46 protein-coding genes (2 of these 46 cut by a window edge) are annotated in these 57671 nt (G+C 60.9%); 24 read left to right on the top strand and 22 right to left on the bottom strand.

Annotation, left to right across the window (positions count from 1 at the left end; all coding sequences use genetic code 11):
• The 4 genes from WNY37_RS14720 to WNY37_RS14705 form a co-directional block, all read left to right on the top strand.
• On the top strand, positions 1–433 hold the 3' portion of the coding sequence (locus WNY37_RS14720) for a Wzz/FepE/Etk N-terminal domain-containing protein (RefSeq protein ID WP_342974150.1). It extends 1088 nt beyond the left edge of the window; only the last 433 of its 1521 coding nucleotides appear in the window; the start codon falls outside the window, past its left edge; it ends in the stop codon at positions 431–433.
• Between the two features lie 177 nt (positions 434–610).
• The gene (locus tag WNY37_RS14715) at positions 611–2896 is read left to right on the top strand and encodes a TonB-dependent receptor (RefSeq protein WP_342974149.1); all 2286 of its coding nucleotides are present in this window, start codon (positions 611–613) and stop codon (positions 2894–2896) included.
• A 123-nt stretch (positions 2897–3019) separates the two neighbouring features.
• Complete coding sequence (locus WNY37_RS14710) at positions 3020–3721, top strand: hypothetical protein (RefSeq protein WP_342974148.1); 702 nt, start codon at positions 3020–3022, stop codon at positions 3719–3721.
• Positions 3690–5042 (top strand): O-antigen ligase, encoded by a 1353-nt coding sequence (locus WNY37_RS14705; RefSeq protein ID WP_342974147.1) that lies wholly within the window; start codon positions 3690–3692, stop codon positions 5040–5042. Before WNY37_RS14710 ends, WNY37_RS14705 begins: the two co-directional genes overlap by 32 nt.
• Here the strand turns inward: WNY37_RS14705 and WNY37_RS14700 are convergent.
• The 7 genes from WNY37_RS14700 to WNY37_RS14670 all read right to left on the bottom strand — a co-directional run bounded on the left by WNY37_RS14700 (position 4977) and on the right by WNY37_RS14670 (position 12146).
• The gene (locus tag WNY37_RS14700) at positions 4977–5999 is read right to left on the bottom strand and encodes a glycosyltransferase family A protein (RefSeq protein ID WP_342974146.1); all 1023 of its coding nucleotides are present in this window, start codon (positions 5997–5999) and stop codon (positions 4977–4979) included. The two genes, WNY37_RS14705 and WNY37_RS14700, sit on opposite strands and share 66 nt — an antisense overlap.
• On the bottom strand, positions 5996–6781 hold the full coding sequence (locus tag WNY37_RS14695) for a polysaccharide deacetylase family protein (protein WP_342974145.1): 786 nt from the start codon (positions 6779–6781) through the stop codon (positions 5996–5998). Before WNY37_RS14695 ends, WNY37_RS14700 begins: the two co-directional genes overlap by 4 nt.
• Complete coding sequence (locus WNY37_RS14690; protein WP_342974144.1) at positions 6778–7767, bottom strand: glycosyltransferase family 2 protein; 990 nt, start codon at positions 7765–7767, stop codon at positions 6778–6780. Before WNY37_RS14690 ends, WNY37_RS14695 begins: the two co-directional genes overlap by 4 nt.
• Positions 7768–9288 (bottom strand): exopolysaccharide biosynthesis polyprenyl glycosylphosphotransferase, encoded by a 1521-nt coding sequence (locus WNY37_RS14685; RefSeq protein WP_342974143.1) that lies wholly within the window; start codon positions 9286–9288, stop codon positions 7768–7770.
• A 143-nt stretch (positions 9289–9431) separates the two neighbouring features.
• Positions 9432–10493: a DUF3137 domain-containing protein gene (locus WNY37_RS14680; protein WP_342974142.1), complete on the bottom strand. Its 1062-nt coding sequence runs from the start codon at positions 10491–10493 to the stop codon at positions 9432–9434.
• 54 nt (positions 10494–10547) lie between these two features.
• Positions 10548–11630, bottom strand: a complete 1083-nt coding sequence (locus WNY37_RS14675; protein WP_342974141.1) for a DUF3137 domain-containing protein — start codon at positions 11628–11630, stop codon at positions 10548–10550.
• A gap of 24 nt (positions 11631–11654) precedes the next feature.
• On the bottom strand, positions 11655–12146 hold the full coding sequence (locus WNY37_RS14670; protein ID WP_342974140.1) for a MarR family transcriptional regulator: 492 nt from the start codon (positions 12144–12146) through the stop codon (positions 11655–11657).
• Between the two features lie 78 nt (positions 12147–12224).
• Between WNY37_RS14670 and hppD the strand changes: the two genes are divergently transcribed.
• From hppD to WNY37_RS14650, 4 genes are read left to right on the top strand one after another with little or no spacing between them, the layout of a single operon-like run.
• Complete coding sequence (hppD, locus tag WNY37_RS14665) at positions 12225–13331, top strand: 4-hydroxyphenylpyruvate dioxygenase (protein ID WP_342974139.1); 1107 nt, start codon at positions 12225–12227, stop codon at positions 13329–13331.
• Positions 13328–13774: an isoprenylcysteine carboxylmethyltransferase family protein gene (locus WNY37_RS14660; protein ID WP_342974138.1), complete on the top strand. Its 447-nt coding sequence runs from the start codon at positions 13328–13330 to the stop codon at positions 13772–13774. The genes hppD and WNY37_RS14660 overlap by 4 nt, the downstream gene beginning before the upstream one ends.
• Positions 13775–13791: 17 nt before the next feature.
• Positions 13792–14022 carry a hypothetical protein gene (locus WNY37_RS14655; RefSeq protein WP_342974137.1) on the top strand — a complete coding sequence of 77 codons (231 nt, stop codon included), beginning with the start codon at positions 13792–13794 and terminating at the stop codon, positions 14020–14022.
• Positions 14019–14576: a VOC family protein gene (locus tag WNY37_RS14650; protein ID WP_342974136.1), complete on the top strand. Its 558-nt coding sequence runs from the start codon at positions 14019–14021 to the stop codon at positions 14574–14576. The genes WNY37_RS14655 and WNY37_RS14650 overlap by 4 nt, the downstream gene beginning before the upstream one ends.
• 46 nt (positions 14577–14622) lie before the next feature.
• Here the strand turns inward: WNY37_RS14650 and WNY37_RS14645 are convergent, their stop codons facing one another.
• Positions 14623–15456: a hypothetical protein gene (locus WNY37_RS14645; protein WP_342974135.1), complete on the bottom strand. Its 834-nt coding sequence runs from the start codon at positions 15454–15456 to the stop codon at positions 14623–14625.
• 223 nt (positions 15457–15679) lie between these two features.
• Between WNY37_RS14645 and WNY37_RS14640 the strand changes: the two genes are divergently transcribed.
• Positions 15680–17140, top strand: a complete 1461-nt coding sequence (locus WNY37_RS14640; protein WP_342974134.1) for a hypothetical protein — start codon at positions 15680–15682, stop codon at positions 17138–17140.
• Positions 17141–17205: 65 nt separating this feature from the next.
• Here the strand turns inward: WNY37_RS14640 and WNY37_RS14635 are convergent, their stop codons facing one another.
• The 3 genes from WNY37_RS14635 to WNY37_RS14625 form a co-directional block, all read right to left on the bottom strand.
• Positions 17206–17550, bottom strand: a complete 345-nt coding sequence (locus WNY37_RS14635; protein ID WP_342974133.1) for a nuclear transport factor 2 family protein — start codon at positions 17548–17550, stop codon at positions 17206–17208.
• A 96-nt stretch (positions 17551–17646) separates the two neighbouring features.
• A complete protein-coding gene (locus WNY37_RS14630; RefSeq protein WP_342974132.1) occupies positions 17647–18036 on the bottom strand; it encodes a response regulator in 390 nt (129 codons plus the stop codon).
• Positions 18037–18268: 232 nt separating this feature from the next.
• Entirely contained in the window at positions 18269–19879 is a 1611-nt protein-coding gene (locus WNY37_RS14625; RefSeq protein ID WP_342974131.1) for a BCCT family transporter, read from the bottom strand.
• 345 nt (positions 19880–20224) lie between these two features.
• Between WNY37_RS14625 and WNY37_RS14620 the strand changes: the two genes are divergently transcribed.
• From WNY37_RS14620 to WNY37_RS14600, 5 genes are all read left to right on the top strand, one after another.
• Positions 20225–22822, top strand: a complete 2598-nt coding sequence (locus WNY37_RS14620) for a TonB-dependent receptor (protein ID WP_342974130.1) — start codon at positions 20225–20227, stop codon at positions 22820–22822.
• A 75-nt stretch (positions 22823–22897) separates the two neighbouring features.
• Entirely contained in the window at positions 22898–24889 is a 1992-nt protein-coding gene (locus WNY37_RS14615) for a sulfotransferase (protein WP_342974129.1), read from the top strand.
• Positions 24890–25108: 219 nt separating this feature from the next.
• The gene (locus WNY37_RS14610; protein WP_342974128.1) at positions 25109–25906 is read left to right on the top strand and encodes a hypothetical protein; all 798 of its coding nucleotides are present in this window, start codon (positions 25109–25111) and stop codon (positions 25904–25906) included.
• 195 nt (positions 25907–26101) lie between these two features.
• The gene (locus WNY37_RS14605; protein WP_342974127.1) at positions 26102–27286 is read left to right on the top strand and encodes a hypothetical protein; all 1185 of its coding nucleotides are present in this window, start codon (positions 26102–26104) and stop codon (positions 27284–27286) included.
• A 90-nt stretch (positions 27287–27376) separates the two neighbouring features.
• The gene (locus WNY37_RS14600) at positions 27377–28297 is read left to right on the top strand and encodes a surface lipoprotein assembly modifier (RefSeq protein ID WP_342974126.1); all 921 of its coding nucleotides are present in this window, start codon (positions 27377–27379) and stop codon (positions 28295–28297) included.
• Positions 28298–28306: 9 nt separating this feature from the next.
• Here WNY37_RS14600 and WNY37_RS14595 read toward each other — a convergent pair whose 3' ends face one another.
• Positions 28307–29779 (bottom strand): S8 family serine peptidase, encoded by a 1473-nt coding sequence (locus WNY37_RS14595; RefSeq protein ID WP_342974125.1) that lies wholly within the window; start codon positions 29777–29779, stop codon positions 28307–28309.
• 106 nt (positions 29780–29885) lie between these two features.
• Between WNY37_RS14595 and WNY37_RS14590 the strand changes: the two genes are divergently transcribed.
• The 4 genes from WNY37_RS14590 to WNY37_RS14575 all read left to right on the top strand — a co-directional run bounded on the left by WNY37_RS14590 (position 29886) and on the right by WNY37_RS14575 (position 32638).
• Entirely contained in the window at positions 29886–30380 is a 495-nt protein-coding gene (locus WNY37_RS14590; protein WP_342974124.1) for an RNA polymerase sigma factor, read from the top strand.
• Positions 30373–31167, top strand: coding sequence for a hypothetical protein (locus WNY37_RS14585; RefSeq protein ID WP_342974123.1), 795 nt, complete (start codon positions 30373–30375; stop codon positions 31165–31167). The genes WNY37_RS14590 and WNY37_RS14585 overlap by 8 nt, the downstream gene beginning before the upstream one ends.
• Before the next feature lie 3 nt (positions 31168–31170).
• On the top strand, positions 31171–31680 hold the full coding sequence (locus tag WNY37_RS14580; RefSeq protein WP_342974122.1) for a hypothetical protein: 510 nt from the start codon (positions 31171–31173) through the stop codon (positions 31678–31680).
• Positions 31681–31810: 130 nt separating this feature from the next.
• Complete coding sequence (locus WNY37_RS14575) at positions 31811–32638, top strand: enoyl-CoA hydratase (RefSeq protein ID WP_342974121.1); 828 nt, start codon at positions 31811–31813, stop codon at positions 32636–32638.
• Here WNY37_RS14575 and WNY37_RS14570 read toward each other — a convergent pair.
• The 4 genes from WNY37_RS14570 to WNY37_RS14555 form a co-directional block, all read right to left on the bottom strand.
• Positions 32635–33942, bottom strand: a complete 1308-nt coding sequence (locus WNY37_RS14570; RefSeq protein WP_342974120.1) for an MFS transporter — start codon at positions 33940–33942, stop codon at positions 32635–32637. The genes WNY37_RS14575 and WNY37_RS14570 overlap by 4 nt on opposite strands.
• A complete protein-coding gene (locus WNY37_RS14565) occupies positions 33939–34802 on the bottom strand; it encodes an alpha/beta hydrolase (RefSeq protein ID WP_342974119.1) in 864 nt (287 codons plus the stop codon). Before WNY37_RS14565 ends, WNY37_RS14570 begins: the two co-directional genes overlap by 4 nt.
• Positions 34803–34881: 79 nt before the next feature.
• The gene (locus tag WNY37_RS14560; protein ID WP_342974118.1) at positions 34882–37209 is read right to left on the bottom strand and encodes a TonB-dependent receptor; all 2328 of its coding nucleotides are present in this window, start codon (positions 37207–37209) and stop codon (positions 34882–34884) included.
• A gap of 116 nt (positions 37210–37325) precedes the next feature.
• Positions 37326–38363 (bottom strand): helix-turn-helix domain-containing protein, encoded by a 1038-nt coding sequence (locus WNY37_RS14555; RefSeq protein ID WP_342974117.1) that lies wholly within the window; start codon positions 38361–38363, stop codon positions 37326–37328.
• A 412-nt stretch (positions 38364–38775) separates the two neighbouring features.
• Here WNY37_RS14555 and WNY37_RS14550 point away from each other — a divergent pair, with 412 nt between their 5' ends.
• The gene (locus tag WNY37_RS14550) at positions 38776–41595 is read left to right on the top strand and encodes a TonB-dependent receptor (RefSeq protein ID WP_342974116.1); all 2820 of its coding nucleotides are present in this window, start codon (positions 38776–38778) and stop codon (positions 41593–41595) included.
• 118 nt (positions 41596–41713) lie between these two features.
• Positions 41714–43222, top strand: coding sequence for a tryptophan halogenase family protein (locus WNY37_RS14545; protein WP_342974115.1), 1509 nt, complete (start codon positions 41714–41716; stop codon positions 43220–43222).
• Here the strand turns inward: WNY37_RS14545 and WNY37_RS14540 are convergent.
• The gene (locus tag WNY37_RS14540; protein WP_342974114.1) at positions 43198–44706 is read right to left on the bottom strand and encodes a tryptophan halogenase family protein; all 1509 of its coding nucleotides are present in this window, start codon (positions 44704–44706) and stop codon (positions 43198–43200) included. The two genes, WNY37_RS14545 and WNY37_RS14540, sit on opposite strands and share 25 nt — an antisense overlap.
• An 83-nt stretch (positions 44707–44789) precedes the next feature.
• Between WNY37_RS14540 and WNY37_RS14535 the strand changes: the two genes are divergently transcribed.
• Positions 44790–45500 carry a DUF6445 family protein gene (locus WNY37_RS14535; protein WP_342974113.1) on the top strand — a complete coding sequence of 237 codons (711 nt, stop codon included), beginning with the start codon at positions 44790–44792 and terminating at the stop codon, positions 45498–45500.
• Between the two features lie 14 nt (positions 45501–45514).
• On the opposite strand, the gene WNY37_RS14530 is transcribed toward WNY37_RS14535, so the two are convergent.
• The 4 genes from WNY37_RS14530 to WNY37_RS14515 form a co-directional block, all read right to left on the bottom strand.
• Entirely contained in the window at positions 45515–46393 is an 879-nt protein-coding gene (locus WNY37_RS14530; protein ID WP_342974112.1) for an ROK family protein, read from the bottom strand.
• A complete protein-coding gene (locus WNY37_RS14525; protein WP_342974111.1) occupies positions 46393–47778 on the bottom strand; it encodes an alpha-amylase family glycosyl hydrolase in 1386 nt (461 codons plus the stop codon). The genes WNY37_RS14530 and WNY37_RS14525 overlap by 1 nt, the downstream gene beginning before the upstream one ends.
• Positions 47775–49355, bottom strand: a complete 1581-nt coding sequence (locus tag WNY37_RS14520) for an MFS transporter (RefSeq protein WP_342974110.1) — start codon at positions 49353–49355, stop codon at positions 47775–47777. The genes WNY37_RS14525 and WNY37_RS14520 overlap by 4 nt, the downstream gene beginning before the upstream one ends.
• A 63-nt stretch (positions 49356–49418) precedes the next feature.
• Positions 49419–51479: a glycoside hydrolase family 97 protein gene (locus WNY37_RS14515; RefSeq protein WP_342974907.1), complete on the bottom strand. Its 2061-nt coding sequence runs from the start codon at positions 51477–51479 to the stop codon at positions 49419–49421.
• Positions 51480–51782: 303 nt separating this feature from the next.
• Here WNY37_RS14515 and WNY37_RS14510 point away from each other — a divergent pair, with 303 nt between their 5' ends.
• From WNY37_RS14510 to WNY37_RS14500, 3 genes are read left to right on the top strand one after another with little or no spacing between them, the layout of a single operon-like run.
• A complete protein-coding gene (locus WNY37_RS14510) occupies positions 51783–53660 on the top strand; it encodes an alpha-amylase family glycosyl hydrolase (RefSeq protein WP_342974109.1) in 1878 nt (625 codons plus the stop codon).
• Between the two features lie 13 nt (positions 53661–53673).
• Positions 53674–55347, top strand: coding sequence for an alpha-glucosidase (locus WNY37_RS14505; RefSeq protein WP_342974906.1), 1674 nt, complete (start codon positions 53674–53676; stop codon positions 55345–55347).
• A 2-nt stretch (positions 55348–55349) separates the two neighbouring features.
• The gene (locus tag WNY37_RS14500) at positions 55350–56381 is read left to right on the top strand and encodes a LacI family DNA-binding transcriptional regulator (protein WP_342974108.1); all 1032 of its coding nucleotides are present in this window, start codon (positions 55350–55352) and stop codon (positions 56379–56381) included.
• Here WNY37_RS14500 and WNY37_RS14495 read toward each other — a convergent pair.
• A protein-coding gene (locus WNY37_RS14495; RefSeq protein ID WP_342974107.1) for a TonB-dependent receptor crosses the window boundary here: on the bottom strand, positions 56378–57671 show its 3' portion. The gene runs 923 nt beyond the window's last position; 1294 of the gene's 2217 nt are visible here — the last part of the coding sequence; the start codon falls outside the window, past its right edge — the gene reads right to left on this strand; it ends in the stop codon at positions 56378–56380. The genes WNY37_RS14500 and WNY37_RS14495 overlap by 4 nt on opposite strands.

Here is a 57671-nt window from a genome sequence, read left to right as displayed (position 1 = left end):
CGCCGCCAATCTTGAGGCTGAACAGCAATCGCTCGCCCTGCAGGAGGCCGAGCTTCGGCGCCAGCTGGAGAGCGTGGAATCGCGGCTCTCACGGCTCAATGATCTGACGCCGGAATGGCAGGAGCTGCAGCGGCGCAAGGCGCTGATGGAAGCCAATGTCGAGAATTTCTCCGTGCGCGAAATCCAGGAGAATGCGCTGGCGGAAATTTCGGTCGAGTCGGCCGATAGCGTGCGCGTGCTGGAGCCAGCGCGCGTGCCGGTCAAAGGCTCGAGCATGAAGATGCCAGTCGCGGCGCTCGCTTTTCTCTTTGCCGCCTTTAGCGCGCTGATGGCAGGCCTGCTCTATGCGCTGACGCGGCGCGGCTTTCCGACTGCGGCGTCTGTTGAGCGGACCACCGGCTTGCCTGTGATCGGTGCGGTCGGAACGGTTTGACGCCCATCCGCGCCCGGGCATATGCCGTATACGGAGCATCGGTCGATCGGCTGCCCTTTTCTGACGTGACCAAACAGCCACAGCGGAGGTTTTCTTCGCCAGTGCGCATATTCGTCGCTTAACTGTTGCAAAGTACAACTAAGGGCCTCCGCAAACAAACAAACTGCGGAGCCTCCCATGAAATACCTGCTGTTTTCGACAACGTCGCTGGCCATGATCGGCGCACATTGCCTGCCCGCATCTGCTCAGGCTGATAGCGAAGCTGAGTTGCGCCAATCGACCGTAACGGTCACGGTCCAGAAGCGTGAAGAAAATCTTCGCGACGTGCCGGTCTCCGTGTCTGTTGTCGATTCCGAACTGTTGAACGATCTCGGCCTGGACGAATTTTCCGACCTTGCCCGCTATGTGCCTGGCTTTGAGGTTCAGGAGCAGAGCCCGAACAATCCGGGCTTCGTGATCCGCGGCATCACCTCCGACAGCGGCGAAGCCAATATCGAACCGCGCATCGCGATCTTTCAGGACGGGGTCTCGATTTCCCGTTCACGCGGATCGATCGTCGAGCTGTTCGATATTGAGCGCGTCGAAGTCGCCAAGGGCCCGCAGCCAACCCTGTTTGGCCGCGGCGCTCTGATCGGCGGGGTGAACGTCATTCAGGCAAAGCCGGAATTCGACTTTTCCGGTGAGGTGACGGCAGGGATCGGCAATCTGTCCGAGCGCTATCTTGATGGATATGTCACCGGCCCGATCACCGACAAGCTGGCCTTCCGCGTTGCCGGTCGCCTGCGCGAGCGCGATGGCTATGTCGAGAGCCTCAATCCGGCAGAAGAAGATTTCAACAGCCAGGACATGAAGGCGGTGCGCGCCTCGCTGGCTTTTGAGGCCAGCGACCAGCTGCGGTTTGATCTGATCGCCAACTATCAGAAAGACAATCCGTCCGGCACCAGCTTCAAGTCCAAGGCTTTCGACCCGCTACCGGGCCGGTCTTCCGATCCGTGGGAGCCTGCCAATCTCAATACGTTCGGCGATTTTCTCGGCGGCAAGAAGCTCGGTCTCGAGCGTGAGGTTCGCAGCGTGACGCTGCTGACCGACTGGACGATCAATGACACGCTGTCGCTGACCTCCATCTCCGGCTGGCGCGACTTTGACAGCCTGGAAGTGTTCGATCCCGACGGCTTCGGGCTCGACCTGCTGATTTTCGGCGAGGACGCCACGGGCGAGCAGCTCAGCCAGGAGTTCCGCCTCAACTATGATGATGGCGGCCGGGTGCGCGGCTTTGTCGGTGCGAGCTATCTCGATGAGGAAGGCAGCCAGTACGTTCCTCTGACCTTTGACGAGCGCGCTGTGCAGGCCTTGCTTGGCGGGTTTCTTGTGGCGCCAGATGCGCCGGATGCCAGCGACTTTCCTGCGATCAATTTGACGGCCTATCAGCAGTCGGGCGGCACGCTGGTGGTTCCGCTGAAGCCGATCCATAATGAGCAGTTCACCAATTATGGTGACACGCAGGCGATTGACCTGTTTGCCGATGCGACCGTGTCCGTCACCGACCGGCTCGATCTGACGGGCGGCGTGCGCTACACCACAGAGGACAAGACCAGCGGCCTGCTGGTCGAGCTGCTCAATGGGCCGAGCGCGCTGACCGGTGCCGGGCTGTTTGTTCAGCCATCGGGCGGTCTGATTGAGCGCAGCGAGACGTTCGACGACGTCACATGGCGCGCGGCGGCCAAGTTCGAACTGACCGATACGGTCAATCTGTTCGCCAACTATGCGCGCGGGCGCCGTCCGGAAGTGATCACCGCCTCGGCGTCGGCCCCGGCGGCCGGGTTTGCTATCCTGGATGCGGAAATCGTCGATGCCTATGAGGCCGGTGTCAAAGGCGCGTTCCTGAATGGCGATCTCAATTTCGACGCGTCGGTCTTCTATTACGATTACAGCAATTTCCAGTCGACGCAGATCACCGATGATGGCCTGATCGAGCCAATCAATGCCGGCGATGCGACGGCAGACGGTTTCGAGGCCCAAGCAAACTGGTTTGCGAGCGACTGGCTGAATGTCGTGGCGTCCTATGGCTATAATCATGCGCGGTTTGATGACGAGCCGGGCGCGTCATTCGGGGGCAACAAGCTGCGGCTGTCGCCAGACCACAAGGCTGCGCTTTCGGCCCGCGTCCTGTTGCTGGATGAGGGCTTTGGCAGCGTCACGATCGTGCCGAGCTATACCTGGCAGTCGGAGGTCTTCTTCGACAACTCCCAACGTGACCTGATCAGCCAGGATGCCTATGGCCTGTTCAATCTAAACGTTCAGCTGGAGCTGGAGAACGGGTTCGGCATCGAGGCCTATGTCAACAACATGTTTGGCGAAGAGTATATCATCGATGCGGGCAATACAGGCGACGGCTTCGGGATCCCGACCTTTATCTCAGGCACACCGACCCTGTACGGGGCACGCCTGCGCAAATCCTTCTAGGCTGACGAGGCCATTCCGGGTGTCGTCTGTGCCGGTGCCCGGAAACCTCGCAGAGGATGGATCGTTAAGAAAAGCATTAACCAGCGCGTGTTAGCCCTGTGAGTCCTAGGATAGACGGGCCTGATGCGAGACCTTCGACACAAACTTGACCGCACGTGGATGACCGCGTCGCGCCTGACCCCGCAGTCGGGCGGGCGGTGCGTGATGTTCATCTCTGCGCGCGAAGGGGAAGGGACGTCCAGCGTCGCCGCCTCCTTTGCGCTGATGGCGGCGCGCAAGTCGCAGAAATCGACCTGGCTGATCGACCTCGATCTTCGTCGCAATGCGATGTTCGCAGCCTTCGAGAATGGCTTTGTGCGCGACGCGGGCGAGCCGGGCCGGGCGTTTGATGCGTCGCTGAAGACTGATCCGATCTATACGCTGACGCCGCCGGGGGTGGACCGAGGGTCGCCGAATGCGGCCAACAAGCTGTTCACCGTCCATGAAATCAAGAAGACGCGGCTGCTCGTCTCGCGCTTTCGCAATGAAGAGATGAGAGCCGGGCAGCGCGTCCAGCTTCGCACCCAGCCGGAATGGTGGCGCACGGTGCGCCGGGCCGCTGACTGGGTCGTCGTCGATGCGCCAGCGCTGTCGCGCTCGCCGGCCGGCCTGGCCATGGCCGCGCAGATGGACGGCGTGATCATCGTGATGGAGGCCGACTCGACCGGCGCTGAAGAGCTGATCGGCCTTCGCCGCGAAATCGAGACGCATGGCGGCACGGTTGTTGGCATTGTGATGAACAGGATGGGAGCCGATGCCCGCTTCGCTGACCGTCTCGCAGGGTAGCGCGGCCTCGCAGGGCAAGGACCCGCTGCTGAGGTTCGCGCTCATTTGCGAGATCGCGGTCGCCTTTGCCTGCCTGGTTCTGTTTACCGAAGGCCTGTTGCCACGCCTGTTTGCCAGCGAGGAAAACCCTGAGAGCGGATTTTTGAGGCTGTTATGGCTGCCGGTTTACGGACTGGTCGGCATGGGGGCGCTCTGGAAGCTGCCGCAGATGTTTCGCGCGGCGCTTCGCATGCCGTTCCTGTTGTTTATCCTGCTGCTGGCCTGCGCGAGTGTCGCCTGGTCGATCAATCCGGAAGTGACGGAGCGGCGGGCGGTCGCCATCGTGGCAACGACGCTGGCCGGCTTTTATCTGGCGGTACGTTATGACTGGCGCACGCTGCTGAGACTGCTTGGCGCGGTGTGGATATTCCTCGCTTTCATCTCATTGGGGGCGGGCCTTGCAGCGCCGGGTTTCGGCATCATGGATGAGGTTCATGTCGGCGCGTGGCGCGGGCTCTGGTGGGAGAAGAATGCGATGGGCGGGCATATGGCGCGCGCGGCTTTTCTCTGCGCCTTCCTGTTCCTGATGGACAAGCCGTGGCGAATGGTCTGGGGCGGCGGCGTGCTGCTCTGCGCGGCGCTGGTGATCCTCTCGACATCGAAGACAGCGCTGCTCGGCCTGATGCTCGGCTTCGGTGTGCTGGCCGGGGCGGCGTGGATGCGGCGCGGACCGGTGACGACGATTTCATCCATCTGGCTGGGGGTGATCCTGGTCGGGGCTTTTGCCACGGTGATGGTGGTCGAGCCGGGCCTGGTGTTCCAGCTGCTCGGCCGGGATGCGACCCTGACAGGGCGGACGGACATCTGGGCCGTGCTGATCGATGCGATCGGGCAGCGGCCGCTCTTCGGCTATGGGTACGCGGCGTTCTGGGGCGCTGAATCGCAGCCAGCCTATATGGTGCGGCTGGCGACGGAATGGCTTGTGCCGACGGCGCATAATGGCTGGCTGGAGACGGCGCTGAGCATTGGGCTTGTGGGCCTGGCCGGGTTTGCGATCTGCTATCTGGTGATGTTGTGGCGGTCGGTGCTGCTGGCATTCAGGAGCTGGAATGGCGTGTTTGCCTGCGGGGTGGCGCTGCAATTCCTGCTGTTCAGCCTGTCGGAGAGTATCGCGCTTCAGCAGAATGCGATTGTCTGGGTGACGTTTGTCGCGGTGGCCGTGAAAGTGGCGATCCCGCAGCGGGCGGCGTCGCGCGAGCCGAAACGGGAGCAGGTCTCAGCGGTTCGCGGGGAGCGGCTGGCCCGGATGGCGGCTCGCCCGGCTATCGTCCGAATCCGTTGATCCGGCGGGTATGGCGGGCGTTGAGCGCTGGCTGACCGTGGCCGCGCCGTAGAACTTCATTTTCTTCCAGAACAGGATCTTGCCGAGGCCGCGAACGGCCTTGTCGAGTTCATAGGCACGGTCTGGATGGCGCAGGGCCCACATGGCGAGCCATTTGGTGCCGTGCAGGGCGAATTTGCCTGCGCCGATCGCCATCCACATGACGAGGCTGGCATAGCGCGGCGGGTCTGCCCGGAGGGCCAGTGTGCAAGGCCCCTGGCCGTAAGAGAGGGCCCGGCGCAGCGTGTAGGACAGCGTCACGCGCTGTGGCAGCGGGTGTTCGTAACTGGTGGCTTTCGGGGCCCAGGCGAATTTGCGTCCGGCATCCTTGAGGCGGACCCAGAGGAGATCATCCTCTCCACCGACCTCGTTCATCTTGACGTCGAACCACGGTTTGTCGCCGGGGATCTGGTGCGTATCGAGCAGTGAGTTGCCGCAGCCATAAGGCTTGTCGATGAAGCCTTCGCGCAGGCGCGGATCGCGGCCGAAGAAGTCTTCAAAGTACGACTGGTGCGCGGTGACGGCTTCTGGCAGCTCCGTTGCAATCGGGCCGAAGGTGACCGCGGCGCCATAGCCTTCATAGGTCGCGAGTAATTCTTCCAGCCAATGGACCGGGGCCGACTGGTCATCATCGAGGAAGGCGACGAGCTGGGTGTCGAGCGCGTCCATTGCGGCGTTGCGGGCATTGGCGACGCCCGGGGCGGGCGCGTGGACATAGTGCAGCGTGACGCCTTCAGGCGCTTTGCCGGTGAGCGCGTCAAACGTGAAGCGGGCGGATGCGTCGGCGGAATTGTCGGCGATCAGGACGGTGAAGCCTTCCTTGCGGACCGACTGCCAGAACAGACTCTCGACAGCCCGGTGCAGGCTTTCCGGCCTGTTATAGGTCGGGATGACGACTGTGATGTCATTCGGGCTCATGCCGCGTCCTTAGCCAGTATTTCCTGAACCGCGTGTGAAGGCGTTACCAGATTCGCGCCGGTGTCGCGCGCAAGGCGTACGAGGCGTCTCAGGTCTTCAGGTGTGGTCCCCCAAGGACTTCCATTCTGCCGTACATCGTGTGTGAAGACAAATAGCCAGGTCGGGTTTTTTGCGGCGGCTTCGATGGCGGCGGCGGCACGTGCGGTGCTGGCGTCACTGGCGTCCAGTTCATAGGCCGACAGCTGCATCAGGTCCGCGCCCTTATTGTTGGCGCCGGGAAGGATGCCGCGCACAGCATCGAATTTGGTGGTCATGGCCGGTTTCAGCGATGCGCTGGTTTCACCATAGGGCCATGCGAACTGGGTGACAGGCAGGCTGTGGCCCATCTCTTTCAGGTGCGAGAGATTGGTGTCGATGTCGACAAGAACGTCATTCAACGAGGCGCGGGCGCAATCAACATGGCTTTCCGTGTGCGCGCAGATTTCATGGCCGGCGGCGACCAGCGGGGCGAGGTCACGCTCGTCGAAAAGCTCGCCCATCGTACCGCTCGTACCCGCCATGCCTGTGCAGGCATAATAGCCGCCCCTGGCGCCGACTTCGTCGAGGATCTCGGCGCCGGTATCGGCGGCTGATTTAGGGAAGTCGTCGAAGGTGAAGCAGATATAGGTTTCGCGCGGCTGGACGGGCAGCGGCTTGGCCACCTTCCAACGTGTCAGGCGGCGGCGGATCTTCGCGCCGAGCGAGCGGTCCGGCACATAGTCTGCGAGGGCGAGTGCGGTCATGACAGATGCTCAGCGTATTCGAGCGCGCGGTATGTCTTCAGCGCGGCGAGACGCATCGACATTGGCAGGACGGACTGCCGGGCCGTGAATTTCGTGAGCCCGCGCCACATGGGCCGGGCGGGCAGGAAGCGCATGAGCCGGGCCATCTTGAAGAGCTTCATCGATTTCATCGCATCGGGATGGCGCTCTGCCAGACGCGCGAAATTGGCGCCGGAGCCACCGAACTTCTCGATCAGGACTGCCGTCGGGTCGAGGCCGAGATGGGTGGCGGTGTTGTCGATGTGGATGACGGGGTAGGCCTCTGCGACGCGCAGGCCCCAGTCGACATCCTCCCAGCCCCAGCCGGTGAACCCTTCATCGAAGCCGATCGCGTTCAGGATATCGGCATGGACAAGGATGTTCGACGAGAAAACGTAAAGGCCGGGATCCTCGCTGCGGATCGCTGCGGGCAGGCATTCGGAGCGTTTGGACTGGGCGTGGTGGAGGCCGGTTTCCGAGGTGGGGCCGACTTGCCTTACGCTGAAACCGCCGGCGATCAGGGATGGCCCTTCGGCGCTGTCGAGCGCCTTGAGGTAACGCGTCAGGAACCGGTCAGTGTCCGGGCACATGTCGGCATCCAGAAAGAGCAGCCAGTCGGTCTTGGCGAGCGCGGTAAGACGGTTTCTGGCTTCAGAGCGGCCGATATTTCGCGGCGACGTGACGAGATGCGCGGGGCCGGGATGGGCCATGACATGGCGCACGAGCGCTTGCGACATGGCGTCATCTGCCGATCCGTCATCGAAGAAAATCAGGGTCGTCCTGTGCGCGCCGTCGAGGCGAGAGAGGCGAGCGGCCAGCGGGTCGGCGCTGTCATGGTAGCAAGGCACGCAGATGGTCAGCGGGGTTTCGCCTGTAACGCCGTTCGACAGCATGGCTTCGCCAGCGTCGGTGCGGACAATTGGAGGTTTTTCGCTTGTGATCGGGGCGAGTGTTGCGGTGTCAGCCATCTAGCGCTGCCTTTTCCAGTCGCCGAGCAGGCATGGTGCCGTGGCGAGCATGATGAACACGTCGAACCAGAAGGAGTAGCGGTTCACATATTCCATATCGAGGCGGACCCGTTCACGAACGCCGGCGCCGGTATGGACCGGTCCGCGCGAGCCATTGATCTGCGCCCAGCCGGTGATGCCCGGTTTGACGCGGTGACGGTGGGCGTAGTCGCCGACGAGGTTCTGGACCTCTGCGTGCTCGGCCGTCATGCCGACAGCGTGCGGACGCGGTCCGACAATGGACATCTCGCCGTGCAGGACGTTGAGGAGCTGTGGCAGCTCGTCGATGGATGTGGCGCGGATGAAGCGGCCGACGCGTGTGACGCGCGGGTCATGCGCTGTGGTCTGGGCCGTCATCTTCTCGGCCGCCGCCGGATTGTGCTGCATCGAGCGGAACTTCCAGACGCGGATGATCTGGTTGTTGAAGCCGTGGCGTTTCTGACGGAAGAAGACCGGCCCTTTGCTGTCCAGTTTGATGGCGATCGCCGTCAGCAACAGGAGCGGCGAGAAAACGACGAGCATCAGCGAGGCGAAGACGATGTCGGACACGCGCTTGATGAACGCCCGGCGCACATCGTTCGGCGCGCCAGACACATAGGCGGCGGGCGAGCGGGCGATTTCGGCGAGGCTTTCTGTTTCCGGGTCGAAGCCGTCCAGATCGAGCAGCAGGACAACCCGCTGTGGCAGCACGCGCAGCCGGTCAACCAGCGTGCGGACACGCTCACGGGCGTCGGAGGTCACGGTGACGACGATGCGGTCAATATCGGGCAGTCGGTCCCAGTTCATGAGATCATCGAGACGGCCGAGGACGGGCACGCCGCCCATCTCTGCCGGGGCTCGCGACAGCCGGTCGTCGAACACGCCGATCACGTTGAGTTCGCGTGTGTCCTGGTTGCGCTGTAGCAGGCGTTGAGCGTTTGGCGTGGCGCCGACAAGGACGACGTTTTCAGAGAAAGCGCCGGCGCGGCTCAACATCTTGAACAGGACGATGAAGTGCGCATGCAGGACAAGCACGAAGGCGGCGGCGAGATAGCTCGCGCCGAGGACGTCGTGGGAGATTGGCGGGCTGTAGATCTGCTGGACGACCAGGACCAGGACGGTGAGCGGGAAGCCGCAGCCGATGGCCACGCGGATCATGTGTTCGCTGACAGGGCGGCTGTAGGAGAGTTGATAGCCTTCGGCATTGCGAACGCCGACCCGCATGATCAGCGGGATGAGGGCAAAAGGAATGATTTCGGCGACCGTAGAGCCCAGCCAGTGCAATCCCGCGATGTAGATGGCCAGTGATGCCATCATGAAGCTGGCAAGCAGGTCGCAGGCCTGCATGGCGACTTGCAGCATCGGGCGGCTGATGATGCGGCTATTGGAGCGGATCCGCGCTTCAGCCTCTGCGAAACCTTGCGGATCGGCACGGTCCTGCGGCGTCGGGAAGATGGAATGGGTGTGGGCGGGGATGCCTATGTGTTGTGCCCCATCGGCCATGCGTCGGGTCCTGCTTGTTTGCGCGCGTCTCCTTGTCTCAAAACAAAACCAATATCCGGTTTCGTGGATCTGTGAAATTTGATCGATCTGTGAACAGGAAGGGCCCGCGCCAGAAGCTCAAGCAGAGCGCGTGAGCGTTCTTTTTATTGCAGTTTCTGCGATGCCCATTCGCGCGCAGTGAAGCCATCGATCACGTCGCAGAGGAGGCCGAGATGGTGGAGCGTGTAAATAAAGCGGCTGGGGTCTGCGAGACGCTTCATGGTGCCGCCGGCTTCGAAGAGATTGCCGGTGTTGAGGGCGAGGGTCAGGTGGCCGTCTTCGAACAGGACTCTCAGCTTTCCGCCCTCGAAATGGTCTTCCAGCGCCAGAATGCGCTCCATCCGGTCGGGGGTGAGCAGGGCGCGGGCGGCAACCTGGTCTGTTCCCCAGACGGAGAACTTGCTCTCCCATTCCGGCGAGACGAGCCGAACCCTCTGCAAGTCTTTCAGCTGGTCGCGCATATGGTCCGTGCCGCGGCGCATGAGGATGGTGCGGCCTTCAAATGGGACCGGATATTCAGCGTGCACCAGCAGGCCGGACAGGATGTTCGTGGTGTGACTTCCGCTGCCGGTGGTCAGCCTTGCATCAACGGCGTCGAAGCGGACACCGGAGCGCTCTCCAGAGACGTGGTCTTCAAAGCGTCGGGAGTCAAAATAGTCGAGAAGAGCCGCGTCGCGCAGTCTCCAGACGGCGCCGGTCGGATCGTCCTGGTCTGTCATATAATCAACGCGCAGGGCGTCATCATAGTTTGCAAGGAGGGTTTTCTTGTTGCCGAGATCCTCAAGTGTGTCGCGCATCGGGTCATAGTCAAAGCCGAGCGGCAGGCAGGCGGTGCCAACGATCAGTTCCTTGATCTGTGTGTGTAATCGCTGCTCGTGCGCCCGCAGGGAGCTGGTCGCATATCTGGCAATCAGAAAGCCGACATAGCCGGCGGCCATGGCCGCATATTCATTATGGGTAAGCGCAATCGCCACGAAGACAAGCGGCAGGATGATCACGGCGGAGATGGTCCATGTCAGCAGGGTCGCCTTGTGGATGGCGGCGCGGCGATCCTGTTCCCGCGCTTCCAGTTCCGGCTTCAGATAGGTGTGCCAGACGCGTGGCGCCTCGGCGAATTCAGGCCGCGAGCGCGCAATCTCCTGCAGGTCAGGCTTTGAACTGAGCATGACGCCCCCATCCGGTCTCCTATGGATGAAGGCGTGGAATCTGGCCGAATGAGGTCAGCTGCCGTCGAGCCGGTTGTGCGCCCATTCGCGCGTGAGGAAGCCGTCGATGACGTCGCAGACGAGGCCGATTTCGATCAGCGTGCCAATGAAGCGGTTCGGGTCGACCAGCGGCTTGAAGATGGAGCCGGCCTCGAACTGGTCCTTGACCTCGAGGGCGAGCGTCATGTGGCCATCCTCAAAGATGCCGCGCAGCTTGCTGCCCTTGAAGTGACGCTCCAGCGCGAGCAGGCGTTCCATGCGGTCTGGCGTCAGCAGGGTGCGCGCCTCGACCTGGTCGGTGGAGTGGACGGTGAAGGCGTCTTCAAGCTCCTTGGAGACGAGATCGACGCGTTGCAAATCGCCCGAGCCCTTGCCGCGCTTCCACCATTTGTCGCGTGCGATGACGGTGCGGCCCATAAAGCGTTCGGGGTATTCGACATTGAACAGCAGACCCTGGAATTTGGTGACGGTGCGCCGGTTCTTGCCCGAGCCCTGCGTCTGGGTGAGCTTGCATTCGACCATGGTGAAGCCGGCGTCTGCGCGCTGGCCTTCGATGAGGTCCTCGAATTTGCGGTTGTCATAGGAGGGCATGAGGCCCGCTTCCTTGAGCCGGTCAAAGGCCGGGGTGGGCGGACCGTCGCTCTTGGTGAGCGAGCCGGAATTGGCCTTCATCCAGGAGCCGAGGCTTCGAAAGTCCGAGACCGCTTTCATGTCCATGTGCAGCGTGTCGTATGTGAAGCCGAAGGGTTCGCAGGCCGCGCCGACGACGAGCTGCTTTGTCTGCGACTTCATTGAGAAGACCGGCATCCAGACGGCGGCAGAGAGCATGAAGGTCAGCACGATACCGGCGAAGAAGCCGAACGGGAACATGACCTGAAAGCCGACCTGCCAGGTCAGTAGGGCGATGGCAGCCACAATAATGGCACCGACGATGATGGTGCGTTTGACCGCGCGGTGGATGACGGCCTTGCGCTCGACTTCCATGCGTTCGAGTTCAGGGGCCAGTCTGTCGGCCCAGATCGCCACGGCGCCTTCGAATTCAGGCCGCTGGCTGCGGATCCTGTCAAAGTAAACGCTCATAACCGCTTGCATGCTCATTGGAATGTCCCCCTCGAAATTCGTCTATTCGGACCAGAGATCGCGGTCCGGCGAGGCAATATGGGAAAGTCTGGTTAGCAAGGCGTGAAGCGTTGCAGCTTCTTCAGCGCTGAGCGCAGACATCAGGTCCCGCTCATAGGCGAGCGCGCGCGGAATGATTGCATCATAGACGTCCCGGCCCTTGCGCGTCATGCGCAGCGCAGCCTTGCGGCGGTCGGTTGTGTCGGAAGTGCGGGAAATCAGGCCCCGGTCCAGCAAGGCTGCCGTGGCGCGGCTGACGGCCGGCTTGTCCATCAGGGTGCGGGCGGCGACCTCGGTGGATGTCAGCCCTTCGCTCTCGCCCAGCACGGCGAGGATGCGCCACTGCCAGATGGAGATGTCGAACTCACGCTCGTACATGTCCGCAATCTTGCGCGAGACCGCATTCGACAGAACCGAGAGCCGGTAGGGCAGGAAACTGTCGAGGCTGAGGGTTGTATCGGTCGGCTGGCCTGAGTTGCCGCTGGCGTCATCCATTCGTTTTTACGTCTCCAAACTTGATAATAGTTTCAAATGCAACTATTCTGGTAACAACAATCTTAGGAGGTTAAGCACATGGCAGACCTGTTTGAAAATCCAGCTGGCCTCAACGGCTTTGAATTCATCGAGTTTTCTGCGCCTGAAAAGGGCCATCTTGAAAAGGTTTTCGAGACGATCGGCTTCACCAGGGTGGCGCGTCACCGCTCCAAGGACGTCGAGCTGTGGCGCCAGGGCGGCATCAATCTGATTACCAATTATGAGAAGGGCTCACCGGCTTATTACTTCTCGCGTGAGCATGGCCCGAGCGCCTGCGGCATGGGTTTCCGCGTGCGCGATGCGAAGAAGGCCTATGACCATCTGATCGCCCAGGGCGCAGAGCCTTGCGAGGTGCCGACCGGGCCGATGGAACTGAATATCCCGGCCGTTCGCGGCATCGGCCACTCGCTGATCTATCTCATCGACCGCTATGACGATGAGGGCGAGGGTCTGTCGATCTATGACATCGATTTCGAATATCTGCCGGGCGTCGAGAAATATCCTGAAGGCGCCGGTTTCAAGCTGATCGATCACCTTACTCACAATGTCTACAAGGGCCGGATGAAGTATTGGGCTGACTTCTATGAGCAGCTCTTCAATTTCCGTGAAATCCGCTATTTCGACATCAAGGGCGAGTATACGGGCCTGACCTCGCAGGCGCTGACCGCGCCGGACGGCAAGATCCGCATTCCGCTGAATGAGGAAGGCGAGGGCGGCAAGGGCCAGATCGAGGAATTCCTGCGCGAATTCAACGGCGAAGGCATCCAGCACATCGCGCTGATCTCTGACGATCTCATCGCCTCATGGGACAAGCTGAAAGCGCTTGGTGTGCCCTTCATGACGCCGCCGCCGGATACGTATTACGAGATGCTGGCCGAGCGCCTGCCGGGCCATGGCCGCGATGTCGAAGAGCTGAAGAAGCGCGGCATCCTGCTCGATGGCACGACGGAAGGCGGCGAGCCGCGCCTGCTGCTGCAGATCTTCGCGGAGACGCAGATCGGACCGGTCTTCTTCGAGTTCATCCAGCGCGTTGGCGACTATGAACAAGGCTTCGGTGAGGGTAACTTCAAGGCGCTGTTCGAGAGTATGGAACGCGACCAGATCAAGCGCGGCGCGCTGGCGGTCGAAGAGAAGGCCGACGCGTGAAGATACCGCCGCCCCTGGTGTTCGCCGTGCCCATTCTGATCGGGTGGGCCGTTGAACACCTTGTGCCGGCTAGCGTCTTCACGTTTCCATTCCAGCCCTTTGTGGGCTTGATCGCCCTGATTTGCGCGGCGGTTCTCCTGATCCTCGCGGTCACCGGGTTCCGCCTGAAGAAGACGACAGTCAACCCGTTTGATCCGTCGGAAGCCACCGCGCTGGTGAGCGGCGGGATCTACAGCTTCAGTCGCAACCCGATGTATGTGGGCATGGCGCTGTTCGCGCTCGGGATTTGTCTTGGACAGGGCTGGAGTGCGGGATTGCTGCTCCTGCCGGTCGCGATCTGGTATATTGATGCAAACCAGATCAAACCCGAGGAAGCGGCCCTGCGTGAGCGCTTCGGCGCTGAATATGATGCGTATTGCAAACGCGTACGGCGCTGGGTGTAGCACCGGGAGGAGATGCCATGACTGAACGCCGAAGAATGCAGATGGGCCTGAAGCCGAACCTTCTCGCCGCCTCGATTGCCTTTGTGATCTGCGCAGGCCTGCTCGTGGCCGATATCCAGTTCGGCTTCATGCCGTTTGGCGATCCATGGCGCGCAGCGCTGTTTGGCGGCATTGGCGGACTTGTCGGCTGGTCCGTCGGATACAGATTTTTTCCGAAGAAACGTGACAGAACGGAGGATTCAGAATGACCGAGACTGCCCCCAATCTTCAAGGCGTTCACCACGTCGCCTATCGCTGCAAGGATGCGAAGGAGACGGTGGATTTCTACAAGGACGTGCTGGGCATGGATTTCCAGCTCGCCATTGCAGAGGACAAGGTGCCGTCCACCGGCGCGGCGGACCCGTACATGCATGTCTTTCTCGATGCCGGGAATGGCAATGTGCTCGCCTTTTTCGAGCTGCCGACCAGGCCGGATATGGACCGGGACCGCAACACGCCCGAATGGGTGCAGCATATCGCCTTCAAGGTCGCGACGATGGACGATCTGATGAACGCCAAGGCGCGGGCCGAAAGCCGCGGGCTGGAGGTCGTCGGGCCGACCCATCACGGCATCTTCAAGTCGATCTATTTCTTCGACCCGAATGGTCACCGGCTCGAGCTTGCCTGCAATATCGGCACGCCCGAGCAGATGAGCGAGCTGAAATCGGTCGCCGAAGACATGCTGGATGAGTGGAGCCGCACCAAGAAAGCGCCAAGGCATGCCGCCTGGCTGCACGAGAAGATCGCCGACGAGACGGCCTGAGGGTGGTCGCCCGTCCGTTCCCTGACAGGAAAGAACGGGCGAGTTCTTATAGATCTATGTCTGACGATGCCTCTGCCGCTTCGGCGTTGCGCCGGGCGTTCTCAATCTTGTCGAAGTGCCCTTGAAGCGCTTCTACCCCGCTTGCGAGACCGTGCGAGTCGACAATATTGACGGTCAGAGCGTCGGCCAGTTGAGGATTGTCCCGGGCGGGCTTCACCAGGATGTCGAGAACGACGCCGCACCCTGTCGCGGCGAATCCACTTGTAACACCCGTGGGTTTGGTCGCCGTTGCTTTCATGCAGCCCGGTTTATGATACTGGCTGCTCGTAACTTGGTTTCCGTTTACGTCATAAAACCAGGTATATCTTTTGCCGAATGCGTAGAGGTCGTTGATTTCTGACGGTTCGCCGTATTTTTTCAGAAGTGCTGAGTGGAGTGCGTCCTTCGTTGGCCGGGACGCTGTCTCGTACATCTTGCGATGAGCGATGGCGTGTACGACTTCTTTCCCCGGCAGGCCGATCGCCTGCAGATCGACGCGTTCGTTGCCGGGCATGGCGAGCCTGTTTGCCGGTGGAAAGTTCGAAACCGTCAGGAATTGCTTGAGAGCCACAGGCGTTTCATAGGTTTTGACAATGTACCCGCCGTCCGGAAAAACCGTTTCAAAGCCTGGAAACTTGCAAGCAAGTGTTGCTTCGGCTTCTGCCAGCGTCATGCCCACATGCAGGTCCTGAACGGTCAGTTTCGCCGGCACTCCGGCGCGCGGCGTTGTCGAGATCTCGGGTGGGCAGCCCCCCGACGACTGGGCCACAGCGCTGGGGACTGCGGTTGACAGGCAGGCGAGCACCGCGAGTGCTGGTGCGATAGACCTGTGTAGTTTCATGCTGACATCCTTTTCCAAGCAAACTCTGGTAATCGTAGTAACCCGCATTTTTTGACGGATCAATAACCCACGAAACTGAAATATTCACTGCAGGATGAGGCGTATTCGGCATGGTGATTTCTGGGGTGTGACAAAGTCGGATCCTGACAGCACCAGCGGGCTAACTTGACCTGACCGACGACACGTCCGTTAAACAGATAAAGAGCCACGCTGGAGAAGAGACTTGAAGCTGAGCTGGATATTCGTCGCCGCTGTAACCTCGCTTGCGGGGTGCGCATCGGCCCCTGATGCGCCTCGCCTGCCGGGGAACATGATCAGCCTGGAGCCTGCAGCGGCGGGACAGGACGGCGCCATTCGCGTGACGATGGAGATCGCTTCAGACGATGACGGCGTTGTAGAGTTTCTCTTTCCCGATCAGTGGGGACCTGAAACAGGCCTCACGGGACTTTTGTCCGACTTCCAGGTTTCTACTGCCGGCGCTGGCGCGACGCTCGAGCGAGAAGGCGGGACTGTTCGGGTAGAGCATGGCGCTGCTGAGCCCTTCGTGCTGAGTTTCACGCTGAAACAGGATTATGATGGCGAACCGCAATGGGGGGAGGCGGGGCTTCCCGGCATGCGGCCAATTGTGTTGCCCGATCATGCCAGCCTGATCGGGTATACGTTCGTGCCGGACGTTGATGTTACGGGTCCGTTCCGGCTTTCGGTGACTGGCTTTGAGGGCGCGTTGGTGTCGAGCCTCAAGCTCGAGGATGGGGTGAGCGACCCAGTGGCGCTGAGCGATATCAGGGGCTCGGTGATTCTGATTGGCGACTACCGGACATCTGTGGTCAGCGGATCGGGGCGTGAGGTCAGGCTCGGTGTGCGGGGGGACTGGACGCTGTCCGACGAGCAGATCGGCTTGACGGCGCAGGCCGTGCTGTCCGAAGCGGCCGCGCTGTTCGAAGACGATGTGTTCAAGGATTACTTCGTCGCGCTGCTTCCGCTGCCGGACCTGCCAGACGGGTCCGCCGTCATCGGAACAGGTCTGACCCGCTCATTCCTGCTGCTCGCGACCCAGAATGCCGAGGCAGAAAACCTGACCCACACGATCGTGCATGAGATTCTGCATGAGTGGATCACCCGGCGCATGGGCGCTACGGATGAGGCCACCGACCCTGAGCGAATGTGGTTTACCGAGGGATTTACCGAATACTACACCCAGATCGTGCTGTTGAAGTCCGGTTTGATTGATCTCGACGGGTTTGTCTCGAACCTGAATGACATGGTGGAGGCCTATCTGACCTCGCCCGTGCGTGAGACGAGCCAGAGCGCGCTCGCAGCAGGGATCTGGGACAGCGATGCGTTGCAGCGACTGCCCTATCAGCAGGGCCAGCTGCTTGCGTTGAACTGGAACAGTGAGCTTGCAGCTTCAAACAGCGGGGACCTGTCGGATGTCCTGTCCGGACTGATCGATGCTGGCGATGAAACGCTGGATGATGATGAAATCCAGGGGGCGCTGCGCGCGGCGCTCGGAGATCGGTTCGACGAGCGATACCAACGCCATATTGTGAATGGAGCGGTGATCTGGCCGGATGAGCTGGCGCTCCCGTCCTGCCTGATCACGCAAGGGACTGGCGAGGAGGCGAGGTTTGCGGTTCGCTCCGACGCCGACGAGGCAGCTTGCGTGCGGTCCATTGTCGGGTGATCGCGATCACGGTCGGGGCGGCGGCGGTGTTTCTCGCGCCGATCCAGGCACGCGGGGCGCTTCAGTCAGGCATTGGTGTGCATGGCAGTTTTCCAGGTGCCGTTCTCATTGACGAGGACCTGGGATGCGGTGGCCTTGCTGGTGTCTTCGCCCGATTGAGCGAGATATTCGACCGTTACGATGATGACGTCGCCGCGCTTTTGCTGAAACAGGGTGCGCACATTGGAGAGCTTCCAGCCTTGCGCGAAAATCGCTTTCAGGAGGTCGCGTATGGCGGGTTTTCCGATGGCGGTGACTTCGGCGATCATGACGCCGTCATCGCAGTAGAGGTCGAGGATGTCGTCTGACCCCCAAGCCGATTGGTAGCGCTGGTTGAAGGCTTCGACGATGGGCTGGATATTCTCGCTCATGGCAATGTTCCCCTGACGCGCGAATATTTTTGTCACCTTAGCGCGTGGCGGGCAATACCCAGGATCGATAAGGGGGCCAAAGCTGGCAGGGGACGGTCAGGCCCGCTTTCTGGCGGTTTGTGGCTCCGACGTCTGATCAAGCATGGCACGGACATAGGTTTCCAGCTCGTTGAAGATCACCGGCTTGCTGAGGATGGTCACGCCATCGAACTTGTCCGCCATCCGCCCAATGCGTGAGCCTGTAAGAAACATGAAGGGGAGATTCCGGTCAGACATCGTCTGCGCGACCGGGAGAGAGAGTTCGTCATAGAGGGTGATGTCGAGAACTGCAGCGTGGATCGTCTCCTGCTCCAAAGCCGCCAGAGCGCCTTCTACCGAACTGATCGGCCCGACAACCCCATAGCCCATGGCTTCGAGGTCCACTTTCAGGTGGAGACCGATCATCAGCTCGTCTTCTACGATCATGATCCAGGTTTTATCAGACACGTCTACATACCACTTTCGTTTGCACGGTGGCACTCATGAACTATCCCCGAATGCGACCGTAGAAGTGTAAACGCTCACATGGCTTATCGGTTTCAAGAAAATTTGATCCCGACACGCGACGGGCCCTGCAAGCCATCTCGCCCCGCACGGTTTTGGACGTGCGGGGCGGTTGCATGTGTGCCGCTCATACGCTCGGCTTTTAGCGGGGGCCCGTGGGCGCGCTGGTTGGCCGTCAGCTGTCGTCAGCCTTTGCACGGACTTCGCTGCGAAGGCCGAGATAGAGGCTGATGCAGCAGACCAGAAGGATCAGCGTGAAGGGCAGGGCTGCGGTGATCGTGCCCGCCTGCAATGACTGCAGCGTTGACCTGCCGCCGCCATAGAGCAGCATGGAGGCCGTGACGCCCAGCATACAGGCCCAGAAGACGCGTTGCGGAACCGGGGCATCTGTCTTGCCGCCCGAGGTGATGCTGTCGATGACAAGCGCGCCAGAGTCCGCCGAGGTCACAATAAAGACGACCAGAAGGAAGATGGCGGCGGTCGATGTGATGGCGGCCAGGGGCAGGCTGTCGAGCAGCTGGAACAGGGAGAGGGCGGCGGTCTCGATACCGCCGGCGAGATCGCCTTGGCCCGCTTCGAATTGCTGGATGGCCGTTTCGCCGAAGGTGGTGAACCAGACTACGCAGATGACGAAGGGGCAAAGGATCACGACGGTGAGGTATTCGCGCACTGTGCGGCCGCGCGAGATGCGCGCGATGAACATGCCGACGAAGGGCGACCAGGAAATCCACCACGCCCAGTAGAAGATGGTCCAGTCATGGAACCAGGCCTGATCGGTGCGGCCGAACCAGTTGGTCAGGGCCGGAGTGTCTTTCACATAGGCGATGAAGTTCTCGCCAAAGCCCAGCGTGATGGCGAGGGTCGGACCGGTGATGAAGACGAAGATCATCAGCAGGAGCGCGATCGACATGTTGATATTGGAGAGCAGTTTCACGCCGCCATCCATGCCGCGCAGAACCGAAATGACGGCAAGCCCCGTAATGGCGAGGACCAGCCCGACCTGCATGAGCAGGGTTGGCTTGAAGCCGAGAAGGTAGCTGACGCCGCTGCTCGCCTGCATGGCGCCGATGCCGATGGTTGTGGCAAGGCCGAACACAGTCGAGATGACCGCCATCGTATCGATGAAGTGGCCCCATGCGCCCCAGACACGCTCGCCCAGGATCGGGTAGAAGGCTGAGCGGATGGTGAGGGGCAGGCCTTTATTATAGGCAAAGAAGCCGAGCGCGAGGCCGACGATGGCGTAGATCGCCCAGGGCGACAGACCCCAGTGGAACAGCGTGGCGCTGAAGGCGAGGCGGCGGGCCTCTGCACTTTCGGCTGCGGCATCGAGCGGCGTGCCGAACCAGTCTGTGTAATAGGCGAGCGGTTCGGCCGCGCCATAGAACATGAAGCCGATGCCAACGCCGGCGGCGAACAGCATGGCGACCCAGGATGTGAGCGCGAATTCCGGCTTTGCGTCCGCCCCGCCCAGCCTGATCTTGCCGAGCGGCGACAGCGTCAGGAAAACGCAGAAGATAAACAACAGGACCGGCGTCATCGCGAACATCCAGTCGAAGGTGTGGAGCGTCCAGGAGCGAGAGGCCTCCAGGCCGCTACCGGCGGCTTCCGGGAAGATCAGCGAGACTGCTGCGAACAGCAGAACGAGACCGGCGCTCAGGAAAAAGACCGGGTTGTGAATGTCGAGGCCCCAGACCTCAACATTGTCCTGTCCGACTTCGTAGTCGGTCTCGTATTCGATTGTGTCGTTATCGCTATCAGTGTCGGTCGGCGTATCGGCGTCGCTCATCCAAGATCTTTCAAAACTAAATATTTGATTCGATTTACGAAATAGTCTGATGCAGGGCTGAGAACATATATTTAGGTAGATTCCAACATGCCTGAGATTGGAATCTACGTGTGACTTTGGGGCAACATTTCCACAACCCCTTGAATTAACATGGATTAATGTTGTGTTTTCGCGCCTGCAGCAAAATCAGGCCAATAGCAGCAGTGGGCCGATATTTTACTTTGCAAAATAAAATTCTATTCATCACCGCGTCATTCAAATTTCGTCTGCCTGGCTTGGCGCGTCCCCTGGCGCGGCCTGATCTGGCGCCGTTTTGACAAAAGTAGCAATCGAGGGATTCATTTCATGAACAGACTTCTAGGCGGAGCATCTCTGCTCGCCATCAGCGCACTCACATTCGCAGCGCCGGCCATGGCGCAGGACGAGACCGGCGCACAAAAGCGTCGCCTCAACACCGTCACCGTGACAGCAACCAAGCGCTCTGAATCGGCGCAGGACATTCCCGTGACCGTCAACGCGCTCGGCGAGCAGGAGCTTGAGCAACTCGGCGTCAAGAATTTCAGCGACTATCTCGTCCAGCTTCCGGGCGTGACGGCGGGCGGGTCCGGCCCCGGTCAGAACACGATCTATATTCGCGGTCTCGCGTCGACGACGCCAAACCTGACGGTCGCCGGTGTGGCTGGTCTCGCGCCGAACGTCGCTTTCTATCTCGACGAACAGCCGCTGTCCCAGCCGGGCCGCAACCTGGACGTCTATGCCGCTGACCTTGAGCGCCTCGAGGTGCTCTCCGGGCCGCAGGGCACGCTGTTCGGCGCAAGCTCGCAGGCCGGTACGGTTCGCCTGATCACCAACAAGCCATCGCTGTCCGGATTTGATGCCGGCTTCAAGGCGTCGACCTCCTTCACCGATGGCGGCGAGATGTCGAACAGCGTCGAGGCGATGATCAATGTGCCGGTGACGGACAAATTCGCGCTGCGCGGCGTTGTCTATAATGACAGCCAGGGTGGCTATATCGACAATGTCGGTGGCACGCTGACGGCGCGCGACTCGGCTCGCTTCCGCCCAGCCGGGACGGTCCGTGACAATGGCACCGTCGTCTCACAGGCGCGGGCCGGTAAACAGGCCGATGGCGACAATTCCATTGCGGTCGATATCGTCGATTTTTCGGGGATCAATTTCATTCAGGCCGATAATGGCGCGATCGTTGAGGATGATATCAACGACACCAATTATCAGGGCTTCCGTCTGAGCGGCTATTATGAGTTCAATGCCGACTGGGACCTGCTGATCCAGCACTCCCAACAGGCCATCGAGGCCGATGGCGTGTTCTTCTCCGACCCTGACCTGGACGATTACGACATTGTCCGCTTCACGCCGGAAGAGATCGAGGATGACTTCCACTCCACCTCATGGACGCTGGAAGGCCGCCTCGGCATGCTCGAAGCGCTTTATACCGGTGCCTATACCGAGCGGAACACCGACCAGGTTGTCGATTATTCCGACTATCTCTTCGTGGGCCAGTACCTGCCATATTATATCTGTGATGGTTCGGTGTCGTATCCGAGTACGGGTGCGCCGACGGGCACCTGTTACGCGCCGAACCTCTATGTCAGGTCTTCTTCGGAGACGAAGGTTCAGACGCACGAGCTGCGCTTCAACACGCCGAGCGAAAATCGCTGGCGTGCGACTTTCGGTGCGTTCTACTCTGACCTTGAGCTCGCTGAGCTGAACGATTTTGTCTATCCTGGCTCCACGCAGGTGCTCGGCTTTAACGGTGAGACCGGCTTTGCGCCGAACTATCCGCTGACCAACACCGATGTCACCGGCGAGGTCGGCCTGGCGTCGCCTGGCTATTACAGCGAAGCCGGACCGTTCCCTGCTGGCGTCATCTTCCGCAATGACGTGTTGCGCACTGACGAGCAACTCGGTGTGTTCGGGGAGACGACGTTTGACCTGACCGACCAGTTTGCCGTGACGCTCGGTGCACGCTGGTATGATGTCGAAGTCGACCTGGAAGGCAGTGCAAACTCCTCCTTCTATAACCTTGGTCAGGCAGATGATGCTCAACGCGCCGGGACCAATATCTCGGCTCAATATGCGCCGGGTAATGCTGCTGGTAATCCGGACAAGGCCGCGACCGATGGCGTGATCGTGAAAGCGACCGGTGAATGGACGCCGACTGAGGACATGATGTTCTATGCGACCTATTCGGAAGGCTTCCGCCCAGGCCTGCTGAACCGTCCAGGCGGCGCATCGGGCCCAGGCTCGTACACTGTGCCGTTTGCTGTCGATACCGATGAAGTGACGAACTATGAGCTGGGTTGGAAAACCGAGCTGTTCGACAATTCGCTCCGCTTCAACGGTGCGGCCTTCTTCGTCGAGATTGAAGGGCTTCAGACCACGATTTTCGATCCGAACATCGTGAACCTGTTCTTCTCCGATAATGCGGCGAATGCAGAGCTGAAAGGCCTTGAGGGTGACTTCACCTGGGGACCGGATTCCATGCCGGGACTGACGGTGGCAGGTGCGTTCTCGCTGCTGGATTCGGAAATCACCGAAGTCCTGACGCCAACCAATGATGTGATCGTCGGCAGCGAACTGGCTTACGCGCCATCCTATCAGGGTAATCTGCGGGTGCGTTATGAGTGGGATCTCGAGCAGGAGATTGCCGGCCAGTATCTCACCGCGCATGTCATGCCGCAGCTCGTCTTCTCTGACGGTTCGTTCAGCGACATTATCGAGATCAACAAGGCTGAACTCGATAGCTATGCGACGCTGGGCGTAACGGCCGGTGTGACCGCTGACAAATGGGCGGCAGAGCTGTTCGTGACGAACCTCACCAATGAGTATGCGGCGCTGTCGAACGACTTCGTCTTCGACCGTGAGCGCGTCACGCCGATGCGTCCGCGCACGATCGGTCTTCGCCTGAGCTACGACTACTAGTCCAGCGCGATATCCGCTAACCTTCGCAGCGTCCCGGGTGACCGGGGCGCTGCATTCATATCGACCGGAGATCCGATGAGCGAGACAGGTTACGTGAAGAAGGACATATTGCGAGAGGTCCGCGCTGCGATGCAGGTGGGCAATTTCGAAGCGGCCCTGTCACGCGCGAAACATTTGCTGGACCTCGCGCCGGAGCATCGCGAGCTGCTGTACATGGCGGCGGCCTCTGCGCGCTATCTGAAACAGACTGACGCGGCCCGCGATTACCTGTCGCGGCTGAAACGGGTCGCGCCGGATTTCGGCCGGGCCTTTCAGGAAGAGGGGCACCTGCTGCGCAATACGGGCGATCAGGCGGGCGCGCTGGCGGCTTATCGGCTGGCAACGCAATACAATCCGGCGCTGGTCGCAAGCTGGCAACGCCAGGCGGAGCTGTATACCGCGCTTGGCCAGGACCGGGCGGCGGCGGATGCGCGGGCGCAGGCGGCGCGGCTCGAGGCTTTGCCGCGTGAGCTGCTGGCGGTGACGAACTATGTTCATGAAGGCGAGGTGCTGCACGCAGAGAAGATCGCGCGCGCCTTCATGCAGAAGCATCCGAAACATGTCGAAGGCATGCGTCTGCTCGCGGACATTGGCTCGCGGCTCGGTGTGCATGAGGATGCCGACTTTCTGCTGGAAACAGCGATCGAGCTGGAGCCGGACAATCTCCAGCTGCGGATTGATTACATCCAGGTGCTCCGTAAACGGCAGAAGTATGAAGCGGCGCTGGAGCAGGCGAACGTGCTTATGAAGCGTGACCCGGACAGCCCTGTTTTCCAATCGCTTTTTGCTATTGAGAGCATGCAGGCCGGTGACTATGGCGCGGCGATCGACACCTTCGACAAGGTGCTCGAAAAGCTGCCGGATGATGCCTCGACCCTGACGTCACGCGGGCATGCGCTGAAGACCTTTGGGGAAACCGATGAGGCCATCGCGTCCTATCGCGCGGCCATTGCGGCAGACCCCCTGCAAGGCGATGCCTGGTACGCGCTCGCCAATCTCAAGACCTTCCGTTTCGAGGATGATGAGATCGCCGAGATGGAGCGCGTCGCCGGCGACCCGAACCTCTCCTATATGGGCCGCGTGCATGTCGCCTTCGCGCTCGGCAAGGCCCTGGAGGACCGGGCGGACTATGACGCTGCCTTTGAGCGGTATAGCGAAGGCAATGGGCTGAAGAAGCGCCAGACGCGCTATACGACCGAACAGATGCAGGAAGAGTTTGCCGCGCAGGAAAAACATTGCACGCAAGATCTGTTCACTCGCCGAGCCGGGGCAGGGCATGATGACCCGGCGCCGATTTTCATCGTCGGCCTGCCAAGAGCCGGCTCCACGCTGATCGAGCAGATCCTGGCCTCGCACAGCCAGGTGGATGGCACGTTGGAGCTTCCGAATATCCTGTCGCTGGCGCACAGGCTGCGCGGGCGCAAGCAGGTCAGCGACCGTGAGCGCTATCCGCGTATCCTGCATGATCTGCCCGATGAGGAGCTGGCCGCGCTCGGGCGTGACTATATCGAAAACACGGCCATCCACCGGCAGGGCGCGCCGTTCTTCACCGACAAGATGCCCAATAATTTCCGCCATATCGGGCTGATCCAGCTGATCCTGCCCAATGCGAAGATCATCGATGCGCGCCGCGAACCGATGGCGTGCTGTTTCTCTGGCTTCAAACAGCTCTTCGCCGAAGGGCAGGAATTCTCCTACAGCCTTGAGGATATCGGGCATTACTATCGCGGTTATGTTGACCTGATGGGCCATTGGGACCGCGTGCTGCCTGAGGGGCGGATCCTGCGTGTGCAGCATGAGGATGTGGTTGGCGATCTGGAGACGCAGGTCCGGCGCATTCTCGATTATTGCGGCCTGCCATTCGAACAGGCCTGCGTCGACTTTCACAAGACGAAGCGGGCGGTCCGCACGGCGAGCTCGGAACAGGTGCGTCAGCCGATCTCGGCATCCGGGCTTGAGCAATGGCGCCATTTCGAACCGCATCTGGGCCCTCTCAAAGCCGCGCTTGGCGACCTTATTGCGGGTTGAAAACGGGGCCTGAGGTCCGGTCCTGCATGGGTCTGGTGACAATTCAAAATGGAAAAAATTGAGCGGTTTGAGCGTGAGGGCCATTAAATAATTTGGGCTGGAATCGCCTGTCACTATTGGTGATCCGGACTTTTGAGGGGGCTGGTCGACCTAATTTTTGGGAATAGAGTTCGATCCGGCCCGTCACTTCCTTGCCATGTCAAAGACAAGGAGCGACAAATGATCCATTCAAAGATTCCTGTAGCCGCATTTGCGGTAATTGCCACGCTCATCATCGCGCGACCTCAGGCCGTGCAGGATTGCGCAGCTGTCTTCTCGGACTCGTGGTTCGAACCGTCTACGGACTTTTCGGCCGACACCGATATTGATCGTAAGGCAGTCGTGTCCACCGAGAAGCGGACAGGTACCAAAACGATCCGGTCCGAAGAAATGGCGGTCAGCCGGTCGGCCACCGATACGGTCCGCACTGAACAAAAGGCTGTCAGTCCACCCCCTGCCAAAGTCACACGCGCACCGCGCCAGCTTCAGGCCAGCAATAACACCACACCGGCGCCCTCTGGCGAGCCTGTTACGCCTGTCCGCGATTTGTCCACGCTGCGCTTCGACGCGGTGGCTGACGGAAATTGTGACACGGCCCAGCTGGTCTCGTTTAACGGCGTGACCCGCTCCGGCGCGGCGTCCCGGGCGACGGGAAATGGTTTCGCAGATTGCGGCGACGTGCTGGCGGCGGCTATCGCGGAGGAGACAGACCGGATGACCGGAATAGAGGACATCCTGACCGATGATGTTCTGGACAATGTCAGCCAACCGACGCCTGAGACGACGGGCGCTCTGGAAATCAGTCTTTATGTGTCACCGGATGTGGCATCGGAAATGACAGCGGTCATTCACGAGACGGTCAATGAAGACATCGCGGAAAGCCTTACCGCGGACCTGACCAGTCAGCTCACAGAGGATATCAACGCCGTGGTGGATGAGACGGTTGTTGATACTGTGATCGGCGCGCTCTGTTTGTAAGCGAGCGATCACCAAGAAGAAGCCGGCAGCGCTCCCACCCCTCCATCCTGCCGGCTTCTTTCTTCCCTATACGTCTTAAAAGAACCCTTTAGTGCATTGATTTCCCGAGTTTTTACAGAGCTCGGGATTTTTTCTGGAATAAAATCCGACCCCACTCGTCAGTGTTGCATCTTGTGAAGGTGAAGGAGTAAAAACATGATCAAGACGACATCCATGACGGCACTGGCCACAGTTCTGATGGTCGGGTTTGCGACCGCAGCGCCTGCCACATCCGGATCGACCGGTGCATCCGGTGTGACCACCGGAGACGCTGGCAACACCCAGGCAGTTGAGCTGTTCCAAAACGGCCCTCTTTATGCAGACGAAAACCTGCAGGGTCCGCTGGCTCTTGATCTTCTGGACGGATCGGTGCTCGACGCGGTTGCGGACGCAGAAATCCTGGCGACCCTCGATGCTCTGAAAGGGTCCCTGGCAGATATTGTTCTGGACGCCGATGCGCTGGCAGACATCGAAATCCTGCGCGGCGCGCTGGTTGATGCCGATGTCGACGCCGATGTCGCCGCTATCATTTCGGTCCTCAACGGTGCCCTTCTGAACACGGATGCGAATCCGGACCTGCTCGCGAATGTCGCCTGGCTGAATGGGGCCTTGCTGGATAGCTGCCTGCACCCTGACGTGCCGGCGGCACTCTCGGTCCTCGACGGCGCGCTGCTCGACACGAGCATCCCTTTGAATATCGCGGCCGACATATCCGTGCTTCACGGGTCGCTCGCCGACGTTGACGTTGATGGCTCGGTCGGCCTCCAGCTGAGCCTGCTCGGCCTGGAATCTGATGGCGATCAGCCGGCACCTGAAGCGTTTAACGGTCTGGACGTCGTTAATGGCCTGCTCGACCAGGTCGCTGAGCGTGACGGAAGCTGCTGCGGCGGCGACGGTCCCGATACGGAAGATGGCATCGCCAATGGGGTCGAGCTTGTCGAAGGCCTCAAGGCTGACAAGATCGAGCGCCTCACCGGCGCAGTCACAGCCTCCAAATACCTCGTTGGCAGCACTGCCGATCAGACGGGCGATCAGCTGGGCGGCAATGTCGTGGAACTTGTCCCGGGAGCGCTGCAAAAGGTCAGCTCTGGCACCGGCCCAAATCTCCTCAATTGCGGTCAGTGCGACCAGGGCGATCAAGGTGATCAAGGCGGTCAGGCTGTCGAGACTGATCACGATGTCGATATGATGTCGGACTCAATGGTCGCCGTTGATGACGTGATCATGGCCGACGTTGCCGCCGATCTCGTGTCGACGCTGTCGAACGAAATCTCATCGGAAATTAACGATGTGGTTGATACAAGCATCGTAGACGGAGTGGTTGGTTCGCTCGGCCTGTAAGCGGATCAATCATAGAAGCCGGCGGGCCACCCCAACCCTTGCAAGTCCGCCGGCTTCGCCCCCAACAAACAGGCATTGGAGGAAAGACAAATGAAGATTTCAAAGTCGATACTGCAAGCACATTTCATCACCCTGTCCACGCTGGCGCTCTCTCAGACGGCCGCCGCCGACGATACGGTAAAGTTCACAATCGAAGGCGGCGTCAGCGCCGTCGCTGACAGCAATGTCGGTATTCCGGACCTTGATCAGAATACGGACAATAGCGATGTCGCTGTTGAGCTTCGGGGCCGTCTCCAGATGGACATCAAGCCCACCAAGGAGGCGGTGATCCGTGCCGGCTACGAAATCACCGATACGAGCTATCAGGACTTTGGTGAGTTCGACCTGCAGACCCATCGTGGGTTTGCCGAGGCCGAGTATGACTTCAAGGTCGTGAAAGCGGGCGTGCTGGCCAATTATGTCCATGCCCGCCTCGATGATGAGGGCTATCTCGATTACACGCAGATCCAGCCCAATATCTCACGCCTGTTTGGCGACTCGGTGTTTGTCCGCGGCGCTTATGTGAAGTCGTTCAAGGACTTCAAGACGCAGGACGGCCGTGATGCTGAAGGCGACGCGGCGCGCGTTGATGCGTTCTTCTTCCTCAATGGCAACAAGCAATACATCTCCGTTGGCGGTCAGTATGGCGAGGAAGACGCCGAACTCGACCAGTTCGACTTCAAGGGTGGCTCAGCCCAGGCGCGTTATACCCAGCGCTTTGATGTTCTGGGCAAGGAGACCACCATGCGCTTCGGCGCAGAGTACGAAAACCGTGACTACCAGGCGGTAGATCCGGCAATCGGCGAAGAGCGTCAGGATGAGATCGTCTCAGCCGAGAGCGACGTCGAAGTCGAGATTGCCGGACCGGTATCGATGGACTTCGGCTACAAGTATCGTGACCGCCAGTCGAACCTCGACAGCGCCGACTATGACGAACATGTCGGCAAGGTCGGCCTGAAGGTGGAGTTCTAGACCAGCAGCCTAGCGCGTCGGAGACAGGATCCCATAGCCGTAGATGTCGTCCCGCCCCCCTTTGGGGCGGGAGCGGACAGAGGCCTGGATGAGACTGTCTGCGGCGCCGGGCTCCAGCCGCCTCGCATTGGTCCAGCCGCCGAGAAAGGCGGTCACGATCGGAGCGGCGAAGCTGGTGCCGGAGTCGCGAGTGGCCATGCCGCCAGGCTTTGCAACGGGAACATCGACGCCGAGCGAAGCGACATCCACAAATGATCCGCGATTGGCCCAGCGATAGATTTTCCCCTTTGCGTCGACCGCTGTGACGCCGACAACGCCGTCATAGGCGGCCGGATAGAGCGGACCGGAGGCGGGGCCTTCATTGCCGACAGCAGCCACGAAAACGGTTCCGGCGTCTTGCCGCGACTGGATGATGGCTTCCAGCGCCCGATTGGGTGGGCCGGTCAGGCTGACATTAATCACGGCCGCGCCATTTGCCTGCAGCCAGTCAATGGCTTCGATGAGGCTGGCCGAGGTTGCGCCTGTGGTCCCGTCGCTGGACAGGAAGAATGCCGAGGCCGCCAGCAATTCATGCCGCGCCTCAGGGCTTTTCGCATTGTTTGCCGCCAGGATGGACGCGACGGCGGTGCCATGCGTCTGCGGACGAAACTCTCCCATTGAGACGAAATCAGCCTCGTAAAGCGTGATGTTTTGCAGGGCAGGGTGGGTTTCGTCGACGTCCGTATCGATGAGGCCGATGCGAAGTGCGTCCGGGCTGGGCGCGTCGACGTTGGTCGTCGAACTCATCCGCCTGGCAATATCGCTGGCCAGATCGGACGGCTCTGACGCGCCCCGAAAGACGTGATTGCGGTCTGATGGTGAGGCGTCGAGCGAGGCGAGCTTTGCCTCAATGGCCTCAGCGGTTGGCGTGTCGGATGTGAGGCTCACGACAAACAGCGTTTCGTCCGCGCCGGAGAGGTCCGTGCGCTCCACGATGTCAACGCCGAGGTCTTCCACGTCGCCCGCGCGGGCAGATGGGACGAGCACCACCCATTCGTTTCGCACGACCGGCCAGCCCTGATCGAGGTCCAGCTCTATCGGGCGTGCGCCGCGAACATTGATGGGCAGGCGGGAAATGCCCGGAATGGCGGTGGTGAGATTATCGACCAGTCCGATGGTCCGGCCCAGCGTGTCGTCCAGCGCGATGATTTGAAGCGTATCGACAAGCGTATTGCCGACGTCGACTGAAGTCGCCACCTCGCCGATGCCGTCAACAATTGGCAAGCCTTCCAGCAGTTCGCCCACAGGTTCGAGCGTGTCATCGAGACCGTTGCCAATCTGCTCGGTTACGAGGTCTTCGACCGTGCGTTCGACGTCGCGGACCGTTTGTTCCAGCGAGTCAGCCAATCCCGGCAGAAGCTGTGCGTGAGCGGCTGGAATCATGGCAAGCATGGTTCCCGCGCACAGGGCGCCAAGACGTGAGAGGAAGGGGCTTATCGCCATATCCGGCTCCAGTTCTACATTTCTAAGTATAGTAGAGACGTATCATTTCTAAAAAAATTTCATGCAGCCGGGAATAAAACCGCAGCCGAGACGTGAATGAGGTGAAATGACTAACAGGCCTGGTCTTAATAATGAGATTGTCGAAGCGGTGCCGCATGTCCGGCGCTTCGCATACTCGCTCACGCGCAATGCCGCGGACGCTGACGATCTCGTGCAGAGTGTAATTGAACGTGTGCTCGACCGGGGCTTACCGGACGATGCCGAATTGAAGAAGTGGATGTTCAGAGTGTGCCGCAATTTATGGATCGATGGCCTTCGCGCAAAGAAGACGCGCCTGGAAGCGGTGCCTGAATTGCGGGAGCGGCCGGCCAATACGCTGTCGAGCGAGACGGTCGCGGCCGACCAGATGATGATGGCGAAGACACGCGAAGCCATTGATGAACTGCCCGATGCCTACCGCGAAGTGATGACGGTGGTTGGGCTCGGCGGCGCTTCCTACAAGGAAGCCGCAGCGATGCTGGACACCCCGATTGGAACGATCATGAGCCGGCTCGGACGGGCACGCGCGATGGTCGCAGAAAGGACAGGCTATCATGACTGATGCCCTGAAAGATCTTGATGTTCGCCTCAGCGCCTTCCTCGATGGCGAACTCTCGCCTGAGGAAATGGCGAAGACCGAGGCAATGATTGCTGGCGATGAGGCTGTTGCCGCGCGTCTCGAGGCGCTGGCGGCTGCGCAGTCGAATTTCGACGCGGCGGCGGGCGAGATTGATGATGTTCCGATGAGTGCTGGCCTCAGTGACCTGATGGACAACCTGGAATCGGGCACTGTCAGTGCCGAGGAGTCTTCGAACGTTGTCGCCTTCCCGATCTGGAAGCGGGCGGGTGCCTTCATCGAGAAACACAGGGCCGTCGCAGCGGGTGTCGTGGTGGCGGCTGGTACAATGTCGATGACGACGGCGATCCCGGCCCAGGTGGCCAGCGTCGATTCGGTCAGCGGAACTTACTATGCCGATAGCGGCTTCGGGCGCGTGCTCGAAGCGTCCGCCAGCGGCACAGAAACGGAATTCGGCGACGGGATGGTGGCGACACCGCGTCTCACCTTCATTAGCGGTGAGCAATACTGTCGCGTCGTCGATATCAATACGTCCAGAACGGACGGTCGGTTGGTGGCTTGCCGGGCAGAAGACGCCTGGCGTGTAGCCATCGCCACTTTCGGTGAGGCCGCCTCTCCCTCCCAAGGGCCTTATCGAACAGCTTCCGCGGCAGGTTCGCAAAGCATCGAGACGTTTCTCGATACAGCGATGAGTGATGCCCCGCTCGACACCTCGGCGGAAGCTGACCTTATTCAGTCCGGATGGACGAAAAAACAGGCAGAAACGGAGTAAGCAATGGGTACTCATCATTTGAAACTGGCTCTGGCTGCAGGAGGGCTCATGCTGATGAGCGCCTGCGCGAGCACGCAGACCTATCGCGAGGCCCCGGGCAGCCGGTCTTCGGGGTATACCGACACACAGATTGAAGCGAACCGCTATCAGGTCGGCTATCGGCTGAATAAGGACAATGTGGCCGAGGCCCAGTCCCTGGCGCTGCGCCGGGCCGCCCAGCTGACGCTGGAGAAAGGGTTCGACACGTTCGAAGTCGTCTCGCAATCGACCAACCGCGACAGCGAACGCACTGAGCGGTATCCGTCGCGTGATACGGTGGTCGAGCGTGATTGCGGGCTGCTCGCATGCACGACTTCGGTTTCGCGGGCGCCGAACGACCCCTTCTATGACGGCATCGAGACCGAACGGAACACGACCGTTGTCGTGCTGGAAATCGTGCTTTCCGACAAGGATGCGAGCGTCAGCCCGTCGCTCTACAATGCGTCTGAAGTCTTCGCGAACCTGTCGGACTGAACATCCGGCTAACAGGCATGGCCTGGTCGATGGCCGGTCGCCGCGTCCCGTTGGCGCGATGGCGTTCATCACCGTTTGCATCGCGCGCCCGTCTGTTTAGGACGGGGCGTGATAGCGGGAGGTCTATGCGATGAGCGAATGGGTGATGCCTGAGGGGCGGACCGTCCACGGGTCTCTGGATAAACTTGTCGGCATCGCTGATGGCGGGGCCGGCTGGCTGGTCTTCAACAATCCCGAACGGCGCAATGCTGTATCGAAAGAGATGTGGGAGGCCATCCCGGTCATCCTGAAAGCGTTCGAAGACGATCCGGAGGTGAAGGTCGTCATCCTGACCGGGGCGGGCGGCAAGGCCTTTGTGTCTGGCGCGGACATTTCAGAGTTCGAAACGCGGGTCGAGAAGGCCAGCGATGATGGCGCGTTCCGCAAGGATGCAGAGCTCGCTTATGCGGCGATCGCCAATTGCAAGCTGCCGACAATCGCCATGATCGGCGGGGCCTGCGTGGGCGGCGGTATGGCGACGGCGCTCTGCTGTGATTTGCGCATTGCGAGCGAGGGGTCGAAGTTCGGGATTCCGGCAGCCAGGCTTGGCATCGGCTATCCCTATGGCGGCGTGGAGATGCTGGTCGCCATTGTCGGGCCAGCCAGGGCCAAGCAGATACTCTATACGGCCAGCATTTTCGGAACTGATGAGGCCGCTGCGTGGGGCGTCATTCATGAAGCCGTGCCCAAAGGGCGGCTGGACGCGCGTGTGGCAGAGCTGGCCGCGACGATCACGGCGAATGCGCCGCTATCGGTTTCAGCCTCCAAGGCGTCAATCAATCATGCGGCGGGCACAGCGGCGGACATGGATTTTGGCCTCGTCGAAGCGGCGATCTCGAAGGCCACGCACAGCGAGGACCTGATTGAGGGCCACCGCGCCTTCCTTGAAAAGCGCAGAGCCATCTTCAAAGGGCGTTAGGCCGGCTCAACCGCGCCAGACTTCGCCATCGCGCGGGCGACATCCTTGCGATAGTCGAGACCGGCGAAGAAGAGGCAGACGATGCTGGCCGCATTGAAGCCGAGGATGACTTTCAGTGCGTCGGCGAGCGGGGCTTCATGGCCCGCTGCGAGAAAGTAGTCGCTGATCGTACCGGCGATGAGCGGACCGCCGCCAATGCCGATCAGGGTCAGGCTGAACAGGGTGAAGGCCGCGCCGACCGAGCGCATGCGGACTTTCACCAGCTCCTGCGTCGCGGTATAAGCGATGGAGGCATAGATGAGGCCGACGAAGCTCGGCACCACGTTCCAGACATAGGCCATCTCGACGGTTTTGGCGCTGAGCACCATCCAGGCGAAGGGCAGGGCGACGGCGCTGGTGACGGCGATGATCCAGGGGCGCCAGCGAAGGTCCTTCGAGGAAAGCCGGTCGCACACGACGCCAAGGATCATCGCGCCGGCCCCGCCGACACCGCCGATCAGCAGGCCGAGCGGAAGGGAGACATCCTGCGGCTGCAGGTCGAAGGTGCGCTGCAGGTAGCTTGAGGTGAAGGCGACGAAGGCGTTGGCGGAGATGCAGATGAGCAGGCAGCCGAGCAGGATGAGCAGATAGCTGCGCTGGCCGAACATGAACTTCATGGTTTCGAGGAAGCCCGGTGCGTCCTCGTCAGGCTGGCTGGCATCGGAGAAGCCGCGCGCCGGCTCCTTGACGGTGAAGCGGACGAGACAGGCGAGGATCAGACCCGGAATGCCGGCGGCGAAGAAGGCCGCACGCCAGCCGAAATGCGCATAGACATAAGCGCCGAGAATGTAGCCGATCATGATGCCGAAGCCGATGCCGCACGTATAGACGCCGAGCGCGAAGGCGCGCTGCTGTGGGGGGTAGAGATCCGCGATCATCGAGGTGGCGGGCGGTGTGCCGCCGGACTCGCCGATGCCGACACCCATGCGGGCGAGGAAGAGATGCCAGAAGTTCTGGGCAAAGCCGGTCAGCGCCGTCATGCCGGACCAGATGGTCAGCGCGATGGTGATGATGTTGCGGCGATTGCCACGATCAGCCCACATGGCAACGGGGATGCCAAGCGTTGCGTAGAGGGCCGCGAAGGCGAGGCCGGTGAGCCAGCCGATCTGGCCGTCCGAGAGGCCGAACTCAGCCTTGATCGGCTCGATCACCGTGATCAGGATCTGCCGGTCGACATGGTTGAACGTATAGACGAGCGTCAGGACGATGAGCATCCATGTGCGGCCCGGAATCGCGCCTGGTCTGGTCGCTGTGCCTGTAGTCATGACTGTGCCTCGATCTTTTTCAGGAATTGCGAGATGGCGCTGACCGCGGCCGGTTCGTCAAGCATGGGGGCGTGGCCCCGGCCGGGAATGGTGACGAGTTTGCCGTCCGGGTGGCGCTTGATCATCAGTTTTGCGGTCTTCGGCGACAGGACGTCAGAGGTTTCGCCGCGTGTGACGAGAAGGGGAAACGGCTTCATCGCGTTGAACAGCCGCCACATGGCGAAGCGCAGCATCAGGCTGGGCTTGGACTCGCCGAGCGACTTGGTGATCTGCGCATCATAGTCGAGTTCGAGTTGGCCATCGCCGGTTTCGCGCCAGGTGCGGCGGGCGAAGGCGAGCCAGTCCTCGTCTTTGTAATCGGGAAAGGCGATGGTCTGGCTGGCGGCGGTCTTTGCTGCGGCGGTGCTCCAGTCGGAGACCGGTTCCGGCGCGCCGGCATAGGCGGCGATACGCGCGAGGCCCTTGGCTTCGACGACCGGGCCGACATCATTGAGAACCACGCCTGAAATCTTTTCGGGGACGGATTTTGCCATCAGCATCGCCATGAGGCCGCCCATGGACGTGCCGATCAGGGCGGTCTTTTCGATGCCGAGATGGTTCAGCAAGGCGATCATGTCGCCGGCATAGTGGACCGGGGTGTAGGTTGCCGGATCAGCGGCGCGCTGTGACCGGCCGCGCCCACGCACATCGACGGCGATGAAGCGATAGGGGCTGCCCAGCGCCTCGATCATCGGCTCGAAGTCTTTGTGGTTACGCGTCAGGCCGTGCATGCACAGCACGGTGAGCGGGGCCGTGTCCGGGCCGTAAGCCCAGGCGTAGAGGTCCAGGCCATCATCGGAGGTGTAATGAATGTCGGTCATGAGATGAGCGGCGTTCTGCCGGTCGGGATGTGGACGCTCGACAGGTCGAGCGCCCACATCCGCCGGGAGGAAACGCAAGCTAGAATTTGTAGTCTATGCCTGCGGTTACGGTACGCGGATCGCCATAGAAGGCGGTCAGCGTGCCTTCGATGCCGAGCGGTGACGCCACGTTCACGAAGTCATAGCCGGCGACGATATACTCTTCGTCGGTCAGGTTCTTGCCGGTGAGCTGGAAGCCCCAGCGGCCATCCTCGGTTTCCCAGCGCACGCTGGCGTCCCAGAGGGTGAACGCTTCCTGGTCGAGTGGGCCAGGCACTTCGAACTGGCTGGAGTCACCGCGATAGGAGAGCTGCGTGTTGAGCAGCAGGTTGCCGCCGGCGAATGGCGTATCGTAGGAAACGCGGCCATTGGCCGTCCAGTCCGGCGTGTTCTGGATGACGCGCTGATCGGCGACATTGTTGCCGAAAGCGTCGATGTACTCGTCAAACTGGGCGTCAAGATAGCCGAGTGACCAGCCGAAGTTCAGAAGGTCGCCAGAGCGGGCCATGTCTTCTGCAACTGTGGCTGTGCCTTCGAATTCAACGCCCCAGATCGTGGCGGCACCGGCATTGGTGGTGACACCCGAGAAGGAGTCCGCGATGCCGTCATCATCGGTGTCGACGCCGATGGAGCCGGGAACCTGGACGTCCTTATAGTCGGAATAGAAGGCTGCGAGACTGTAGTTTACAGCACCGCCGAGCTGGCTTGCCTTATAGCCGATTTCATAGGAGTCGACCTCTTCGGGGTCGAACTGCATGAAGTCGTAGATTTCCTGTTCGGAGAGCGACCCGTCATTGTCCACGTCCGCGGCCGCTGTCGTTTGACCGCGCGGGTCAAAAGAGCCGCCTTTGAAGCCCTGCGAGTATGTCGCGTAGATATTGGTATCCGGCGTCGGCTTGTAGGAAACCGAAACGCGTGGGCTGAAATCATCATAGTCAGCCTCGCCGTTGAAATCCGAAGTGGTTGCGATGAGGAGCGGATCTCCGCCGAAATACTCCGAGAAGCCGCCAATATAGGTGCGGCGAAGCACTCTCGATGTGCGTGTATCTTCGGTGTAGCGGCCACCGAGCGAAACAGACCATTGATCTGTCAGGTCATAGGTGAAGTCACCAAAGATCGACCAGGTTTCCGTGCCGACCTCACCAAAGGTCTGCGCGTTCAGGCCGGGTAGTGGAGGGCTGAGAATGGCGCCGGTTTCGGCGAGCAGCACATCGAACACGGTCGAGGCATTGGCGTCGAGATAGTAGAAACCGATCAGACCGTTCAGGCGGTCACCTGAATAGAGGAATTGAAGCTCCTCGGAAAACTGGTCGTTCTCATAGATGGCCGGGACGTCCACATCGGCTTCCGGCAGCGAGTCGAAGTCGATGGGCGAAGTGCTTTCATCTTCGCGGTAAGCGAGGATGTTCTTGACCGTCCAGTTATCATTGACCTCAAGCTCGGCCACGAGCGAGCCGCCATAGGCTTCGACGCGCTGTTCAATGACATCCAGACCAGCACGCGTGTCGAACACGTCGCCGAGGACCGGATAAGTGAAGGGCGGGAACCGGTCGGCGAGCAGGCGATGGCCCTGGCGGGCATTGGACTTGTCGAGCGAATAGTCAGCCGCTGCGCGCACCTGGAACGTGTCGGAGACATCCAGTTCAGCCGAAAGACGCGCACCGAAGAGCTGCTTGTTGTAGTTTTCGTCGCCGGTGATGATGTTCTCACCGTAGCCATCGCGGTTGAGGCTGGCGACAGAAGCGCCGACGCGGAAATTGTCGGTCACCGGAAGCGACGTCGTCACGATCCCATCGAACTGGTTATAGGTGCCGGCTTTGAGGTTCACTTCATAGGTTGGCGTGTCGGAAAGCTTGCGGGTGACGTATTTGATCGCGCCGCCAATTGTGTTGCGGCCGTAAAGCGTGCCTTGCGGGCCGCGCAGCACCTCGACGCGTTCGACGTCATAGACATCAAGAACGGCGCCCTGTGGACGGTTGAGATAGACGTCATCGACATAGAGGCCGACGCCGGCTTCGAAGCCTGCGACCGGATCCTGCTGGCCAACGCCGCGGATGAAGGCGGACAGGGTCGTATTCGTGCCGCGCGAGACTTCGAGGGTCACGTTCGGCGAGATCTTTGCGATTTCGGTCAGGTCGGCGACGCCAAGGTCGGCCAGCAGGTCGCCATCAAATGCGGAGACCGAGACCGGCACGTCGACAAGGTTCTGCTCGCGGCGCTGGGCCGTGACGGTGACCGTGTTGAAGCGGCGCTGATCGTTGGCTTCTTCGGTGGTGGATGTATCCTGGGCGTGGACAGCGAGACCGGCGGTCAGGGCTGTTGCGGATACGAGTGCGAGACGCACAATGTGCGGCGTGTGGTGTTTCATCTGTTCCTCCCAAAAATGCGACTTTTGCGCAGTGGGGACAGCTTCACCGATTTCTGACAAGTCGATATGACCAACAGCGTCACCGACAGTGAACACTTTCGCTCACGGGGTGTGCGCTAGGACTGGAATTCCTGCGCGAAGGCGGCCGGGGTCAGCCCCTTCCAGCGCTTGAAGGCACGATTGAAGGCGCGGATGTCGGAGTAGCTGAGCTCTTCGGTCGTATGGGCGACAGAGCAGCCGCGTTTCAGCATGGCTTCGGCGCGGCGCAGTTTGGTTTCGAGCAGCAGTTCGCGGAAATGGCTGCCTTCTTCGGACAGGCGGCGGCGATAGGTGGCGACACTGACGCCGAGCTTGCGGGCAACCTCGGTCTGCAGGGTCACGCCGCCATCGATGAGGTCCAGCGTGCGGGCGGTGACGCTCTGGTGGTCGGACAGGGCGCGGCGGTCTTCGAGGTATGAGATGACGCGGGCGAACAGGCCGTCCGTACTGAGGTCGACCTGGTCGCGGATGCGCAGCGGCTGACAGGCGAGGTCGAAGTCGTAGATCAGCTCGTAGGCGGGCGCGCCATAATCGACAGGCACGGTCCAGAACCGGTTCTGGCGCTCGATGACCGGGCCGCGTTTGCGCAGGAGTTTCACCCGTAGCAGCGCTTCGTCCGCGCCGCCATTGGACAGGCTGTCCAGCAGGCAATGGGTCTTGATGAGGAGGCAGTCACCGATGAGCTGCGTCAGCTCCTGATCGCCTCGGAAGCGGTACGGAAACGAGCTGTCATCGACGACAAGCGAGACGCGATTATCAGAGAATCGCAGTGAGTTGTACGCATCGCCATGCATCATGTTGAAATGCTCGACGAGGCTTTCCATTGCGGTGAGCAGCGACTTGGCCTGCTGCAGCTGGGAGACCACGAAGTGGCCGGTCTTGTAGGTCAGCTTGCGGCTGGAAAAGCGGGCCGTGAGGTCATCCGACACCCGGGCGATATCGCGCTGGATCCGAAAGTAATCTGCAATGTTTATTTCAGCTGGGGCTTTGCCGCTATCGGCATTTTCGGCGGGCGGGCCGGAGGCATTTATCAGCGATGCGGTGTCGATACCGCTCGTCTCGGCCAGTTCGAGAATGGGCCGAATCTGCGTCAGAAGGATCGTTGCCTGTGCCATGCCGATTATGTTTCGCTAAACGTCATTGTCGGCGATAAATGTAAATATTGTCCAGAGATGAGCTGTCAGATGTGATCGGGTGAGTGCGGTCGCGCTCGGCAGGGGTGGGCTCACCGGCAAAGCAAACCTGATTGATGTTGCCACGGCTTTGCGCCGGTGGGCAGGCGGGCGAGTGAGCGGCCTGGTCTGCAAGTCTGCGGGCCATGATTCTGGTGAAATTTCCTTCGCATGTGCAGTAATTTGCATCTTCTGCAATCAGATATCAGTATTTTGCAAAATAATAAAAACAAGCAAAAACATTGTATTAAATGGATATGCGCAGGCCGGGCTTCGAAAAGGGTTTGCAGGTTTTGCGCAAATTTGCGATAAAGGGGCATGCGGCGTTGATAAGCTCGCTGTCAGGGAGGAAATTATGGGTTTTTCGAATTCGGTTCGAGGCCGGCTGCTTATGGGCGCCGCCACAAGTGTTCTCTTTTTCGCAGGCGCGCCTGCCATGGCGCAGGATGCCGATGAGGCGGTCACGGTCGATCAGTCTGGCGACCAGTCTGTCGATGAGGATGACACCGCGCGGCTGAGCACCATCACCGTCAAAGGGATCAAGGGGTCGATCCAGAACTCCCTGAACACCAAGAAGAACGAGACCTCGATCGTCGAAGCGATTTCGGCCGAAGACATCGGCAAGCTGCCGGACCTGTCCATTGCTGACTCGCTGGCGCGCCTTCCGGGTGTGACGGCGCAGCGTGTTCGCGGTCGCTCGCAACAGATCTCCATCCGCGGCCTCGGCCCGGATTTCTCGCTCGCCCTGTGGAATGGCCGCGAAGTGGTCTCCGCCGGCAATAATCGCGGCGTTGAGTTTGACCAGTTCCCGTCCGAGCTTGTCGCGCAGGGTGTCGTCTACAAGACGCCGGATGCGACGCTTGCGGCCACGGGCATTGCGGGCGCTGTTGACCTGCGGACCGTTCGCCCACTCGATTATACCGACCGCAAGCTCAACTTCTCGGCCAAGTACAGCGTCAATGACAATGGCCAGCTGAACCCGGACTTCGACGATGATGGCTACCGCTTCTTCGGGTCGTATATCGACCAGAACGCGGCTGGCACGATCGGCTGGTCGCTAGCGGCGACGGTCCAGTCCAACCCGACGCAGTATTTCTCACGCGAACTGAAGACCAATTCCGGCCAGACCTCGGTCGATCCGGCCACCGGTCTCGTCTATCCGACGGACAATCCGCGCACAGGCGTCGTGTCGCGTGACTTTGAACGCACGTCAGTGGCGGGCGCGCTGGAATTCGAACCGAATGATCGCTGGCGCACAACGATTGACGCGTTCTACACCGACACGGAGGACTCCGGTATTTTCCGCGGTGTCGAAACCCCGCTCGCAAGCTGGTCGACGGCTGACTTCATCGGCACGGGCGGCAATTCCGGCTTTGCTGATGCGGCCGCCTATGACGATGTCACGGCGTTCCTGCGCACCGACGAAGAAGGCAACACGGCAGAGATCTGGGCGCTCGGCCTGAACACCTCATATGAACTGACCGATCGCCTCACCGTTACCGGCGACTATTCGCGGTCGACCCTCGACCGCAATGACATCGATTACGAGTCGTATGCCGGTACCGGATTTGCCGGCGCAGGCCCGACGGATCAGATGATCTTCGGTTTCCCGAATGACGGCACCTACAACATCATTCACGGCCTCGACTATACTGATCCGGGCACGGTTCTGCTGACCGATCCGGGCGGCTGGGGCCAGGTCGGCTTCATCAAGGAGCCGAAGATCGAGGACGAGCTCGACCAGCTGCGGCTTGAGGCCGAGTATGAGGTCGACATGCCGTTCATCTCAGGCCTGACCGGCGGCTATCTCTATACGACGCGCGAGAAGAGCTATGACTCCAATGAGGCCTTCCTGCGCGCCGGGCCGAGCTTCGTGAACGGTTCGCTGACCATTCCGGACAATATCATCGCGGGCAAGACCGATTCCGGCGATATCGGCTTCGATATCATCGCCTATCGCACCGGCCGGCTGGTCAATGACGGCACCTATACGGTTGAGGATGCCAACGATACCGAGTGGACCGTCGAGGAAGACATTTCCACCCTCTACGCCATGGCCAGTATTGACGACGAAGTGTCCGGCATTCCGGTGCGCGGCAATGTCGGTTTCCAGTATGTCGATACCGAGCAGTCCTCAACCGGCACGCTGACGGCGGCGGGTGAGCGCACGGTGTCGTATGATTACACCAAATTCCTGCCGAGCATGAACCTCAGCTTCGAAGTCTCGCCCGACACGTTCGTGCGGGTCGGCGCGGCGAAGACGGTGACGCGGGCCCGGCTCGACCAGATCGCGGCGAACCAGACGATCGCAACATCGAACATGGTCTGCGTCGACGGCGCTGATGCTGACTCGCTTGTGGATGGCGCGGTTCCAGGGACCGGCCCCGGCGGTCTGGCCTATAACGGCGCCAATAATGTGTGCTTCACGCTTAGCGGCGGCAATCCTGTGCTGGAGCCCTATGAATCGACCTCTTTGGACCTGGCGTTCGAGCGGTATTTCGACTCCACCACGGCGCTCTCGGTCGCCCTGTTCCACAAGGAGCTGGACAACTGGGTCGTCAGCTATCGCCGCGCGCCGATCGATCTCTCCGACCTTCTGGCGGAGAGTGGGCTCGGTGACCAGATCCTCGTGACCAATCCTGAATTTGCGTTCGGCGCGCAGGATGGTCCGGAGAATGCGGCGTCCGGATCGATCAGCGGGATCGAAGCGACGCTTCGCATGAGCCTTGACCGGTATCTGCCGGAAGCGCTGGAAGGCTTCGGCTTCAATGCAAGCTACACCTATGCAGACAGCAGCCTCGACTTTAACGGCCAGGATATCGACATTCCGGGATATTCCGACCAGGTCTGGTCTGGCGATATCTACTACGAAAATCACGGCTTCCGTGCCCGGGTCAGCGCCCGTCACCGCTCGGAATTCCTGTCCGAAGTGCAGAACTTCGACGGGTCGCTTTCCGGCGCCATCGCGCAGGGTGAGACGATTGTCGACATGCAGGTCGGCTATGAGTGGGAGCAGGGACCGCTGGAAGGCTTCGGCGTGAACTTCGAAGTGTTCAACCTGACCGACGAGCCATTCGTGACCGAGAACCGGACCGTCGACCCCGGCGTGACTTTCCCGAGCCGTCACGAACTGTACGGCACAACCTACAACATCACGGTGTCCAAGTCCTTTTAAGGGCCCATGATGTTTCCTCCCGGATTGGGCCTGTTCTCCGCAAGGAGGGCGGGCCCTTTCTGTTTGGGGGCTGCGAGCGTAGTCTGATGCTGTTGGATTGTTGCAAAAGAGGCGAGGCGTGAGCGCTCAGCAGATCAGCAAGGTGGTGATTGTCGGCGGCGGGACCGCCGGCTGGATCACGGCGGCGGCGATGTCGCGCCTGCTGCCGTCTGCCATCGATATTGTCCTGGTGGAATCCGACGCGATCGGGACGGTTGGCGTTGGCGAGGCGACGATCCCGCAGATCCGGCGGCTGAATGGGGTGCTTGGTCTTGATGAGGATGATTTTGTCCGCAAGACGCGCGCGACCTTCAAACTGGGCATCGAGTTCAACAATTGGGGCCATCGCGGCGAGCGTTATCTGCATACATTTGGCGATCCGGGCATCAATCTGGCCAGCCTGCAGTTTCATCAGTACTGGCTGAAGGCGCGGGCCGACGGGAATGAGGCGAGCCTCTGGGATTATTCGCTGCACCATAAAGTGGCGTATGCGAACAAATTCGGGCGGATGGATCGTGTCGGCAATACGTCGATGACGGGCCTCGCCTATGCGTTTCACTTCGATGCGGGGCTGTATGCGGCCTATCTGCGCCACTATGCAGAGAAGGAGGGCGTCAGGCGCATCGAGGGGACGATCAATGATGTCGCGCTCGATGGCGAGAGCGGGTTTATCAAGTCGGTCGGGCTGGAGAGCGGCGACAGTGTCGAGGGCGACCTGTTCATTGATTGCTCCGGGTTTCGCGGCCTTCTGATCAATGGATCGCTGGGCGTTGGTTATCGCGACTGGTCGAAATGGCTGCCCTGCAACAAGGCGGTGGCGGTCGGCTGCGAGCGCAAGAATCCGCTTATTCCGTACACGAAAGCAACGGCGCATGGCGCGGGCTGGCAGTGGCGTATCCCGCTGCAGCACCGCACCGGCAATGGCCATGTCTTCTGCGACAGCTTCATGGATGTTGATGAGGCAACCGGCATCCTGCTGGCCAATCTCGACGCGGACGCGATTGGCGAACCGCGCCCGATTGGCTTCACGACCGGGCGGCGCGAGCAGTTCTGGAAGAAGAATTGTGTGTCCATCGGCCTGTCGAGCGGCTTTCTTGAGCCGCTGGAATCGACGTCGATCCACCTGATCCAGTCGAATGTTTCACGGCTGATCGAGCTGTTCCCGTCGGCGGGGTTCGAGCCGGCCGTTATTGACGAATATAATCGCCAGGTCGCGCATGAATATGAGCTGGTGAGGGACTTCCTGATCCTGCACTATCATCGCACCGACCGGGGTGACACGGAGTTCTGGCGCTATTGCGCGAACATGGATGTGCCAGACTCGCTCCGTGCAAAGATGGCGTTGTTTGAGGCAGGCGGTCGGCTCTACAAGGATGCAGAAGACCTGTTCCGCGAGTCGAGCTGGGTGCAGGTCATGGTCGGGCAGGGGCTGATCCCGACGGGGTATCACGCCATGGCAGATCGTCTGTCATCGGATCAACTTCAGCGAATGCTGCAAGACATCAAGGCGATCATCGCAAAGGCGGAAGCATCACTGGCGTCGCATGGCGATTTCATCGCCGCTCATTGCAATGCCGATTTGCAATAGCGTTCGATGAAGTCGCGGTGGTCCGGCATGGCGGCGACGGCGTCGTCCATCGCCTTGCGGACCTGTTGCAGACGCTCCTGAACCGGGACCGATGGGCGAAGGCCTGAAAGGGCCGGCGGGCGCTCTGGATGGATGCCCTGGCCGATGTAGACGGCGATCCAGCTTGGATTGTGAAAGAGCTCGCGCTCGTCCGAGACGATCATGCCGTGCGTGCGGAAATGGTCGATCTTGTATTGCAGGCGTTCGGGGATCTCCATGTCGGCGCAATAACGCCAGAATGCGTCGTCCCGGCGCTTGGTGGCCTTATAATGCAGGATGAGGAAGTCGCGGATGCGCTCATACTCGGCGGCGGTCAGCGCGTTGTATTCATTCCGCAAAAGTGGCGACATATCCCTGGCCGGGAACATGGCGAGCAGGCGCATGATGCCATACTGGATGAGGTGAAGGCTGGTCGATTCCAGCGGCTCCATGAAGCCTGCCGAGAGGCCAATGGCGACGACGTTTTTATTCCAGAATTGCTTGCGCCGGCCGGTCTGGAATTTGATGTGGCGCGGGTCCGCCAGGGGCTCGCCTTCGATGGAGGCGAGGAGTTCGGCTTCGGCGTCGTCCGCGGAGAGGTGGTCGCTGCAATAGACATAGCCGTTGCCGATGCGGTGCTGCAGCGGGATGCGCCACTGCCAGCCGGCTGTCTTGGCGGTAGACTTCGTGTACGGATCAAGTCTTCCGGAGGGTTTGCAGGCCACGGCGACGGCGCGGTTGCAGGGGAGCCAGTGCGACCAGTCTTCGAAACCGGTTTTGAGGGTCTTTTCGATGAGAAGGCCGAAGAAGCCGGTGCAATCGATGAAGAGGTCACCGGAGATGGTCTCGCCGCTCTTCATGCTGACGGACTGGACGAAGCCGGTCTCACTGTCTTGTGCCGCGCCGGTGACGCGGCCTTCGAGACGGCGCACGCCGCGCGCTTCGGCGTATTTGCGCAGATAGCGGGCATAGAGCGTCGCGTCGAAATGGTAGGCATAGTCGAAGGTCGACTGGATGAGGCGTTTTTCGCGGGCCGGGTGCTGGAACTTGCCGGCGGCAGCGGCTTCCCAGGCCATGGAATAGGTGTCGAGGTCGCCGGTGCGTCCGGCGACGAATTCGCGGATCCAGTACTGGTAGAAGGGCACCTCGTCGAACTCGGCGCCGTACTGGCCGAAGGGGTGAAAATAGGCCTCGCCCTTGCGGTGCCAGTCGATGAACTGGATGCCGAGTTTGAAGGTGCCGCTGGTCTCTTTCAGGAAGGTCGCCTCGTCGATGCCGAGGCGGGAATTGAAGTATTTCACCGGCGGAATGGTTGCTTCGCCGACGCCAATTGTGCCGATCTCTTCAGACTCGATGAGCGTGATGTTGCAGGCGCCCTGCGTGGCATTGGCGAGCGCGGCCGCTGTCATCCAGCCGGCCGATCCGCCGCCGACGATCACAATGTCTTTCACGGCATCTGCGGTCATTGTGAGATCCTGCATCGCATATGGGTTTGCGGGTGGACGCGGCCTGTTATAAATCGCATCGACCTGGCCAGCACAGAGGACAAATGAGCGAGAAGAGCACTCTTGAAGACGCGCTGGACAGCGGCGTGGTGACGGTTGAGCGCCCCGGCGAGGAGGGCGAACCGGTCGTGATTATCGACGGTTTCTCGCTCAATCCGGACAGTTTGCTCAAACGCGGACGCGAGGCGGATTATGGCGATGGCGGGAAGCATTATCCCGGCCAGCGCGCGCCGGCCCCTTCGGTCTATCTGCGCGAGCGGATGAATTTGCTTCAGGCGGTGCTGACCGAGGTGTTCGGCATGGATGCCGGGGCGAGCCTGGTCGAGAGCAATTTCTCGATTGTGACGACGCCGCCCGACCGGCTGACGGCGATCCAGCGCGTGCCGCACTTTGACAGCACCGATCCCAGCTATCTTGCGCTGCTGCATTATCTCTGCGGGCCGGAAGAGGGCGGGACGAGCTTTTACCGTCACCGGGCGACGGGGTTCGAGACGATCGATGCGTCGCGTCTCGATACCTATACCGGCATGCTGCAGAGCGAAGTGCGTGAATTCGGGCTTCCGAAGAGACAGTACTTTTCTGGAACTGACCAGCAGTTCGAACGAATTGGCGGCGTTGAAGCCCGGTTCAATCGCATGGTTCTCTATCGCGGCTACCGCCTGCATTCGGGCGATATTTCGCGGCCGGAACTGATTGGCGCGCCGGGTGCCGAGCCGCGGCTGACGGTGAATACGTTTCTCGCCGCCAAAGGGTAGGGTGCCGGGCGATGTCATCGGTCGACCGCATCTCTTGCGGCTTGCTGCGCGAGTAGCAGCGCGCCGCTGATCCCGGCATCATCGCCGAGGGCTGGCGGGACGATATAATCTGACAGGTCACCTGAAAGATCACCGCGTGTGACATAGCCGGCGAGGCGGTCGGCGGTCTGTTCGCGGACAGCTTCGATCAGGCCCGGGGTTTTCATGACGCCGCCGCCGAAGATAATCCGGCCCGGCATGTGAGACAGGATGAGGGTGAGGGCGAGTTGGGACAGATAGGTCGCTTCCAGCGCCACTTCGCCCTCGCCGAGCCTGGACAGCGGCGCGCCCCAGCGCGCTTCGATGGCGGGGCCGGACGCGAGGCCTTCAAGGCAATCGGCATGGAAGGGGCAGTGGCCGCCATAGCTGTCATAGGCGTCGCGCTGGACCGGGATGTGGCCCATCTCATAATGGCCGGTCCCGGTGCGCACGCGGCCCTCATGAACGATGCCAGCGCCGATGCCCGTGCCGACCGTGACATAGGCGAGCGTCCGTTTGTGCCGGCCAGCGCCGTAGCTGTATTCGGCCAGGCAGGCGCCGGAGACGTCGCTTTCGATAGCGAAAGGCGTGGTGAAGGCTGACATGGCGTTCACCCAGGACGCGCCTGCCCAGCCCGGTTTTGGCGTGTTCAACACGTCGCCATAAGTCTTCGACCGCTTGTCGATGTCGACTGGGCCGAAGGCGGCGATTCCTACGGAACGGATGGCTTTTTGCGCCGAAAAGAAGTCCTGGATGTGGGCGAAGGTCTCTTCAGGGCTTGTGGTCGGGATCTCGATCCGCTCGCGGATATGGGCCGGGTGTTCTGCAACGGCGCAGACCATCTTGGTTCCGCCTGCCTCAATCCCTGCCAGCATCAGCCATCCTGTCGTACAAACACCCTGTAGCGCCAGGCTGGCAGGGTAAGCTCGGTCGCGCCTGTTATGGTCAGCGCCTCGCCAGAGAAGTGGTCTACATAGCTGCCAGCATATGGGCCATCGGTAAAGCTTGCCGTTTGGGCTGTGGGCGAGAGGTTCATGACGACGAAGACGCCGCCATTCTCATCGAGACGTGTAAAGCTGAGCACGTCTTCGGGCGCCGTGTTGACGACGGGGACCATGCGCGCACCGGCCGCGCCATTGTGAAGGGCGGTGGTTTGCGTCTTCAGGTCGATGAGGGATTTGAAGAGGTCTGCGATGGGGTGGTCGCGCCAGGCGATCGGGTCCTTTTCGAAGAATTCGAGCTGTTTGGTGTTGTAGGCTTCCTGGCCGTTATAGATGAGCGGCAGGCCCTCACCGACGAAGGAGAGGACGATGGCGCTCTCATAGGCCGGGCCATAGAAATCCGGCGCGGCGGCATCCCAAGAATTCTGGTCGTGATTGGATGTGTAGGTCATCCGGTAGGCGTCGTGCGGCCAGACGCTTTCATTCTCGGAATAGTAGCCGAAGAGGGCATTCGCCCTGGCTTCGCCTTTGCCGATATCGTGCATGGTGTTCTTCCAGTCCCAGGCATAGGAGGCATCGAAGGCTTTGCGGTGGATGTCGCGCTGGTCGAACTCACCCAGCATGAAGACGGGTTTTACGGTTTCTAGATCGGCGCGGACTTCTTCCCAGAAGTCGAGCGGGATGTAGCCCGCGACATCGCAGCGGAAGCCGTCGACGCCAACTTCCTCGACCCAGTAGCGCATGGCGCTGGCCATGTATTCGCGCAGTTCCGGGTGGGAATAATCGAGGTCGATAATGTCGGACCAGTCCCACCAGCGGGTTGGCATGAAGTTGCCGTCCCAGTCGCGCTCATACCAGTCGGGGTGCTGCTCAACGAGCGGATTGTCCCAGGCGGTGTGGTTGGCGACCCAGTCGAGGATGACGTGCATGCCGCGGGCATGGGCCGCGTCTATGAAGGATTTGAGGTCATCCTCCGTGCCGAATTCCGGGTTCACGCCGTAATAGTCTTTGACGGAATAGGGAGAGCCGAGGCTGCCTTTGCGGTTCTTCTCGCCGATCGGGTGGATGGGCATCAGCCAGATGATGTCGACGCCGAGGTCGGCAAGCCGGTCGAGCTCAAGTTCGGCGGCGGCGAAGGTGCCTTCTTCGGTGAACTGGCGGGTATTCAGCTGGTAGAGGACGGCGTCATCGGCCCAGTCAGGATGGTCGAGCTGGACGTAGGGTTCGGGTTGCCAGCGGCTGGCGGTTGGCGTGGCAGGTGCGGTCGCGCAAGCGGAGAGGACGAGGGCGGCGAGGGCGGTCGAGACGAGGCGCATCATTCAGCTCCGAGGGGTTCAGGTGAGGCGTCTTCCGGCACATCCGAGACGAACAGGACGGCGATGGCCGCGCAGGTGAAAGAGCCGGCGGCAATGGCGAACGCCCAGATGGGTTCGTTGCCGAAGAAGGTGCGCAGGAGGAAGCCGAGCAGGGTCGCGGCGACGAGCTGCGGGACCACGATGAAGATGTTGAAGATGCCCATATAGACGCCCATTTTCCGGGCCGGGACAGAGCCTGCGAGGATGGCGTAAGGCACCGAGACGATGGCTGCCCATGCGACGCCGACACCGATCATTGGCAGGGACAGCGGGGCCGGATCCTTGATGAGGATCATCCCGGCAAAGCCGAACGCGCCGAGGAGAAGGCAGACCGCGTGAAGCTTCCTGCGGTCGACCTGCGCGGCGAGCCAGATGATGGCGAGGGCGGCGGCGGCTGCGACGCCATTGCGGACAGCGCCAAGCAGCGCCCACCAGTTGCCGGCCTCCTGATAGAGCGCGGTTGTGGCGTCTGTCGTGCCGTAATGATGGTCGGCAACGGCGGGCGTGCCGTAGATCCACATGGCGAAGAGCCCGAACCAGGAGAAGAACTGCACGACCGCCAGCTGGCGCATGGTGAGCGGCATGCGGAAGAGGTCACCCACGACCTCCATGAATCCGTTCTTGTCCTTGCCGGCTGAGCGCATCAGGCCGGCGACGATCTGGACGAGGCCGAAGCCTGCGATCAGGGCGGCGAAGACGTAAAGGTCCTGTTTGAACTCGACATTGCCGAGCCAGGAGAGCCAGTCTGGGCGTGGGTCAGCCATGGCACCATGGAAGAAGAGGCCGAGCAGGGCGCCGATGATGAGCCAGATGGCGCCGCCGATGAAGAACGCGTTCGACGTGCGGGGCGGGGCCGTCGCTTCGATCTCCTCGCCAAGGCCGAGGGCGTCGCGGCGGGCGGCTTCGAATTGCTCCATCTGCTCAGGCGAGTATTCCGGCGTGGTGAGCACGGTCAGCAGGACCGCGAGGAAGAGGGCCGCGCCGCCGACATAGAAGGCGATGTGCACGGTCATCGGGATTTCGCCTTCGGGGGCGGTATTGGCGACGCCAAACTCGGTCAGCAGCCAGGGCAGCGCGCCGGCGAGGACTGCGCCGACGCCGATAAAAAAGCTCTGCATCGCATAGCCGGTGGTGCGTTGCCGGTCTGGCAGCATGTCGCCGACAAAGGCGCGGGTCGGCTCCATGGTGATGTTGAGCGAGGCGTCGAGAATCCAGAGCATGCCGGCGGCCATCCAGAGGGTCGGCGAGTTCGGCATGATGAAAAGCGCACAGCTCGCCAGGATCGCGCCGGCGAGAAAATAGGGGCGGCGGCGGCCAAGGCGGCCCCAGGTCTTGTCGGAGAAATGGCCGATGATCGGCTGGATGATGAGGCCGGTCAGGGGCGCGGCGATCCAGAGAATGGCAAGCGAGTCCATCTCCGCGCCGAGCGTCTGGAAGATGCGGCTCATATTGCCGTTCTGCAGGTCGAAACCGATCTGGATGCCGAGGAATCCGAAACACATGTTCCAGATCTGGCCGAAACTCAGCTTGGGCTTGTGCATCTCATTCCTCCCGGCCGCGGCGCCTCTTTTATCAGGATCGGGCGCTCATGGCTTGTTGTTGGCTTATTCGCGGCTGCCGGTTTCGGCGACCAGGCGGATCGCAGCGCCGCCGCCGCGTGCGAGCCATACCTCGATTTCATCCCCGGACGTAACAGCGCGGGTTTCGATGATCACCGGGTATGGGTTGATGTTCCAGGAGGCGAAGTCGCCGTCGCGGTAAATCTCTGCGCGGTAGGTGACGCCGTCTTCGAGGAAGTCGAGCGGGATGCTCACGGTGCGGGCATATTCGTCGGTGACAGCGCCGATATACCAGTCCGGGCTGCCGCGTTCCTGACGGGCCTGGACGAGATAGTCGCCGACCTCACCCATCAGCGCGATGGAATTTTCCCAGTCGGCAGGTACGTCGCGGATGAACTGGAAGGGCTCGGGGTTGGCGTCGTAATTCTCGGGCAGGTCGGCCGCCATCTGCAGGGGGCTGTAGAGGGTGACGTAGAGGGCGAGCTGTTTGGCGAGCGTGGTCTGGACGCGGTTTTCAGCGTCCTGTCCGTTTGGCATCAGGTCAAAGATGCCGGGCGTGTAGTCTGCCGGGCCGGCGAGCATGCGGGTAAACGGCAGGATGGCCTGATGCTCCACCGGGTTGGGCGGGCTGCCCCATGCGTTGAACTCCATCCCGCGAACGCCCTCGCGGCTGACGGCGTTCGGATAGGTGCGGCGAAGGCCGGTATCCTTGATCGGCTCATGTGCATTGACGGCGATGCCATAGGCATGCGCGCGCTCAAGGACTTTGAGGTCATGAACGACGCGTTCCTGAGCGTCGTGGCGGGTGTAGCGGCGGATGCCATCTTCATCGTGGATGACGAGATCGCTCTCATCGGCGACATAGCCGGTTTTGACGGCGTGTACGCCCATATCCTTGTAGAGCTGGAAAGCGTCTTCGAGCTGGGCTTCATAGTTTGCGATATTGGCGGAAGTTTCATGGTGGCCGATCAGCTGGACGCCGATCTCGCGGCCATAGTCGGTGATCTCCTTGATGTCGAAATCGGGATAGGGCTCTGCGAAGCGGAAGAGCTCGCCATTGTTGAACCAGTCGCCATCCCAGCCGACATTCCAGCCTTCGACGAGGACGCCGTCAAAGCCGTTCCTGGCCGCAAAATCCATATAGCGCTTGGTGTTCTCGGTGGTCGCACCATGGTTCGGGCCAGAGCCCCATGTGTATTTGTTGATGTGCATGCCCCACCAGATGCCGATGTATTTTCCCGGCTTGAAATAGGAGGTGTCGCCGAGCTTGTTCGGCTCATTAAGGTTCAGATAGATGTCCGAGCCATTGATCAGACCGGCGGCAGTGTCGGCGATCTGGATGACGCGCCATGGGGTTTTGAACGCGCCGCTCACGCGGACCTTTACGCCGTCATGGCGCGGGGCGAGTTCGGCCTCGAGGACGCCGGCGCGGCGCTGGTCGAGCCACATGCCGGCATAGTCGACAAGGGCGGCCTCGTGGATCGCGATGTACGGCCCGTCCTGGTCATCGAGCTTGACGGTGTAGGGCGTGTGGACGCGGTAGATGTCGCGGACCGGGGTGGTCTTGTAGATGTATTCGTAGCGGTTGAACTCGCCGGCGGGCGTCCACCAGGACTTGCCGTCCGGCGTGATCGAGAATTCGGTGATTTCGTCGACGAGGGCGCGCTCACCTGTGTCCGGCACTTCATAGCGGAAGCCGACGCCGGTATCGAAGACGCGGGCACGAAGCGTGTAGGTGCGGCCCGAACCGTCATCGGCGGTGAAGGTGGCGGCGACTTCCCTGTGATTGTCGCGAACGAAGTGCTTCTCGCCCCATGGCTGTTCCCAGGTTTCGTCCTTGCGGGTTTCGGAACTGCTCGTGAGGTTGAGGCCGCGATCGAGGTCAGCGCCCTTGGCGAAGCGCAGGCCCAGTCTGGATTCTGCGACGATTTCCTCGCCGCCGCGGGTGATGGTGTAGAAGGGCTGGCCGCCGCGGGAGCCGACGGTGAGTTCGGTGCGCCCGTCAGGAGAGCTGGTCTTGACCACGGAGAGGTTTGCGTCGGCGGTGGCCTCAGCGCTGGCCTGCTGCTGGAAGGGGAGGCCGGAGATTTGCGGGCCGGCAGCCATGAGGATCGCGGCGAACGCGGCCGGAATCGGGCGGACGATGGAATGGGTCTTCATGGTCGCTTCTCCCCTGAGCGTTTTTGCCAGAGTGCGCTGCAAACTTTTGCAAGTCAATTCCAAATTTGGTTCGTGCCCTGGTTTGTGGATCTTCTGAGTCGGGGCGCTTGGTTTCGCCAAAAGGTCAATGTTCACAATAGAAGTAACTTGATATCAGAAATTGGTTTTCATGCATTTCTCTTCGTGTTAGCTATGCAAAAAATTGCGGAACGTAAGATTCCGTGGCAAGATGCAGTGAGGGAGAAAAGCATGGCAAGGACTCGATTGTCACGGCTGCGACAGCCCATGATTGCGGCAAGCCTGATGATGGCGGCGTGCACGACGACGCATGCCCAGCCCTCGCCTGAAGCTGACACTTATCAGACCCGGCTGCCGCAGGATGAGGTGATCTACTTCGTCATGCCGGACCGCTTCGAGAATGGTGATCCGTCCAATGATCGGGGTGGCATTGACGGTGACCGGCTGGCCCATGGGTTCGACCCGGCGGATAATGGCTTCTTCCATGGCGGTGACCTGAAAGGCCTGACAGACCGGCTCGATTATATCCAGGCCCTCGGTGCGACGGCGATCTGGCTGACGCCGATCTTCGAGAACAAGGCCGTGCAGGGCCCACCTGGCATGGAATCGGCGGGCTATCATGGCTACTGGATTACGGACTTTCTGAATGTCGATCCGCACATCGGGACGCGCGAGGACTTCAAGGCTTTTGTGGACGCTGCGCATGCGCGGAACATGAAGGTCTATATGGACATCATCACCAATCACACGGCCGATGTGATCCAGTATCGCGAATGTAGTGAAAGCCCCGCGCCGGGCGATGAGGTCGGCGAGGAGGGGTGCGTCTATCGCAGCGTCGGGGCCTATCCCTGGACGAGCGAGGGTGGGCCGGATGGTCCGCGTATCAATGACGGGTTTGCTGGCGCATCCGTCATGACAGCGGAGAATTTCGAAGCGCTGGACAATCCGGACTGGGCCTATCACCCCTTCGTTCCGGAGGCCGAAGCCAAGATCAAGAACCCGGCTTGGCTCAACGATGTGCTGCTCTACCACAATCGCGGCAATTCCGCCTTCGAGGGCGAAAGCTCGCGCATGGGGGATTTTGCCGGGCTGGATGATCTGATGACCGAAGACCCGCGCGTGGTTGAAGGTTTCATCGACATTTACAAGCAATGGATTACGGACTTTCGCGTCGATGGTTTTCGCATCGATACGGTCAAGCATGTGAACCCGGAATTCTGGGCGGCGTTTTCGCCGGCGATTGTCGAACACGCGAAGAGCCTCGGGATCGAGCACTTCCATGTTTTTGGCGAAGTCTATGAGTTCGACCCGGGGCTTCTTGCGACATATACGAGGCGGGACAAACTGCCTGCAGTGCTCGATTTTGCGTTTCAGGGCGTTGTGCGGGACCTCATCGTGAATGGTGCCCCGGCGCGAAACATGGAGCACCTCTTCGAGGTCGACCATGCCTATGCGAATGGCCCGGAGACTGCAGCGATCCTGCCGACTTTCCTCGGCAATCACGATATGGGTCGGTTTGCGGGATTCCTGCGTGAGGCGGATCCGGAGATGGGGGATGAAGAGATGCTGGCACGGACCGAGCTGGCGCACGCCATGCTGATGTTCTCACGCGGCGTGCCGACCATCTATTATGGCGACGAGCAGGGATTTGTCTCCGATGGCGACGATCGCGGGGCGCGCGAGGACATGTTCGAGAGCCAGGTGCCGGACTATAATGACAATGTCCTGATTGGCACCGGCAAGACGACCGCCGACGATAATTTCGACACGGGCCATCCGCTCTTCGCGGCGATTTCCGACATGTCTGCGATCCGGCAGGGTCATGCGGGCTTGCGCCGGGGTGAGCAGATTGTGCGTCACTCCGATCTTGAGGGCGGGCTGATTGTCCTGTCGCGCCTCCATGAAGGGCGCGAATATCTCATCGCGTTCAATGCGAGCGAGGAAGAGCGCAGCGAATTCGTTGGTGTTTCGGCCGCGGCCACGAACTGGTCGTCGCTGCACGGGGCGTGCGCGGCCCGGTCTGCGGCGCCCGGCAGTTATGGCGTTGAGGTTGCGCCGCTCGATTATCTTATCTGTTTCAGTGATCTGGAGGAGGTCTCCGGTGAGTGATTTGACGATGAAAATGCCTGAGGGGGCGACGCTTGCTGCGGCCCGTGAGCAGAGCGGCGATGCGCCGTGGTGGAAAGGCGCGACGATCTATCAGATCTATCCGCGCAGCTTCCTCGATACGAATGGCGACGGGATCGGCGACCTTCCGGGCGTGATTGACGGTCTGGCGCATATTGCATCGCTGGGCGTCGATGCGATCTGGCTCTCGCCATTCTTTACCTCGCCCATGGACGATTATGGCTATGACGTTGCCGACTATTGCGACGTCGATCCGATGTTCGGGACGCTGGATGATTTCGACCGGCTGGTCGCAAGGGCACATGAGCTGGGCCTCAAGGTCATTATCGATCAGGTCTATTCGCACACATCCTATGAGCATGACTGGTTCAAGCAGAGCCGGGTGAACCGCACCAATCCGAAGGCGGACTGGTATGTCTGGGCCAATCCGAAGGCCGATGGGTCGCCGCCGAACAACTGGCAGTCGGTGTTTGGCGGGCCAAGCTGGGCCTGGGATGCGCGGCGCCAGCAATACTATTTCCATAACTTCCTGAGGGAACAGCCGCAGCTGAATGTGCACAACCCGGAGGTTCAGGATGCACTGATCGCGGCGGCGAAGTTCTGGCTCGACCGGGGCGTTGACGGCTTCCGGCTCGATGCGATCAATTTCTCGATGCATGACCGGCAGCTGCGGGACAATCCGCCGTCGAACATGCCGATGGAGAAGGTGACGCGGCCGTTCGACCTGCAGCGCCATGTCTACAATATGTCCCAGCCGGAAGTGCCGGCCTTTCTGGAGCGCATCCGCGCGCTGCTCGACACATATGAGGGTGTCTTCACCGTGGCCGAGATTGGTGGGCCGGACCCGATTGGCGAAATGAAAGCCTTCACAGAGGGCGATAAGCGTCTGAATTCAGCGTATAATTTCGATTTCCTGTATGCGGAGAAGCTGGTCCCTTCTGCGGTGCAAAAATCGCTGAACCAGTGGCATGGCGGGGCCGATGAAGGCTGGCCGAGCTGGGCGTTTTCAAACCATGATGCGCCGCGTGCGGTGTCGCGCTGGGCAAAGCCGGAAGACCGCAAGCAGGCGGCTGATGCGCTGCTACTGCTGCTGCTCGGCTTTCGCGGGAATGCCTTTATCTATCAGGGCGAGGAGCTGGGCCTGCCGCAGGCGCATGTGCCGTTTGAGCATCTGAAAGATCCTGAAGCGATTGCGAACTGGCCACGGACGCTGGGGCGGGATGGCGCGCGCACGCCAATCCCGTGGACGTCGGGCGCTGACAATTCCGGCTTCTCGACGGGAGAGCCCTGGCTGCCAGTGGATCCGGCGCACGATGCGCTGTCAGTTGAGGCGCAGGACAAGGACCCCGCTTCGAGCCTGAACGTGACCCGGTCACTCATGGCGCTTCGCCAGTCGCTGCCTGTGCTGCGGCTCGGCGATATGGCGTTTCTCGACGCGCCAGAGGGCGTGATCGCGTTCGAGCGCCGCTGGGGGAATCACACCTTGCTCTGCGTGCTGAATTGCAGTGACAGCTCAGTTCAGTATATGCCGCCTGACAGAAACGCGTATCGTATCGTCGCGGATGAAACCGGCGCGGTTAACGGTTTTGTTGCTGTGCCGGAGCATATTGCGGGCTGGAGTGGATATTGGGCTGTTCCAACCGATGAGGATAACCGGGGGACAGAGTAGGCATGACAGGTTCAGCGGACAAACCATCGCGAAAATCGACGAGATTGGAAGACCTCGCCAAGAAGGCTGGCGTTTCCATTTCGACGGTGTCGCGTGCTTTGAACGACAGCCCGGCGATTAACCGGCGGACCAAGCAGGCCATCTGGGAGCTGGCGCGGGAGCTGGACTACCCTTTCCGCCAGCGCATGCCCGCCGGGCCGATCGGCGCCGAGGCGACGATTGCCGTGGTCGTGCCACAGCCTCAGGCGCGTGACGGCAATATCTACGATCCGTTCTTCTTTGAGCTGCTGGCCGGGATTGCCGAAGCGGCACGCGAACGCAATTGCGACGTGCTGGTGAGCCATATTACGCCGACCAATTATGACGACCTCGCTTTTGCGATGAGCACGAGCCGCGCCGATGGCGTCATCTTCATCGGGCAGAGTTCGCTTCATACTGAATTCAACCGTCTCGCCGTGAAGGACAGCCGCTTTGTCGTCTGGGGCGCAGAGCTGCCTGAGCAGTCCTATTGCTCCATCGGGAGTGACAATCCCATGGGCGGGCGGCGCGCGACTTCGCACCTTGTTCGTCTTGGGCGAAAGAAGATCCTGTTTCTTGGCGACACTGAAGCGCCTGAAGCGCTGCAGCGGTATCGCGGCTATCTCGAGGCGCTCGACAAGGCCGGCATCGATGCTGATCCCGACTGGTATCTGCCGGTGCATTTCGAGGTGGAGTCGGCTGAGGCCGCCATTCACAGCCAGATCGACCGGGGCCTGGAGTTTGATGGCGTCGTCGCGGCCAGTGATTTGATCGCGTTGGGCGCGATAAGGGCGCTGCAGGCGCAGGGCCGTGATGTGCCCGGTGATGTCTCTGTTGTCGGCTATGACAATGTGCCGTTCAGCCGCCTGTCGCGCCCGTCGCTGACGACCGTGTCTCAGGATACTGCGAAGGCGGGCCGGCTGCTGGTGTCGAAACTGGTGGATTCGCAGGGCGGCACGCGCCGGTCCGAGCGCTCACCGACAGAGCTTATCGTGCGCGGCTCCTGCGGCGCCTAAAACGTGCCGCGAAGCCCGATCGCGACGCGGGTGTCGCGGTCTTCTTCCCATGTCTGGATCTGTCGGACCGTGCCGCCGAAAACCGTGTCTGCGTAGAGCGCCCGGCTGCGGCTTTCATTGCCGCTCTCGATATTGTGCGCCTCGATGCGCAGGGCCATGTCGCCCCAGAGCTTCTTCTCGGCAAAGGCTGACAGGCGCGGTCCTATGTGGAACCGGGCCGTGGAGTCGAGATCGCTATAGATCATGGCATGGCCGGGATGGCGGTAGGTGGCCCCGTAGGAGAGCCCGGCCTTTGTGATGTCGTGGCGGTAGCTGACCTCGTAATTGTCTCCATTATCCGCGCGCAGGCGGCGACCCTGGCCGGTAAACGGGTCTGAAATATCTGAGTCCTGCCAGGTGTACTGAACGGACACGATGGCGTCGCGCAGGCTGAGCGGGGTGAGGCGAAGGCTGGTCTTGATTTCGGCGCCGTGCACTTCGGCGTCCGGTATGTTGCCTTCTGCCGAGTAGACGCCGCGAATGGGGTCGAAGATCGGGACCTTGTCGATGGCGTCGGTGATGTCCTTGTAGAAGACGCGGCCTTCAATCCGGCCGCCATCCTTTGGCAAGCGGTAGGTGTAACCAAGCTCGTATTCCCAGGCTTTTTCCGGCTCGATCCCCGGATTGCCGGCATCGATCTCTTCGTCGACGAAATCATAGCGAGGGGTGAAGTTCTCAAAGTCGAGCTGGCTGACCGTGCGCTCGACGAGGAGGCGGGCCTGCTGGCGGGGTGTCACCTTGTAGCGCGCATCGAGGCGTGGCCTCCAGAAGGAGAGGCTCCGGTCCGGGCTGAAGTCGTAATTGTTGGTGATCTCGGAGGTCTCATAGGTCAGCGAGGTATCGAGCGAGAGTTTCGCCGTTGGCTTCCAGCGGTGGGTGAGGAAGGCCTCGGCGCGCTGCTCCTCGACATGGGCATTCCCGGTCGGAACGACGACTTCTTCAACGAGATCATCGGCGTCGATATCGAAGAAGACGCGTAGGCTCTGGTCGCGGAAATTCTTTGCGCCCTCTGCGCCGATTTCGACCGACATGTCCGCATTGAGAGGCCGCGTCCAGGTGGCGCGAAGGATGTCTTCGCCGATCTCGACATCCGACAGGCTACGGCTGCGTTCGATCGTCCGGTCGGCGATGACGAGGCGGCGGAAATCTTCGGTCAGGATGGTCTCGCGCTTGTGGATGGCGAGGGCGTTCAGCTGTCCGCCAAACCATGCGCCTTCATAATCGCCGCTGAGTTCGAGCGTGTCCCACGGG

The organism is Henriciella sp. AS95, assembly GCF_038900055.1.
GTDB lineage: Bacteria > Pseudomonadota > Alphaproteobacteria > Caulobacterales > Hyphomonadaceae > Henriciella.
The sequence above is the reverse complement of the archived record's forward strand: the minus strand, read 5'-3'. Positions and strand labels throughout refer to the sequence as shown.

What these genes read in the sequence shown, in the direction of transcription:
- WNY37_RS14715 (WP_342974149.1), top strand. Translation starts at nt 611, where the DNA reads ATGAAATACCTGCTGTTTTCGACAACGTCGCTGGCCATGATCGGCGCA.
- WNY37_RS14710 (WP_342974148.1), top strand. Translation starts at nt 3,020, where the DNA reads ATGCGAGACCTTCGACACAAACTTGACCGCACGTGGATGACCGCGTCG.
- WNY37_RS14705 (WP_342974147.1), top strand. Translation starts at nt 3,690, where the DNA reads ATGCCCGCTTCGCTGACCGTCTCGCAGGGTAGCGCGGCCTCGCAGGGC.
- WNY37_RS14700 (WP_342974146.1), bottom strand. Translation starts at nt 5,999, where the DNA reads ATGAGCCCGAATGACATCACAGTCGTCATCCCGACCTATAACAGGCCG.
- WNY37_RS14695 (WP_342974145.1), bottom strand. Translation starts at nt 6,781, where the DNA reads ATGACCGCACTCGCCCTCGCAGACTATGTGCCGGACCGCTCGCTCGGC.
- WNY37_RS14690 (WP_342974144.1), bottom strand. Translation starts at nt 7,767, where the DNA reads ATGGCTGACACCGCAACACTCGCCCCGATCACAAGCGAAAAACCTCCA.
- WNY37_RS14685 (WP_342974143.1), bottom strand. Translation starts at nt 9,288, where the DNA reads ATGGCCGATGGGGCACAACACATAGGCATCCCCGCCCACACCCATTCC.
- WNY37_RS14680 (WP_342974142.1), bottom strand. Translation starts at nt 10,493, where the DNA reads ATGCTCAGTTCAAAGCCTGACCTGCAGGAGATTGCGCGCTCGCGGCCT.
- WNY37_RS14675 (WP_342974141.1), bottom strand. Translation starts at nt 11,630, where the DNA reads ATGAGCATGCAAGCGGTTATGAGCGTTTACTTTGACAGGATCCGCAGC.
- WNY37_RS14670 (WP_342974140.1), bottom strand. Translation starts at nt 12,146, where the DNA reads ATGGATGACGCCAGCGGCAACTCAGGCCAGCCGACCGATACAACCCTC.
- hppD (WP_342974139.1), top strand. Translation starts at nt 12,225, where the DNA reads ATGGCAGACCTGTTTGAAAATCCAGCTGGCCTCAACGGCTTTGAATTC.
- WNY37_RS14655 (WP_342974137.1), top strand. Translation starts at nt 13,792, where the DNA reads ATGACTGAACGCCGAAGAATGCAGATGGGCCTGAAGCCGAACCTTCTC.
- WNY37_RS14650 (WP_342974136.1), top strand. Translation starts at nt 14,019, where the DNA reads ATGACCGAGACTGCCCCCAATCTTCAAGGCGTTCACCACGTCGCCTAT.
- WNY37_RS14645 (WP_342974135.1), bottom strand. Translation starts at nt 15,456, where the DNA reads ATGAAACTACACAGGTCTATCGCACCAGCACTCGCGGTGCTCGCCTGC.
- WNY37_RS14635 (WP_342974133.1), bottom strand. Translation starts at nt 17,550, where the DNA reads ATGAGCGAGAATATCCAGCCCATCGTCGAAGCCTTCAACCAGCGCTAC.
- WNY37_RS14625 (WP_342974131.1), bottom strand. Translation starts at nt 19,879, where the DNA reads ATGAGCGACGCCGATACGCCGACCGACACTGATAGCGATAACGACACA.
- WNY37_RS14620 (WP_342974130.1), top strand. Translation starts at nt 20,225, where the DNA reads ATGAACAGACTTCTAGGCGGAGCATCTCTGCTCGCCATCAGCGCACTC.
- WNY37_RS14615 (WP_342974129.1), top strand. Translation starts at nt 22,898, where the DNA reads ATGAGCGAGACAGGTTACGTGAAGAAGGACATATTGCGAGAGGTCCGC.
- WNY37_RS14610 (WP_342974128.1), top strand. Translation starts at nt 25,109, where the DNA reads ATGATCCATTCAAAGATTCCTGTAGCCGCATTTGCGGTAATTGCCACG.
- WNY37_RS14605 (WP_342974127.1), top strand. Translation starts at nt 26,102, where the DNA reads ATGATCAAGACGACATCCATGACGGCACTGGCCACAGTTCTGATGGTC.
- WNY37_RS14600 (WP_342974126.1), top strand. Translation starts at nt 27,377, where the DNA reads ATGAAGATTTCAAAGTCGATACTGCAAGCACATTTCATCACCCTGTCC.
- WNY37_RS14595 (WP_342974125.1), bottom strand. Translation starts at nt 29,779, where the DNA reads ATGGCGATAAGCCCCTTCCTCTCACGTCTTGGCGCCCTGTGCGCGGGA.
- WNY37_RS14590 (WP_342974124.1), top strand. Translation starts at nt 29,886, where the DNA reads ATGACTAACAGGCCTGGTCTTAATAATGAGATTGTCGAAGCGGTGCCG.
- WNY37_RS14585 (WP_342974123.1), top strand. Translation starts at nt 30,373, where the DNA reads ATGACTGATGCCCTGAAAGATCTTGATGTTCGCCTCAGCGCCTTCCTC.
- WNY37_RS14580 (WP_342974122.1), top strand. Translation starts at nt 31,171, where the DNA reads ATGGGTACTCATCATTTGAAACTGGCTCTGGCTGCAGGAGGGCTCATG.
- WNY37_RS14575 (WP_342974121.1), top strand. Translation starts at nt 31,811, where the DNA reads ATGAGCGAATGGGTGATGCCTGAGGGGCGGACCGTCCACGGGTCTCTG.
- WNY37_RS14570 (WP_342974120.1), bottom strand. Translation starts at nt 33,942, where the DNA reads ATGACTACAGGCACAGCGACCAGACCAGGCGCGATTCCGGGCCGCACA.
- WNY37_RS14565 (WP_342974119.1), bottom strand. Translation starts at nt 34,802, where the DNA reads ATGACCGACATTCATTACACCTCCGATGATGGCCTGGACCTCTACGCC.
- WNY37_RS14560 (WP_342974118.1), bottom strand. Translation starts at nt 37,209, where the DNA reads ATGAAACACCACACGCCGCACATTGTGCGTCTCGCACTCGTATCCGCA.
- WNY37_RS14555 (WP_342974117.1), bottom strand. Translation starts at nt 38,363, where the DNA reads ATGGCACAGGCAACGATCCTTCTGACGCAGATTCGGCCCATTCTCGAA.
- WNY37_RS14550 (WP_342974116.1), top strand. Translation starts at nt 38,776, where the DNA reads ATGGGTTTTTCGAATTCGGTTCGAGGCCGGCTGCTTATGGGCGCCGCC.
- WNY37_RS14540 (WP_342974114.1), bottom strand. Translation starts at nt 44,706, where the DNA reads ATGACCGCAGATGCCGTGAAAGACATTGTGATCGTCGGCGGCGGATCG.
- WNY37_RS14535 (WP_342974113.1), top strand. Translation starts at nt 44,790, where the DNA reads ATGAGCGAGAAGAGCACTCTTGAAGACGCGCTGGACAGCGGCGTGGTG.
- WNY37_RS14530 (WP_342974112.1), bottom strand. Translation starts at nt 46,393, where the DNA reads ATGCTGGCAGGGATTGAGGCAGGCGGAACCAAGATGGTCTGCGCCGTT.
- WNY37_RS14525 (WP_342974111.1), bottom strand. Translation starts at nt 47,778, where the DNA reads ATGATGCGCCTCGTCTCGACCGCCCTCGCCGCCCTCGTCCTCTCCGCT.
- WNY37_RS14520 (WP_342974110.1), bottom strand. Translation starts at nt 49,355, where the DNA reads ATGCACAAGCCCAAGCTGAGTTTCGGCCAGATCTGGAACATGTGTTTC.
- WNY37_RS14515 (WP_342974907.1), bottom strand. Translation starts at nt 51,479, where the DNA reads ATGGCTGCCGGCCCGCAAATCTCCGGCCTCCCCTTCCAGCAGCAGGCC.
- WNY37_RS14510 (WP_342974109.1), top strand. Translation starts at nt 51,783, where the DNA reads ATGGCAAGGACTCGATTGTCACGGCTGCGACAGCCCATGATTGCGGCA.
- WNY37_RS14505 (WP_342974906.1), top strand. Translation starts at nt 53,674, where the DNA reads ATGCCTGAGGGGGCGACGCTTGCTGCGGCCCGTGAGCAGAGCGGCGAT.
- WNY37_RS14500 (WP_342974108.1), top strand. Translation starts at nt 55,350, where the DNA reads ATGACAGGTTCAGCGGACAAACCATCGCGAAAATCGACGAGATTGGAA.